The organism is Pseudomonas sp. AA-38, assembly GCF_029457475.1.
Classification (GTDB): domain Bacteria; phylum Pseudomonadota; class Gammaproteobacteria; order Pseudomonadales; family Pseudomonadaceae; genus Aquipseudomonas.
The window spans coordinates 573,125-630,795 of record NZ_CP120359.1 but is presented as its reverse complement, the minus strand read 5'-3'; the positions used below and the strand labels follow the sequence as shown (position 1 = coordinate 630,795).

The following is a 57,671-nucleotide window of genomic DNA, read 5'->3' as shown; positions in this document are numbered from 1 at the left end:
CCTCCTGCTCAGGGGTGAAGGTGCGGCCCAGATGGCGTTGCACGTACCACTCGGGAAATAGCTGCAGCTCGCGGCGCAACAAGGCCTCGTCGTAATGCGGTAGATCGTCGTCCAGCGGCAGGCGTTGCTGCATCAGCAAGGCTTCGATAGCGTCGCCGAACAGCTCATCGGCATTGCGTTCGTCGATCACCTCCAGGTAGGTCTGGCGCCCCAGATCATCGAGAATCAGAAAGCCTCGCTCGAGATCGGCAGCCAGAACCTGTGGTACGTGCACCCCGGCACTCGCCAGCAACGCGGCGATACGCACGAAGGGCGCGCAGTTCTCCTGCGGCGGCGGCGCATCCATGAGGATCAGGCTGCGTTCACCAGCCTGCCAACGAAAATAACGGCGAAAACTGGCATCGCTGCTGGCCGCCGTCAGTTCGGCCTGCGGCACCTCGCCCCAACCGCGTGCGGCGAAGAGCGCGGGCAGTTGCTTGGCGAGCCAGGTTCGTAGCTGTTGCAGACGTAGATCGTGTTCGGACATCAAGGGGTCTCCGACGGCGCTAGCCGTTGCGCGGGTCATGCTTTATTATCCAGCATCTTTTTCAGCCCATCGAGAGGCGTGCGGCCCCTGGGCCGGTAGCGCGCAGGAAGCCCGGACTAACAAGATGGCAGTAAAATACCCCGCGTTCCGCAAGAAGTTCCCGCTGCTGGTGACCGGCAGCCTCCTGGCCTTACAGCCTGCCTTCAGCTTACAGACGTTCGCTGCCGAGCAGTACGATTGCTCAGCCTCGCCGAGCGGTGGCTGGGCCTGTGCGCCTAAAACCGCAGCCAGTTCCCTGCCGCCACGCCCTGTGCACAGCCAGAGCAGTGTGAGCACCGGCACTACGCAGACAACCGCAAGCGCCAAGCAGGAAGCCGCTCCCACCCTGGTGACCGAGAGCAAGGGCCGCGCCCTCGCCTCGCGCAGCGCCGACTACAGCCACCTCGACTGGGTGCCACGCGACAAGCTGACCGCCGCGCAACTGGCCGAAGCCGGCCCTTACTGCGCCGGAGCCTATGTTGAGCCGCTGCGCCCGGGCATGGACGACACCACGCCTCTGGACGAGTCGCCAATGTTCGTGTCCGCCAAGGCCTCGCGCTACGAGCAGGAGCAACAGGTCGCCACGCTGGCCGGTGACGTGGTGCTGCGCCAGTCCGGCATGCAGGTCGAGGCCGACGAGGCCAGCCTGCACCAGGCCGAGAACCGTGGCGAGCTGGTCGGCAATGTGCGCCTGCGCGACAAGGGCATGCTGGTGGTCGGTGACCGTGCCGAACTGCAACTGGACAACGGCGAAGCCAAGATCGACAACGCCGAGTACGTGCTGCACAAGGCTCACGTGCGCGGCAGTGCGCTCTACGCCAAGCGCGAAGAAACCGCCATCGTACGACTCAAGGACGGCACCTACACCCGTTGCGAGCCGGGCGACAACGCCTGGCACCTGAAGGGCAACAACGTCACCCTGAACCCGGCCACCGGCTTCGGCACCGCCACCAACGTGACGCTGCGGGTCAAGGACTTCCCCGTCTTCTATACCCCGTACATCTATTTCCCGATCGACGACCGCCGCCAGTCCGGCTTCCTGCCGCCGAGTTTCAGCACCTCGAGCGATACCGGCTTCTCGCTGCAGACGCCCTACTACTTCAACCTGGCGCCGAACTACGATGCCACGCTCTACCCCACCTACATGGCCAAGCGCGGCCTGCTCATGGAAGGCGAGTTCCGTTACCTGACCAAGAGCAGCGAAGGTCAGATCGGCGGTGCCTGGCTCAACGACAAGGAAGACGAGCGCAAGCTGCAGTCCGAATACGAAGACCAGCGCTGGATGTATAGCTGGCAGCACAAGCAGGGGCTCGACTCGCGCCTGCTTGCCGAAGTCGACTACACCGACATCAGCGATCCTTACTACTTCCAAGATCTGCGTAGCGACCTGGGCATTTCCTACGGTTCCTACGTCAACCAGCGCGGCACGCTGACCTACCGTGGCGACAACTACACCGCACGGTTGAACCTGCATGCCTACGAGCTGGCGAACATCACCGACATCACGCCCTACGACCGTCTGCCGCAGCTCACTCTGGACGGCAAGCTGCCCTTCGAGCCGGGCGGTCTGAACTTCGCCTACGCCACCGAGTACGTGAAGTTCGACCGTGATCTGCGCTCCGGCAACTTCATCAACGAGGACGGCGTCGTCGAACAACCCTGGTATGACTCCCGAGTCGTGGGCCTGGCCCGCGCCAATGGCGAGCGCCTGCATCTGGAGCCCTCGGTGAGCCTGCCGATGAATGCGAGCTGGGGGTTCATCAAGCCGCAGATCAAGTATCTGCAGACTCATTACGACCTGAGCCTAGACGGTCGCGGCAAGGCAAGCCTGCTGCCAGAACAGCAGTACAGCAGCAGCCAGAACCGCGGTCTGGGCCTGTTCAGCGTCGACAGCGGCCTGTACTTCGACCGCAATACCCAACTGTTCGGCAAGAACTACCGCCAGACCCTGGAGCCGCGCGCCTTCTACCTGTATGTACCGGAAGAAGATCAGACCGATATTCCGGTGTTCGACACTGGCGAGAGCAGCTTCAGCTACGCCTCGCTGTGGCGTGAAAATCGCTTCAGCGGCAAGGATCGCATCGGCGACGAGAACAAGCTGTCGCTAGGCGTGACCAGCCGCTGGATCGAGCCGAACGGCTTCGAGCGTCAACGCTTCAGCATCGGCCAGGCCTTCTATTTCGAGGATCGCAAGGTACAGATGCCCGGCATCGATTACCGCGACCGCCAGGACGCCACGGCAGATGTGTCTCCCTACGCCCTGGAATACCAGTATCGCTTCAACCGCGATTGGCGCCTGAACTCCACCTTCAACTGGGATCCGGATCAGCACAAGACCCGCTCCGGCAGCGCCATGTTCCACTACCAGCCCGAAGACAATCCGAACAAGGTGGTCAACCTGGGCTATCGCTACCGTAACGATACCGTCCGTTACGACCAGGCGAGCGGCAAGTGGCTGGTCGGCGGTGGTGACTACGGCACCCCCGGAACCCCCGGCTACATCAAGGACTACTACAAGATCAGCCAGCATGACTTCTCCGTCATCTGGCCGCTGGTGCCGCAGTGGAGCGTGATCTCACGCTGGCAGTACGACTACAACCGCAATCGCACCCTGGAGGCCTTCGCTGGCTTCGAGTACGACAGTTGCTGCTGGAAGCTGCGCCTGATCAACCGTTACTGGGTCGACTACGACGAAGTCAGCCTCAACCCGTCGCGCAACGATGAAGCCGACCGCGGCATCTTCCTGCAGATCGTCCTCAAGGGCCTCGGCGGCGTTGTCGGCAACAAGGTGGAAACTTTCCTCGACCAAGGCATTCAAGGTTACCGTGAACGTGAAGACCAAGCTTACTGATTGCCTGCGCTCCCTGCTGTTGGGCGCAGCGCTGCTGGCAGCGACGGCGCATGCCGAAGTCCGCCCGCTGGATCGTATCGTGGCCATCGTCGACAACGACGTGGTCATGCAGAGCCAACTCGATGCGCGCCTGCGCGAAGTGCAGCAAACCATCACCAAACGCGGTGCGGCCCTGCCGCCAGAGCATGTCCTGAAACAGCAGGTGCTCGAACGCCTGATCATCGAGAACATCCAGTTGCAGATCGGCGAACGCTCCGGCGTTCGCATCAGCGACGAGGAGCTGAACCAGGCCATGGGCACCATCGCCCAACGCAATGGCATGAGCCTGGAGCAGTTCCGTGAAGCGCTGGCACGCGACGGTCTGTCCTATGCCGACGCCCGCGATCAGGTGCGCCGCGAGATGATCATCAGCCGCGTGCGTCAGCGCCGTGTCGCCGAACGCATCCAGGTCACCGATCAGGAAGTGCAGAACTTCCTCGCCTCCGATCTCGGCAAGATGCAACTCTCGGAGGAATACCGTCTGGCCAATATCCTCATTCCGGTGGCTGAAGGCGCCTCCTCCAGCGAGATTCAAGCCGCCGAACGTCAGGCACAGGAGCTGTATCAGCAACTGCAGCAAGGCGCCGATTTCGCCCAGCTCGCGGTGGCCCGCTCGGCCAGCGAGAACGCCCTGGAAGGCGGTGAAATGGGTTGGCGCAAGGCCGGGCAACTGCCGCCCCCCTTCGACACCATGATCAGCGCACTGAAACCCGGCGAAGTCACCGAGCCGGTACGTACGCCAGGCGGTTTCATCATCCTCAAGCTGATCGAGAAACGGGGTGGCGACACCCAGGTGCGCGATGAGGTGCACGTTCGCCATATCCTGATCAAGCCCAGCGAGATTCGCAGCGAAGCGGAAACCCGCCGCCTGGTAGAACGTCTCTATCAACGCATCCTCGCTGGGGAAGACTTCGCTGAGCTGGCGAAGAATTTCTCCGAAGATCCGGGTTCTGCGCTCAATGGTGGCGACCTCAATTGGATCGACCCGAACGCGCTGGTACCCGAGTTCCGCGAAGTCATGAACAACACGCCGAGCGGCGAGGTTTCCAAGCCGTTCAAGAGCCCTTACGGTTGGCATGTATTGCAGGTGCTGGGACGCCGCGCTACCGACAACAGCGAAGAGTTCCGCAAGCAACAGGCCGCCAACGTGCTGCGCAATCGCAAGTACGACGAGGAACTGCAGACCTGGCTGCGCCAGATCCGCGACGAAGCCTACGTCGAGATCAAGCTGTAAGCACATCATGCAACGAGAGAGCCCGGCCCAGTGCCGGGCTTTTTCATCCCGAGCCAAAGGCGCTTACACTAGGGTCTGTTGCCGTCTCGCGCACGGCCGCGACGAAACGGCAACAGACCCTAGCCACCCTGCCTTCACCGAGAAAGCGCGATGCCCCAGCCACTTTTTGCCCTGACCCCAGGCGAGCCCGCCGGCATCGGCCCCGACCTGTGCCTGCTGCTGGCCCGCGAGGCGCAGCCTGCCGCCCTGGTCACGATTGCCAGCCGTCAACTGCTGCGCGAACGCGCCGAGCGACTGGGGCTCGCCATCGTGTTGCACGAAGTCGGCCCCGGTCATTGGCCGCAAGCGCCAGCTCCAGCTGGCAGCCTGTACGTCTGGGATACGCCACTGGGCGCAGCGTGTATGCCCGGCCAACTGAGCCCGGCCAACGCCCACTACGTGCTGCAAACCCTGACCCGTGCTGGCCAGGGCTGTCTGAATGGCACATTCGCCGCGATGATCACCGCGCCGGTGCACAAGGGCGTTATCAATGAAGCGGGCATTGCCTTCTCCGGGCATACCGAGTTCCTCGCCGAACTGACCGCCACCGAGCAGGTGGTGATGATGCTGGCCACCCATGGCTTGCGCGTGGCTCTGGTGACCACCCACCTGCCCCTCAAGGACGTGGCGTCGGCCATAACCGCCGAGCGCCTGGAACGAGTCACACGCATTCTGCATGGCGATCTGCAGAGCAAGTTTGGCATCGCTGCGCCACGCATCCTGGTTTGCGGACTCAACCCCCATGCTGGCGAAGGGGGGCACCTGGGCCGCGAAGAGATCGAAGTCATCACCCCGACACTGCAACGCTTGCGCGCCGAAGGCATGCAGCTAATCGGCCCGCTGCCAGCCGATACCCTGTTCACGCCGAAGTATCTCGAGCAGGCCGACGCCGTGCTGGCCATGTATCACGACCAAGGCCTGCCGGTGCTCAAGTTCAAGGGGTTCGGCGCGGCGCTGAACGTCACCCTGGGCCTGCCGATCATCCGCACCTCGGTCGATCACGGCACCGCTCTCGACCTGGCGGGCACGGGGCGGATCGACACTGGCAGCCTGCAGGTGGCCCTGGAAACGGCCTACCAGATGGTGCAAGCCACAAGCTGCACGCCACACACGGCACGTTAAGAGCGGGTGGCCGAAGGAGGGATGTAGCCTAGATGCAAGCACTTCAAACCCCAAACTGACACGCCCGTCCTGTATGGATGCCTAGGACGACCTCACCTGATAGAATCCTCGCCTTTACCTTTTCGCTTTATGCTCTTGCTTGGCGCTTGCAGCTTGAAGCCTGGAGCTGCTCCATGTCCGAATACCAACACCGCGCGCGCAAGCGTTTCGGTCAGAACTTTCTCCACGACGCTGGCGTGATCGACCGTATCCTGCGCGCCATTCGCGCCAAGGAAGGTGAGCGCCTGCTGGAGATCGGTCCAGGCCAGGGCGCCCTGACCGAAGGCCTGCTGGGCAGCGGTGCACAGCTCGATGTGATCGAACTGGATCTCGACCTCATCCCCATCCTGCAGGCCAAGTTCGGCGATAACCCGCGCTTTGCACTCAACCAGGGCGATGCGCTGAAATTCGACTTTGCTCGCCTCAACGCAGCACCGCGCAGCCTGCGCGTGGTCGGCAACCTGCCGTACAACATCTCCACCCCGCTGATTTTCCACCTGCTGGACAATGCGCCGCTGATCCGTGACATGCACTTCATGCTGCAGAAGGAAGTGGTCGAGCGCCTGGCTGCCGAGCCCGGCGGCGGCGACTGGGGCCGCCTGTCGATCATGGTGCAATACCACTGCCGGGTGGAGCACCTGTTCAACGTCGGCCCAGGCGCCTTCAACCCGCCACCCAAGGTGGACTCGGCCATCGTCCGCCTTGTGCCGCACGAGACACTGCCGCATCCCGCGCAGGACTCACGCCTGCTCGAGCGGGTGGTGCGCGAGGCCTTCAATCAGCGGCGCAAGACCCTGCGCAACACCCTCAAGCAATTGTTGCCGGCCGAAGCCATCGAGGCCGCCTGCGTCGATGGCAGCCTGCGCCCGGAACAACTCGATCTGGCTGCCTTTGTGCGCCTGGCCGATCAACTCGCCACGCACCAGGCCGCCAGCCAGGTCTAAACTGCCAACAGGCTCGAAGAGTTTCCTGCATGTCCGACCCTCGTTATCAGATCGACGTCAGCGTCACCACTGAATACCTGGCTGCGCAATCGCAGCCGGAGCAGAACCGTTACGCCTTCTCCTACACCATCACCATCGTCAATCAGGGTGAGCTGGCCGCCCAACTGCTGTCGCGGCACTGGATCATCACCGACGGCGATGGCCGTGTGCAGGAGGTTCGTGGCGCTGGCGTGGTCGGCCAGCAACCGCATATCGAGCCAGGCGCCAGCCACACCTACAGCAGTGGCACGGTGATGACCACCCAGGTCGGCACCATGCAGGGCAGTTACCAGATGCTCGCCGAAGACGGCAAACGCTTCGATGCGCCCATTGCCCCCTTCCGCCTGGCAGTACCCGGGGCGTTGCACTGATGGCGGTGTATGCCGTCGGCGACCTGCAGGGCTGCCTGAAGCCACTCCAGTGCCTGCTCGAGCAGGTATCTTTCGACCCGGCGCACGACCGGCTATGGCTGGTGGGTGACCTGGTCAACCGTGGCCCGCAGTCGCTGGAAACCCTGCGCTTTCTCTTCTCCATCCGTCATGCCGTGATCTGCGTGCTGGGCAATCACGACCTGCACCTGCTGGCCGTGGCGCACAATATCGAGCGCATGAAGAAGGGCGACACCCTACAGGAAATTCTCGACGCCCCGGATCGCGCCGACCTGCTCGACTGGCTGCGCCTGCAGAAGCTGGTGCATCACGATGCCGAGCGCAAGGTCACCCTGGTGCATGCCGGCATTCCGCCGCAGTGGACGCTGAGCAAGGCCTTGCGTCGCGCCGCCGAGGTCGAGGAGGTTCTGCGCGACGATGCTCGCCTGCCGCTGTTTCTCGATGGCATGTATGGCAACGAGCCGGCCAAGTGGAGCAAGGAGTTGCACGGTGTGACGCGCCTGCGCGTGATCACCAACTACTTCACCCGCATGCGTTTCTGCAGCGCGGACGGTACCCTCGACCTCAAGAGCAAGGAAGGCATCGGCAGTGCGCCGGTCGGCTTCGCCCCCTGGTTCAGCCACCCACAGCGCAAGATGCGCGGCGAAAAGATCATCTTCGGTCATTGGGCGGCCCTGGAGGGCAACTGCCAGGAACCTGGCCTGTACGCACTGGACACCGGCTGCGTATGGGGCGGCGCCATGACCCTGCTCGATGTCGACACTGGCGAGCTGCATCGCTGCACCTGCCCACAGGCTTAGCACCTCAACCCGAAGGCCCAACCATGAGCGAATTCAAGCGTATTTCCCCGCAACAGGCCCAGGCACTACGTGAACAAGGTGCCGTCGTTGTCGATATCCGCGACCCACAGAGTTTCGCCAACGGTCATATCGTCGGCTCCCGTCATCTGGACAACCACTCCCTGCATGACTTCATTACCCAGGCCGATCTCGACGCCCCGCTGATCGTGGCCTGTTACCACGGCAACTCCAGCCAGAGCGCTGCTGCCTATCTGGTGGGCCAGGGCTTTGCCGACGTCTACAGCCTCGACGGCGGTTTCGAGCTATGGCGCGCCACCTATCCGGATGAGACTGCACAGAGCGCCGAAGAATAATTTTTCGTGAGCCGCAGGCCGCGCTACCGCTGGCCTGCAGCCCTCTTCCGACAGACGGCAACACCCACTTATCGTTGCGCACTGCTTGACCCCCGCCAGAAAGAACTATTCTCTTACTCAGGCCATCCATAGCAAGATAGAGCCGGCCAACCGGCACAGGGCCATCGGTAACGATCGTTAGGATTTGGGGGATTGATCCCCGGCGCTCTCCGGCCGGAGCCTCCCAGCACCTACTCGCCCGACGACCCACGCCCAGCATCCAGCATCGAGCGAGGTGAAGTCATGAGCATTTTCAGTCACTTCCAACAACGTTTCGAGGCGACCCGCCAGGAGGAGTACTCGCTGCAGGAGTACCTCGAACTGTGCAAGCAGGACCGTAGCGCCTATGCCTCTGCAGCCGAACGTCTGCTGATAGCCATTGGCGAACCGGAACTGCTGGATACCTCCAGCGACCCACGCCTGTCGCGCATCTTCTCCAACAAGGTGATCCGCCGGTACCCGGCGTTCGCCGACTTCCATGGCATGGAAGAGTGCATCGACCAGATCGTCTCCTACTTCCGCCATGCGGCGCAGGGCCTGGAGGAGAAGAAACAGATCCTCTACCTGCTGGGCCCGGTGGGCGGCGGTAAATCCTCGCTGGCGGAAAAGCTCAAGCAACTGATGGAGAAGGTGCCCTTCTACGCCATCAAGGGTTCGCCGGTATTCGAGTCGCCGCTGGGGCTGTTCAATGCCGCCGAGGATGGCGCCATCCTCGAGGAGGACTACGGCATCCCGCGCCGCTACCTCAACTCCATCATGTCGCCCTGGGCCACCAAGCGCCTGCAAGAGTTCGGCGGCGACATCAGCCAATTCCGCGTGGTCAAGCTCTACCCCTCGATTCTCAACCAGATCGCCGTGGCCAAGACCGAGCCGGGCGACGAGAACAACCAGGACATCTCCGCCCTGGTGGGCAAGGTGGATATCCGCAAGCTGGAGGAATTCCCGCAGAACGACGCCGACGCCTACAGCTACTCGGGCGCGCTGTGCCGGGCCAACCAGGGCCTGATGGAGTTCGTCGAGATGTTCAAGGCGCCGATCAAGGTGCTGCACCCGCTGCTGACCGCTACCCAGGAGGGCAACTACAACAGCACCGAAGGCCTCGGCGCCATTCCCTACAGCGGCATCCTGCTGGCTCACTCCAACGAATCGGAATGGCACAGCTTCCGCAACAACAAGAACAACGAAGCCTTCATCGACCGCATCTACATCGTCAAGGTGCCCTACTGCCTACGCGTCACCGATGAAATCCGCATCTACGACAAGCTGCTGATCAACAGCTCGCTGGCCAAGGCCCATTGCGCCCCGGACACCCTGAAGATGCTCGCCCAGTTCAGCGTGCTGAGCCGCCTCAAGGAGCCGGAGAACTCCAATATCTACTCGAAGATGCGCGTCTACGACGGCGAAAACCTCAAGGATACCGACCCGAAAGCCAAGTCGATCCAGGAGTACCGCGACAGCGCTGGCGTCGACGAAGGCATGAATGGCCTGTCGACTCGTTTCGCCTTCAAGATCCTGTCCAAGGTGTTCAACTTCGACCCGCACGAAGTGGCCGCCAACCCGGTGCACCTGCTCTACGTGCTGGAGCAGCAGATCGAGCAGGAACAGTTCCCCGCCGAAGTGCGCGAGCGCTACCTGCGCTACATCAAGGAATACCTGGCGCCGCGCTACATCGAGTTCATCGGCAAGGAAATCCAGACCGCCTACCTGGAGTCCTACAGCGAGTATGGGCAGAACATCTTCGACCGCTACGTGCTGTACGCCGACTTCTGGATTCAGGATCAGGAGTACCGCGACCCGGAAACCGGCGAAATCCTCAACCGCGTGGCCCTCAACGAGGAGCTGGAGAAGATCGAGAAGCCGGCCGGCATCAGCAACCCGAAGGACTTCCGCAACGAGATCGTCAACTTCGTCCTGCGCGCCCGCGCCAACAACAACGGCAAGAACCCCACCTGGCTCAGCTACGAGAAGCTGCGCGTGGTGATCGAGAAGAAAATGTTCTCCAACACCGAGGATCTGCTCCCGGTCATCAGTTTCAACGCCAAGGGCAGCAAAGAGGAGCAACAGAAGCACAACGACTTCGTCAAACGCATGGTCGAGCGCGGCTACACCGAGAAGCAGGTACGCCTGCTGTCCGAGTGGTACCTGCGGGTACGTAAATCGCAGTGACAGCAGCCACGAGCTGCAAGCGGCAAGCTGCAAGAAAGAGCAGGGGCACACAACTCCGCCGCTCATTTGCAGCTTGTGGCTTGTGGCTTGAAGCTGCCCCGGAGGGGCTATGAGTTATGTGATCGACCGGCGCCTGAATGGCAAGAACAAGAGCACGGTGAACCGCCAGCGCTTCCTGCGGCGTTACCGTGAGCACATCAAGAAGGCAGTGGAGGAAGCCGTCAGCCGGCGCTCCATCACCGACATGGAGCACGGCGAACAGATCAGCATTCCCGGCCGCGATATCGACGAGCCGGTGCTGCACCATGGCCGTGGCGGCAAGCAGACCATCGTCCATCCCGGCAACAAGGAGTTCACCACTGGTGAACGCATCCCACGTCCGCAAGGCGGTGGTGGCGGACGCGGCAGTGGCAAGGCAAGCAATTCCGGCGAAGGCATGGACGAGTTCGTCTTCCAGATCACCCAGGAGGAATTTCTCGACTTCATGTTCGAGGATCTGGAGCTGCCCAATCTGGTCAAGCGTCACCTCACCGGCGCCGACACCTTCAAGACGGTACGCGCCGGCATCAGCAGCGAAGGCAACCCCTCGCGCATCAATATCATCCGTACCCTGCGTTCGGCCCATGCCCGGCGCATCGCGCTGTCTGGCTCCAGCCGCGCCAAACTGCGTGAAGCCAAGGCCGAGTTGGAACGCCTGCGACGGGAAGAGCCAGACAACTTCGGTGATATCCAGGCCATTCAGGAGGAAATCGAACGCCTCAGTGCACGCATCCACCGCGTGCCCTTCCTCGATACCTTCGACCTCAAGTACAACCTGCTGACCAAGCAGCCCAACCCCAGCTCCAAGGCGGTGATGTTCTGCCTGATGGACGTCTCCGGCTCCATGACCCAGGCCACCAAGGACGTGGCCAAGCGCTTCTTCATCCTGCTGTACCTGTTCCTCAAGCGCAATTACGACAAGATCGACGTGGTCTTCATCCGCCACCACACCAGTGCCAAGGAAGTGGACGAGGAAGAATTCTTCTACTCCCGCGAAACCGGCGGCACCATCGTCTCCAGCGCACTCAAGCTGATGCAGGAGATCATGGCCGAGCGCTACCCGATCAACGAATGGAACATCTACGCTGCCCAGGCCTCCGATGGCGACAACTGGAACGATGATTCACCGGTCTGCCGCGACATCCTGGTCAACCAGATCATGCCCTTCGTGCAGTACTTCACCTACGTCGAAATCACCCCACGCGAGCACCAGGCGCTGTGGTTCGAGTACGAGCAGGTGGCCGAAGCCTTCGCCGACAGCTTCGCCCAGCAGCAACTGGTGTCGGCGGCGGACATCTACCCGGTGTTCCGCGAGCTGTTCCAGCGTCGCCTGGTAAGTTGAGGAGTTGCCATGAGTCCTGCCGAGAAGAAACGCCAGCCGATCTCCACCGGTTCGGAATGGACCTTCGAGCTGATCCGCACCTACGACCGTGAGATCGCCCGCATCGCCGAGCGCTATGCGCTGGACACCTACCCCAACCAGATCGAGGTGATCACTGCCGAGCAGATGATGGACGCCTACGCCTCGGTGGGCATGCCGCTGGGCTACCACCACTGGTCATACGGCAAGCACTTCCTCGCCACCGAAAAGGGCTACAAGCGCGGCCAGATGGGCCTGGCCTACGAGATCGTGATCAACTCCGACCCGTGCATCGCCTACCTGATGGAGGAAAACACCATCTGCATGCAGGCGCTGGTGATCGCCCATGCCTGCTACGGCCACAATAGCTTCTTCAAGGGCAACTACCTGTTCCGCACCTGGACCGATGCCAGCTCGATCATCGATTACCTAGTATTCGCCAAGCAGTACATCATGCAGTGCGAGGAGCGTTACGGTATCGATGCCGTAGAAGAGCTGCTCGACTCCTGCCATGCCCTGATGAACTACGGTGTCGACCGCTACAAGCGGCCTTATCCAATCTCCGCCGAAGAGGAGCGCCGCCGCCAGAAGGATCGAGAGGAACACCTGCAGAAGCAGATCAACGACCTCTGGCGCACCATTCCCAAGGGGGCAGGCAAGGGCGGCGAGAAGGACAGCAAGCGCTTCCCGGCCGAACCGCAGGAGAACATCCTCTACTTCCTGGAAAAACACGCGCCCCTGCTGGAGCCCTGGCAGCGCGAGGTGATCCGCATCGTGCGCAAGATCGCCCAGTACTTCTACCCGCAGCGCCAGACCCAGGTGATGAACGAAGGCTGGGCCACCTTCTGGCACTACACCCTGATGAACGACCTGTACGACGAAGGCCTGGTCACCGACGGCTTTATGATGGAGTTCCTGCAGTCGCACACCAGCGTGGTCTATCAGCCGTCCTTCGACAGCCCCTACTACAGCGGCATCAACCCCTATGCCCTGGGTTTCGCCATGTACCGCGACATCCGCCGCATCTGCGAAGCTCCCACCGAGGAGGACAAGCGCTGGTTCCCGGACATCGCCGGCAGCGACTGGCTGACCACCCTCAAGTTCGCCATGACCAGCTTCAAGGACGAGAGTTTCATCCTGCAGTTCCTCTCGCCCAAGGTGATCCGCGACTTCAAGCTGTTCGGCATTCTCGACGACGACCAGAAGGATGAACTGCTGGTGCCGGCCATCCATGACGAATCCGGCTACCGCACCATTCGCGAACTGCTCGCTGCCCAGTACAACCTGGGCAACCGCGAGCCCAATATCCAGATCTGGAACGTCGACCGCCGTGGCGACCGCTCGCTGACCCTGCGCCACCAGCAGCACGACCGCAAACCCCTGGGCGAATCCACTGGCGAAGTGCTCAAGCACCTGCACCGCCTCTGGGGCTTCGACATTCATCTGGAAACCCTGCAGGGCGACCAACTGATCACCACACAGCATGTACCGCCACGTAACACCGCGGAAGGAGAAGGCGAATACCCGCGCCTGGATCTGGTCATTCCACCCATTTGATCGGTTGTCGCTCGATGCTGGCGCCCAGCAGCATGACAGGCATATTTCGCGAGGCTGCCTGCATGCGTCTGTTCCTGGTAATCCTGCTGTGTCTGGGGCTCGCCACCTGCGCCAGCCCCATCCCCCATGCGCGCATCATCACGCCAGCCGACGATGCCTTGCAGGGCCGACACAGCTTTCAACTGGTCGACCCACAGAGCAGCCTGGCAGACACGCCGCCCTTTCCCGAGCGCTACGCGCAACTGCCCCAGTTGCTGCGCCAGGGCTTGTCCGCCCGCGGTTACCACGAGAGCCAGCCGCCGCAAACGCGCGTCTATTACTGGCTCGCCGTGCAGGACAAACCGCTGACCTTCAAGGTCGATGCAGCCGGCAGCCTCGGCCCCTACCAGGCCATCCACCGGCTGCGCGACGAAACCGGCACGCTGCGCCTACGCATTACCGACCTGAACGACGTCACCCTCTGGGAAGGCCTGATCAGCACAGGCCTGAGCCCGGCTCGCGATAGCGCCGAGCTGCTGGAACGCGCCGTGCACGTGCTGACCGAACAGCTCCCCAAGGCCACACCGTAGCCCGGCTGCAATCCGGGATCTTGCCCCTGCTGCCCCCCGAAGTGCATCCACGCTACCGCGCCTGCACGAGCAGCCGTTATCCTCCACACTCGACGGAGGATACCCATGCAGATCTACAAAGTCGGCGGCGCAGTGCGCGACCGCCTGCTCGGCCGCCCCATCAGCGAAGTGGACTGGGTGGTGGTGGGCGCCAGTGCCGAACAGATGCTGGAGCTCGGTTACCGCCCGGTAGGCGCCGACTTTCCGGTGTTCCTACACCCGCAAACGGGCGAGGAATATGCCCTGGCCCGCACCGAGCGCAAGAGTGGCCGCGGCTATGGCGGCTTCACCTTCCATGCCAGCCCTGAAGTCACCCTGGAAGAAGACCTGATCCGCCGCGACCTCACCGTCAACGCCATGGCCGAGGACGAGCAGGGCAATCTTGTCGACCCCTACGGCGGCCAGCAGGATCTTGCCGCGCGTCTGCTGCGCCATGTATCGCCTGCCTTTGCCGAGGATCCGCTGCGCGTGTTGCGTGTCGCCCGCTTCGCCGCCCGCTATGCGCCCCTGGGGTTTGCCGTGGCGCCGGAAACCCAGGCGCTGATGCGCCAGTTGGCCGAGTCCGGTGAACTGGCCGATCTCACGCCGGAGCGCAGTTGGAAGGAAATCTCCCGCGCACTCATGGAGCCACGCCCGGACGTATTCGTGCAGGTACTACGCGACTGCGGCGCCCTGGCCGCTTTGCTGCCAGAAGTGGACGTCCTGTTCGGCGTCCCGCAGCCCGAGGCGCACCATCCCGAGATCGACACCGGCGTGCATGTGCTTGCCGTACTACGCCAATGCGCCGAACACCAGCAGCCGCTGAACGTACGCTGGGCCAGCCTGCTGCACGACGTGGGCAAGGGGCTGACGCCAGAAGTCGAGTGGCCGCGACATATCGCCCATGAACACAAGGGGCTGCGCCTGATCGAAGCGATCAACGCACGCTGCAAGGTGCCCCGCGACTGCGCCGAAATGGCCGCGCTGGTGGGTGAATTCCATACCCATGGACATCGCGCACTGGAACTGCGCCCCTCGACGCTATTGGAACTGCTGCAACGTTTCGACGTGTTCCGCCGTCCGCAACGTTTCGCCGAATTCGTCGCCGCCTGCGAGATGGATGCGCGCGGTCGCCAGGGGCTGGAGCAGCGCGACTATCCGCAGGCTGCTTACCTGCTGGGCGCCGCCGAGGCTGCACGGCAAGTGCCGGTCAAACCGCTGCTGGAGAAGGGATTCAAGGGTGCCGAGCTGGGCGAGGCCCTCAACCGCGAGCGCCTGAATGCAATCAAGGCCCATAAGGAACAGCAGACAACGTAGCCCGGATGAGATCCGGGGGTAGTACCCGACACAAGTCCTGGGTTTCATCCGGGCGACAACCACAGGGTGTCGGGGGCCGTGCGCGCTACCGGTAACCGTGGTGCGCGCGGCGCACCCTACAAAGGCCTGGCCGCAGCCAACTAGACCGAATGCGCCTGCAGCAACTCTGCCGGCGTCAGCTCGGCCCCGCGCCACTGGAAGGCCGCCGGCCATAGTTGCTGGTCGATCTGCGCCGAAGCCCAGAGTTCGGCGAACGAGCGCCCATCGAGCGGATGCTGCAACTGCGGCGCCAGCAGCGCCAGCGGCCAGAGCACGAAGGCGTTCTTGAGGATTTCCGCACGCGGCAACACCAGGCCGTTGAAGTTACCCACCTGCTCGCCATACAGCAGCACGTCGATATCCAGTGGCAGGCCCTTGCGATCCGGCGCATAGCGGCCGTTGTCGGCCTCGATGAACTTCAGCCGGCGATCCAGCTCCGCCAGCGGCAGATCGGTCATGGCGGTGACCACCAGATTGAAGAAGTTGCCACTCTTGATACCCACGGCGTGGCTCTCGAACACCGGCGAGCACTGCAGGTCATGGAGAAAGCTAGCCAGCGCATCGAGCCCGGCGCTCAAGTGGGTCTCGCGCTGGACGTTGCTGCCGAGCCCCAGGTAGATCCGCGTCAGAGACATCCGCGCTCGATCTCCACACCGACACCACCACGGGCAGCCGGCACCGCGCCGGGCTTGGTCAGTTTCAGGCGTATCCAGGGAATGTCGAATTCGGCCATCAGCGTCTGCACCAGGCGCTCGGCGAAGGTTTCCACCAGGATGAACTGCGCCTCGGCGGCAAAGGCCTGGATACGCGCCGATACGCTGGCATAGTCGAGCGCCTTGTCCAGCTCATCGCCAGCAGCAGCCGGGCGGTTGTCCCAGGCCATCTGCAGATCCAGGCGCAGGCACTGGCGAATCTCACGCTCCCAGTCGTAGGCGCCGATTACCGTATCGACTTCCAGCCCTTCGATAAATACTCTGTCCACCACCCTCTCCGCGCCACGACAAGGGCGCCGCACCTCGTTAGAATCGGGCCACCCCAAGCTCTGGAATGGCCACCATGTTCTGGCTTCTGGCAATCCTTGCCTACCTGCTCGGCTCACTGTCCTTCGCCATCCTGCTCAGCCGCCTGAGCGGCAGGCCGGATCCGCGTGGCAGCGGCTCGGGCAACCCTGGCGCCACCAACATGCTGCGCCTGGCCGGCAAGAAACTCGCCGTGATGACGCTGGTCGGCGACCTGTGCAAGGGTCTGCTGCCCATCCTCATCGCCAAGCTGCTCGGCCTGAGCCTGCAACAGCAGGCCTGGATCGGCCTGGCCGCAGTCGTCGGCCATCTTTACCCATTGTACTTCCGCTTCCGTGGCGGCAAGGGCGTGGCGACGGCCGCCGGCATGCTCCTCGGCCTCTACCCGCCCGCCGCTCTGCTGGCGCTGACGACCTGGACCGTGGTCTTCCGCCTGACCCGTACCAGCTCCCTGGCCTCGCTGATCGCCACCCCGCTGACCCTGCCACTGCTGGCCTGGCAACAACCGGCCGCCTTGCTGCCGATGTGCGTGCTGACCGGCTTGATCGTCTGGCGCCACCGGGGCAATCTGCGCGACCTGTTCGCCGGCCACGAGCGCCGCTTCTAAGCAGCGACAAGCCTCAAGCTACAGGCCTCAAGCAAGAAGCCGCGCTCACTTGCGGCTTACGGCTTGCAACTCGGCAAGTTTTCCATCGGCCAACGCGCCTGCACCTTGATCGCCAGGTCTTCGTGCTGCCCGGCCAGCAAGCGCTGGCAACCGGCGTAGGCGATCATCGCGCCATTGTCGGTGCAGAATTTGGGCCGCGCGTAGAACACCTGGCCTTTCAGCTCGCCCAACATACGCTGCAGATGCTCGCGCAGCGACCTGTTGGCGCTCACCCCGCCGGCGATCACCAGGTTGTTCAGCCCCGTCTGCTTGAGCGCCCGCTTGCACTTGATGGTCAAAGTCTCAACCACCGCCTGCTGGAAGGCCAGCGCAATGTCGCGACGGGCTTGTTCGAGGTCGCCCCCACTGTCCTTGCACTGCTGCCAGGTATTCAGAGCGAAGGTCTTGAGCCCGCTGAAACTGAAATCCAGGCCGGGGCGATCGGTCATCGGCCGTGGGAAGACGAAACGCCCTGGGGTACCCTGTTCGGCCAGCCTAGCGATCTCCGGGCCACCGGGATAATTCAGCCCCATCAGCTTGGCGGTCTTGTCGAAGGCCTCACCGGCCGCATCGTCCAACGACTCGCCAAGCAACTGGTACTGACCGATGCCATCGACCCGCACCAACTGGGTGTGGCCGCCGGAGACCAGCAAGGCGACGAACGGAAACTGTGGCGGCTGCTCTTCCAGCATCGGCGCCAGCAGGTGGCCTTCCATATGATGCACGCCGACTGCCGGCACGCCCCAGGCAAACGCCAGAGCCTGGGCGCAGGAAGCCCCGACCAGCAGGGCGCCGACCAGGCCGGGCCCGGCCGTGTAGGCCAGGGCATCGATATCGCTGGCCTGCTTGCCGGCTTCATCCAGCACCTGACGGATCAACGGCAACATGCGTTTGACGTGATCGCGCGAGGCCAATTCGGGCACCACTCCGCCATAGACGCGGTGCAGGTCGATCTGGCTGAACAGCGCGTCAGCCAGCAGGCCACGCTCACTGTCATAGAGCGCGACGCCGGTTTCATCGCAGGAGGTTTCCAATCCCAGTACGAGCATGGAGCGAGGCCTTGGTTTGCGGCGTGGAACGAAGGCGCGCATGATAAGCGCCGCCCGCCCACCCGACCAGCGCTTTTCGACCTAAGGGCTTTGCATTCCGCGCGGGGAGACGGTAACATCCGCAACCCTTAAAAACCGACGCACCCCCGAGCCATATTTGCCGGGTACGCGTTAACCCGGTAATTAAAGATAGGTACGACCTGGATGCCAGCCGTCAAAGTTAAAGAGAACGAACCCTTCGACGTAGCCCTGCGTCGTTTCAAGCGCTCCTGCGAGAAAGCCGGTGTACTGGCTGAAGTCCGTAGCCGCGAATTCTACGAAAAGCCGACCGCTGAGCGTAAGCGCAAGGCCGCTGCCGCCGTCAAGCGTCACGCCAAGAAAGTGCAGCGCGAGCAGCGTCGTAGCGTCCGCCTGTACTAATCAGTACGCGTGACGCCCGAATGCCCGGCCACTGCCGGGCATTGCACCAACAGGACTCCGCTTCACCTCTGGGTGAACATGCGGAGTTTTGTGTTTTCTGTCCGACTGTTCGGGCAGTATGCTGAGCACCTATGGCCGGCCTGATCCCGCAATCCTTCATCGATGACCTGCTGAACCGCACCGACATCGTCGATGTGGTGAGTTCGCGCATCCAACTGAAGAAGACCGGCAAGAACTACAGCGCCTGCTGCCCCTTCCACAAGGAAAAGACCCCCTCCTTCACCGTCAGCCCGGACAAGCAGTTCTACTACTGCTTCGGCTGCGGCGCCGGCGGCAACGCCCTCGGCTTCGTCATGGATCACGATCAACTGGATTTCCCCCAGGCGGTCGAGGAACTGGCCAAGCGCGCCGGCATGGACGTGCCCCGCGAGGACAGCGGGCGCGGGCACAAACCCAGACAGCCAGTGGACTCGCCCCTCTACCCGCTGCTGGAAGCCGCCGCCGAGCATTATCGCCAGGCACTGAAAAGCCACCCACAGCGCAAGTACGCCGTGGACTACCTCAAGGGCCGCGGCCTGACCGGGGAAATCGCCCGCGACTTCGGCCTGGGCTTCGCCCCGCCGGGCTGGGACAACCTGCTCAAGCAACTGGGTGGCGACGCCCTGCAGCAGAAGGCCATGATCGACGCCGGCCTGCTGATCGAGAATGCCGACACCGGCAAGCGCTATGACCGCTTCCGCGATCGCATCATGTTCCCCATCCGCGACAGCCGCGGCCGGGTGATCGCCTTCGGCGGCCGCGTGCTGGGAGACGACAAGCCCAAGTACCTGAACTCGCCGGAAACCCCGGTGTTCCACAAGGGCCAGGAACTCTACGGCCTGTACGAGGCGCGCAAGCACAACCGCGATCTCGACGAGATCATGGTGGTCGAAGGCTACATGGACGTCATCGCCCTGGCCCAGCAAGGCCTGCGCAATGCCGTGGCAACCCTGGGCACGGCCACCAGCGAGGAACACCTCAAGCGCCTGTTCCGCATCGTGCCCAGCGTGCTGTTCTGCTTCGACGGCGACGCCGCCGGGCGCAATGCCGCCTGGCGCGCCTTGGAGTCCACCCTGCCAAGCCTGCAGGACGGTCGCCGCGCGCGCTTTCTGTTCCTGCCCGAAGGCGAAGACCCCGACACCCTGGTACGCGCCGAAGGCACCGATGCCTTCCGCGCACGCATCAACCAGCATGCGCAACCACTGGCCGACTACTTCTTCCAGCAACTGTGCGAAGAGGCCGATCCGCGCTCCCTGGAAGGCAAGGCGCACCTGGTCACCCTGGCCGCACCGCTGATCGACAAGATCCCCGGCAACAACCTGCGCGCCCTGATGCGCCAGCGCCTGAGCGAGATCACCGGGCTGTCCGGCGAAGCCCTCAGCCAGATCGGCAACACACCGCGCAGCCCGACACCGAGCCAGCGCCACACCCCAGCGAGCCAGGATCAGGCCTACCCGGACTATGCCGACGTCCCCAGCGGCGATTATTACGATGCCCTACCTGACCTGGGCGGCTATGAACACCCGCCCCCCAGCCAGCCCAGCTACGAGAGCGCCCCCAGCAAGAGCAAGGGCAACTGGAAGAAGGATGGCGGCAAGTGGCAGAAGAAAGGCCAGGGCAAGGACTACCCGCCACGCACTGCGGTCAAGGTGGAGTCACCCCACCTGAGCGCCCTGCGCACCCTGCTACACCACCCACAACTGGCGCAGAAAGTGGAAGATGTCAGCCACTTCGCCGACGAAGAGGACACCTACGCTCAGCTACTGGTGGCACTGGTCGGCGCCCTGCAGAAAAGCCCCAACCTGCGCTCGCTGCAGCTAATCGCTCGCTGGCACGGCACTGAGCAAGGTCGTCTGTTGCGCGCCCTGGCGGAAAAGGAATGGCTGATTTCGGCCGACAACCTTGAACAACAGTTTTTCGACACTATAACTACTCTTGCAGCCCGCCAGCGGGAACGCAGCCTTGAACAATTGCTGCGCAAGGCGCGCCAGAGTGAACTAAGCGCAGAGGAAAAAGATCAACTGCGCACATTACTAAGCCGCAGCACCTCATCAGTCAGTCCCTCTTCAACTGGCGCGTAAGGCTGTTTGTCAGGTATAATCCTCGGCTTGTTTTCAGCCCGCCAAGACCTTCAGTGGATAGGGTGTTATGTCCGTAAAAGCGCAACAGCAATCTCGTTTGAAAGAATTGATCAGCCGTGGTCGCGAGCAGGGTTACCTGACGTATGCGGAGGTCAACGACCACCTGCCGGAAGATATTTCCGATCCGGAACAGGTGGAAGACATCATCCGCATGATCAATGACATGGGGATCAACGTATTCGAGAGCGCTCCGGATGCGGACGCCCTGTTGTTGGCCGAAGCCGACACCGACGAAGCCGCAGCCGAAGAAGCCGCAGCCGCCCTCGCCGCCGTTGAGACCGATATCGGCCGCACCACCGATCCGGTGCGCATGTACATGCGTGAAATGGGTACCGTGGAACTGCTGACCCGCGAAGGCGAAATCGAAATCGCCAAGCGCATCGAGGAAGGCATCCGCGAGGTGATGAGCGCCATCGCCCACTTCCCCGGCACCGTCGACAACATCCTCTCCGAGTACAACCGCGTCACCACCGAAGGCGGCCGCCTGGCCGAGGTGTTGAGCGGCTACATCGACCCGGATGACGGCAGCGTCCCGGACGAAGCCGCCGCCCCCGTTCCGGTACAGGACGGCGCCAACGCCAAGGATGACGAAGAAGACGAGGACGAAGAAAGCGAAAGCGGCGACGATGAAGAATCCGATGGCGATGGTGGCCCGGATCCGGAAGAGGCCGCACGCCGCTTCACCGCCGTCGCCGAGCAGCAGGACAAGGTTCAGAAAGCCCTGAAGAAGCATGGCCGTGGCAGCAAGCAGGCCACCGAAGAGCTGGCCGCGCTGGCCGAGCTGTTCATGCCGATCAAGCTGGTACCCAAGCAGTACGACGCCCTGGTCAACCAGGTGCGCGGCGCCCTCGACCGCCTGCGCGCCCAGGAACGCGCCATCATGCAACTGTGCGTGCGTGACGCACGCATGCCGCGTGCCGACTTCCTGCGCCTGTTCCCAGGCAACGAAGTGGACATGGACTGGGCTGCCGACCTGGCCAAGGGCAAGGCCAAGTACGCCGAGGCCCTGGGTAATCTGCAGAGCGATATCAAGAGCTGCCAGCAGAAGCTGGTGGAACTGGAAGCCGAGTGCAACCTGAGCCTGGCCGAGATCAAGGACATCAACCGTCGCATGTCGATCGGTGAAGCCAAGGCTCGTCGCGCCAAGAAGGAAATGGTCGAGGCCAACCTGCGCCTGGTCATCTCCATCGCCAAGAAGTACACCAACCGCGGCTTGCAGTTCCTCGACCTGATTCAGGAAGGCAACATCGGCCTGATGAAGGCGGTGGACAAGTTCGAGTACCGTCGTGGCTACAAGTTCTCGACCTACGCCACCTGGTGGATCCGCCAGGCGATCACCCGCTCGATTGCCGACCAGGCGCGCACCATCCGTATTCCGGTGCACATGATCGAGACCATCAACAAGCTCAACCGCATCTCCCGTCAGATGCTCCAGGAAATGGGTCGCGAGCCCACTCCGGAAGAGCTCGGTGAGCGCATGGAAATGCCCGAGGACAAGATCCGCAAGGTATTGAAGATCGCCAAAGAGCCGATCTCCATGGAAACCCCGATCGGCGACGACGAGGATTCGCACCTGGGCGACTTCATTGAGGACAGCACCATGCAGTCCCCGATCGACGTGGCCACGGTCGAAAGCCTCAAGGAAGCTACCCGCGAAGTCCTGGCCGGCCTCACCGCCCGTGAAGCCAAGGTACTGCGCATGCGCTTCGGCATCGACATGAACACCGACCACACCCTCGAGGAAGTGGGCAAACAGTTCGATGTCACCCGTGAGCGTATCCGCCAGATCGAAGCCAAGGCGCTGCGCAAACTGCGTCACCCGACACGAAGCGAGCACCTGCGCTCCTTCCTCGACGAGTGATGCAAACGACCCCGGCCTAGGCCGGGGTCGTCGTTTCTGCAGGGAGTTTTTCCCAGATAACTCAGGCAGTTGGCGCTAGCTACAACGCCTCGTTATAATCCGCCGTCGTTTCGGGCCTATAGCTCAGTTGGTTAGAGCAGTCGACTCATAATCGATTGGTCGCAGGTTCAAGTCCTGCTGGGCCCACCATCTCCGAAGCCGCGCACTGCGCGGCTTTTTCGTTTCTGCAGCAAGCTGCATCGTGAGACAGCTCGCGAACCCTCTCTGATACAACGAAACCCAGCGTCGATTCCCGAGTCTCAGATGAGCTGCGACCTGAAGCGCTAAGAACTTGACTCCGTTCACAGCCATGAACCATGGCAAGAGGCTAAATCTAGCGTTCGGAAGGAAGAGGGAAGAAGGATTCTATATGCCTGGTAAACCTGCCGCTCGCCTCAGCGACTCCACGACCTGCCCCGTCCCTGGACATGGCGTAACTCCGATACAAACCGGCTCCCCCAATGTACAGTTCAACAACTTGCCCGCAGCCCGCCTGGGCGATACGGCAGGCTGCGGCCAGGCCGTATCGGGGGCATTTTCAGCAAGCGTATTCATCAATGGCCAGAACGCCGCGACCTTAGGCAGCACTCTTAGCCACGGCGGCGTGATCATCAGTGGATCAGGCGATGTACTGATCGGCGATACGGTCGTGACGGCAGCCTTCAGCGCGCCAGCCCCTTTGGCCATCAATAGATGGATCAGCTTTCAGATTCCAGCCACCGAGCGCTATACGGGCTGGCAATGCACTGCTCATTTCGATGACGGAACGTCCCTGACCAGTAACTTCGACAGTGACAACAAGGTGCTGTTTTCCAACCCCTCGGGATCGATCTGCACAAGACTTGAACTCCCTGTTCCAGCAGAAACCGAGCAGCCCTCGGTAACCGAACAACTCCTGAGCATGATCACCGGAGGCCATGAGCAATGACCTCCAGCATTGAAATACGGGGCCAGTACCAGACTCAGAGCGAGCATTCGCTACCCCGCTCCCCGCTCGATGAGGCCATAGCCAGCATGGAGGCAATGGCCACGCGATTTTCTCTCGACGCCATCAGCGACGCCAAAACCCGAGCCAGCTATGCAGCCAATATCAAACGTATCTCTGCCCAGGTTCGCACGGAGGTAGCATCCGGGAAGATCACCAGCCAGGCGGGTGTCGAGTTTTGCTATGAAATGCGCAACAAGATCATGGCAGAGCATCGCAAGATCACCTCTGCCGTTGGCCTAGCCAAAGCAGAGCAGTACAAGAAAACGCCCCCCACCCTGCCGAAGCTGTTCGAAAAATACGCAAACGAGAAGTTCGGCAAAGCCTACGACACCCTGACAGCCGAACAGAGGAAATTGATCCATTACGAAATCATCGAAGCCTCCGGCAGAGATAACGCAAAATTTACCAAAGGCACGCAACGCCTACGCGTTCTCGGCAAAGTTGGCATCGTGGTCACTGCTGCATTCGCGACTTACGAAATTCTCAATGCAGACAATAAGGTGAAGGAGACAGCACGCCAGGGAATGATCATCGGTGGCGGTGCGGCTGGCGGCTTTCTCGCCGGCCTGGGAGTCTCGCTCATTTGCGGCCCCGGAGCCCCAGTCTGTGCCATAGCCCTGGTGCTGGCAGGTAGCGCCGCTGGCGGCATTGCAGGCAGCCTGGCGGCGGATGCCCTGGATGATGAACTCGAGGAGTTTTCCAAGTGGGACGTGTTCTGAGCCGCGATGAGCGCATTCGGCTATGGTCGGCGTTATCGGATGTGTTCGTCGACAACAGCGTTGACTACGCCAGTATTGCTCGCAAGGTACGCGACTTCGAGCGCGTCACGGTGGAGCGGGCCTTCTTTGAAGACGTGGCCCCCGCCTGCCATTCCAATCTGCAGACACCTGTTCCACCAATCTGGACTGCCTTCGACAGCACCTGGCTTGCCACCACCATCGACAATCTCCACCAGGCACGAAACGCCTCAGCACTAAGGCGCCTGCTCGATAGCGCCAAGATCGCTTACCTACGCTACAGACTCAAGCCCGAGTGGCAGGAGATCGTCAGACACCTGGATCGGGCAGACAGCGAGAGCAGCCAAGCTGACCAGGACGTCCCTCACTCCTGACCCTCACGGTCACGGTAGCCCAGCAGGTAGAGGATGCCGTCCAGGCCCAGGGTGGAAATCGCCTGTTTGGCCGATTGTTTGACCAGCGGCTTGGCGCGGAAGGCCACGCCAAGGCCGGCCAGGCCGAGCATGGGCAGGTCGTTGGCGCCATCGCCGACGGCAATGGTCTGCTCCAGTTGCAACCCTTCCTTTTCCGCCAGCTCACGCAGCAGATCGGCCTTGCGTTGCGCATCGACGATGGGCTCGACAGCGACGCCGGTGACCTTGCCATCGACGATCTGCAGCTCGTTGGCGAACACGTAATCGATGCCCAGCTTGGCCTGCAACTGCCGGGCGAAGTAGGTGAAGCCACCAGAGAGAATCGCGGTCTTGTAGCCCAGGCGCTTGAGTTCGGCGAAGAGGGTCTCGGCGCCCTCGGTCAGGCGCAGCGAGGCGCCGATCTCCGCCAGCACGTCTTCCGACAGCCCCTGCAGCAGACTCAGGCGCTCCTTGAAGCTGGCGCGGAAATCCAGCTCGCCGCGCATGGCACGCTCGGTGATCTCGGCGACCTGCTCGCCGACACCAGCGGCCTTGGCCAGTTCGTCGATAACCTCGGCCTCGATCAGCGTCGAGTCCATGTCGAATACCGCCAGGCGGCGATTGCGGCGGAAAACCGAATCACGCTGGAAGGCGATATCGACATTCAGCTCCTGCGCCACGCTAAGGAACTCGGCGCGCAATGCCGCCGGATCGCCCGGTTCGCCGCGTACCGAGAATTCGATGCAACCCTTGCTACGTTCGCTCGGCGTGTCCAGCGGCATGCGTCCGGAGAGGCGGTCGATATGGTCGATGTTCAGGCCGTAGCGAGCGGTGATGGCGCTGACGCGCTGCAACTGCTCGGCGGTGACCTTGCGCGTCAGCAAGGTGACGATATGCCGGGCCTTGCCCTGGCCGCCGACCCAATGGCGATAGTCAGCTTCTGACACCGGGGTGAAGCGCACCTGCTGATCCAGCTCGTAGGCGGTGAACAGCAGATCCTTGAGCACGGATTGGGAACGGCCGTTGTCGGGAATCTCGATGAGGATGCCGAACGACAGGGTGTCATGGATCACCGCCTGGCCGATGTCGAGGATATTCACCCCGCCCTGAGCCAGGACGCCGGTGATGGCTGCGGTGAGCCCGGGGCGATCTTCGCCGGTGATATTGATCAGGACGATTTCGCGCAAGGCGCACCCTCCGAGGCAGATGATTGATGACGGAACGCGGTAGATGAGCCACCGCCCAGCGAAAAGGCCGACATTCTACCCAGTTTCCTGCCACTTCGGGCAGCCACGCGCTTTGCCCATGCGGGGTCGCTCGCTATACTGCGCGGCAACTTCAGTCGACAAGAGCCGTGCTCTGTGAACCGGCCCGCGCCCGTCAAACCCGATAATTTCTTCATCATGATCTTCCACGCGCTGCGCCAGCGGCGGGTGCCCCTGGTGCTGCGCATCGCCAGCCACAGCCTGCTGCTGGTGGCCCTGGCCATGGTCATCTATGCCTGGGTGATGGGCATGCAGTTCAAGCAGGCCATGCAGCAACAGGCCGATGCCCTCGGCCAGGCGCTGATCACCCAGACGGCAGCCTCGGCCACCGAGCTGCTAGTGTCCAACGACATCCTTAGCCTCAACGTGCTGCTGGGCAATCTGGCGAAGAATCCACTGGTGGCGCATGCCGCCATCTACAGTGTGGACAACCGCATCCTCGCCGAGGCGGGCTCGCGGCCGACGCGCAGCATGCTCGGCGAAAGCTCGGGGCTGTACTCAACGCCCATCAACTTCCAGGAAGTGATGGCCGGGCAACTGAGCATCAGCCTGGACATGCGCCAGTTCCAGCAACCCATGACCATCAGCCTGCAGAGCATGGGCATTCTCAGCCTGATCCTGCTGGCCCTGACCCTGTCGCTGAGCATGCGCCTGGGCCGGCACATCTCCACCCCCCTGCTGCAGTTGCGCCTGTGGTTGCGTGACCCGGACGACCCCGCACCGGGTGCCGGGCGCAATGACGAACTCGGCGACCTGGCACGGCAGCTACAGGCCCGCCTGGTGCCGCCGAAGCCAGAGTTGGAGCCGGAAGAAGACGACTTCCCCGAGGAAGAAGCCTTCTCCGACAGCGTGCCGGAAGATGACCTCACCACTGAGGACGAGGCGCCACGTCAGCACAGTGCAGAACCTCTGGCTGCCTCCGCGCAGCCGCGCCAGGCAGCCAAGGTCAACCTGCCCTGGGACGAAGACGACACCGATCCTTTCGCCGACCTGGCCAACGAGCCACAGCCGACGGCAGCGCCTGCAACGGCCAACCCTTCGCAGGCCACTGCCGTGCTGGCCATCCAGCTAGGCGGCCAGGAACAACTGCGCCGCCTGCCGCGCACGCGCCTGCTCGACCTACTGCAGCACTACCGCGATTGCCTGGAGCAAGCCGCCTCGCTCTACCAGGGCGAGCTGCACACGCTCAAGGATGGCAGCAGCCTGATGCTGTTCCACGAGCGCGATTGCGCCGAGGACTACCTGACCCACGCCATCTGCTGCGGCGAGCTGATGCGCGCTCTCGGCCATGCCCTGCAGATCGAGGTGGCCGACAGCGGCATCACCCTGCAACTGCAACTGGGCCTGACCCTGGGCAACGGTCTGGAAGGCCTCGGCCAGGCCGAGCTGCTGCTCAGCGACAGCGCGCTGGACGCCCTGGCCCTGTCGCAACACAGCCGCAACCTGCTACTGGTGGAAAAGCGCATCGCCCAGGACGAACTGGCCAAACAGCGTGCGCGCATCCGCCCCATCGCCAGCCCCGAGGGCGCGAGCTGCGTCGAACGTCTGCTCGACCCCTACCCGGCGCTACTGGAGCGGCAACTGGCGCGCATGCACGACCACGAAGGCCGCGCCTGAGTCCCGCTTACGCGCCCACCGTGGTGCGTCGTGCCGGCTGCACCCCATAACGTTGCAGCCAGTCCTTCCAGCGCACCCGCTCCTCGTTCACCAGCCAGCCCTGCTGCTCGGCGAAACTCTCCGACAACCACAGGCCACGGGTGCTGGCCGCCGTCAGCTCGCCGCCGCGCAGGGTGAACAATCCGCCATTGGGCTGGCCATTGTGCAAGGCCACCAGGTAAAGATCAGGACGTCGGCGCTCCAGGCGTGCCACCAGAAGCCCCTCTTCGAGACATTCGTCGACATGGAACAGGCTGGGTTCGCGCACATCGCGCGGCAGCTCCAGATTGAGGTCGTAGACCAGTTGCAACGAGGCGGTCGGCAGGTGCACGTAGGCCCGTGGGCGCTCGAGCAGGGTCAGGTTGCCGCACTGCACCGGCCGCGCGGCGCCGGAAAGCGGGCTGAGACGAAAATGGCTGGTTTCGCGATAGCGCAAGGCGCCCTGGTAGGGTGTGGGTAGCCAGGTATCGCCGAAACGCCCGCTGAGCCAACCGCCCTCGCTCTCGATCAGGCACTCTTCGGCCACCTCCTGGATCGCCGTGAGCAGCGGCAGGTTGAGCTCGTGGGCCGGCACATAACCGGAAATCAGCTTGAGCACGGTATCGCCGCGATCCGGCCGGCGCTGACGCACCAGTACCCAGTAATCGCGCCCCTGCAAGCGCAAGGTCAGGCGCACCGACACGCCCAGGTTGGCCAGTTCGACCGCGAAGCGCTGGTTGTCGGCAACCATTAGCGGACGCCGCCGCTCCAGCATCTGGCGAAAATTCAGCGGCTGGCCAAGGCTCTGGTAGCGCAGCCCGTCAGGACTGGCCTCGACGAACAATGGCAGGGTCTTGAAGCGACTCGGGTCCTTGCGAATCAGCGTACGCGGCATCTCGGCTCCTCATTGACTCGTGCCAGGCAGCAAGCACCCGGCGAGGTTCAGGGCGAAACAGACGGCTAGGCTGCCTCAGGCCAGGCAACGGACACAACCCGATCCTGTAAAGGAACGTGACGAACTCAGCCCCGTTGGCGGATCACCGCCGCTGCCGTGGCCACATTGGCAGCCAGGTGCAGCGGATTGATGGTGCCAACGATGGCACTGCTGACACCAGGATGCGCAAAAATCAGCTCGAAGCTGGCGCGCACCGGATCGACACCATCGGCCAGGCAGGCATGCCCGCTGGCCAGGGCCTTCTTGATCAGGATGCCCTTGCCGTGACTGGCAGCGTAGTCGATAACCGGCTTTTCGCCCTGCCCGGCGAGGTTGTAGGTGACCATGGCGCAATCCCCTTGCTGCAGTGCCAGCAGGCCACCTTCGACGGTCTTGCCGGACAGGCCATAGGCGAGAATCTTGCCCTCGCGCTTGAGCGCCTCAAGCGCCTCGTAGACGCCGCTGTCGCGCAGCACGGCCAGATCATTGCCATCGGAGTGCACCAGCAGCAGGTCGATACGGTCAGTTTCCAGGCGTTTGAGGCTGCGCTCTACCGACAGGCGGGTGTGCGCTGGCGAGAAATCGAAGTGCGACAGGCCCTGGTCGAACTCCTCGCCGGTCTTGCTGACGATCACCCACTGGTCGCGCTGGCCACGCAGCAAGGGGCCGAGGCGCTGCTCGCTGACGCCATAGGCCGGGGCGGTGTCGATCAGGTTGATACCCAGCTCACGCGCCTGGCGCAGCAAGGCCGCAGCCTGAGCGTCGTCGGGGATGGTGAAGCCGCTGGGGTATTTGACCCCCTGGTCGCGGCCCAGCTTGACCGTGCCCAGGCCCAGAGGCGACACCAGCAGACCGGTACTGCCGAGCGGACGATGCAGATCGTGCAGGCTCATGGCAGCAGGGTCTCCCATACCGGCTGGGCAACGGGCGGACGTGGCAGTTCGGGCAACGGCGCATGAGCGCCAGGTTGCACGCCATCGCGGGCCAAAGCTTGCAGCACGCGGTCGGCGAAGTCCGGCGACAGCGCCAGCTTGGTCGGCCAGCCCACCAGCAGATGGCCCTGATCGGCCAGGAAAGCGCTGTCCGGGCGCACCAGGCCCGATTGCGCCGGCTCGGCACGATCCACCCGCAGGGTGGCCCAGCGGGTCTGGCTCTGATCGACCCAAGGCAGCAGCGCGGCGACTTCCTTCTGCGCCGCCTTGATCTGCGCGGCCTCGTCACGCGCCACGCCATCGGCCTCGGCCAGGTCACCGCCGAGATACCAGACCCACTGGCCATCGGCCGCTGGATGGGTGGTCACGGTCACCCGTGGCTTCGGCCCGCCGCCCAGGCAATGGGCATACAGCGGTTTCAAGGCCGGCCCCTTGGCCAGCACCATGTGCAGCGGGCGCAATTGCTGGCGCGGCTGTTCGATACCCAACGCCGCCAACAGCTCGGCATTACCGGCGCCGGCACTGAGCACCACGCGCTGAGCACGGATCTCGCGGCCGTCGACGACCAGGCCGACCAGCTCACCCGCCTCGCGCAGCGGCTCGATACGCTCACCGGCCAGCAGGCCGTCGCCGGCCAGTTCGGCCAGGCGCGCGATCAGGCTGGGCACGTCCAGCACCAGCTCGTTGAGGCGATAAACCTTGCCCTTGAACTTCGGATCGCGCAGCGCTGGCGGCAGTTGCTCACCCTTGACCGCATCGACCCGTGTACGCATGGCCTTGCTGGCGAAGAAGCTGGTCAGATTGCCCGCCAGAGTGCCCGGCGACCACAGGTAATGCGCGTCGGAGAGCAGGCGCACGCCGCGTAGATCCAGCTCGCCGTCACCGGCCAGCGCCTCGCGCCAGCGCCGTGGCATGTCGCCGATGGCCTCGGCCGAGCCGGTCAGCGCGCCATGCAGCGCGTACTTGGCGCCACCATGGATGATGCCCTGCGACTTCAGGCTCTGCCCGCCGCCGAGGCTCGCCGACTCCACCAGCAAAGTGGCGAACCCCTGCTGACGCAGGCGCGCATTGAGCCAGAGGCCGGCGATACCGCCGCCGACGATCAGGACATCGGTGCTGAGAGCTTGGGACATGAACGGGCCTCGCAGAAAAACAGGGGCGCAGTATAACCCTCGGGGCAGCTACAAGCGGCAAGCTTCAAGCCACAAGCCTGTCCGTCTTAATGCCCCGTGGAGTGCGAGAACAGTTGGATGACCACCACACCGCTGACGATCAGGCCCATGCCGAGCATGGCCGGTAGATCCAGCTTCTGCTGGTAGAGCACCAGCGCGGCGATGCTCACCAGGACGATGCCGAGGCCCGCCCAGATGGCGTAGGCGATGCCCACCGGGATGGTGCGCACTACCAGAATCAGCATCCAGAAGGCGATGGCGTAGCCACCGATCACCAGCAGCAATGGCAAGGGCTTGTTGAAGCCGTCGATGGCTTTCATCGAGGTGGTGGCGATGACTTCGGCGGCGATGGCAATAGCGAGGTAGAGGTATCCGGGCATGGCGGCGACTCCTGAACGATGCCGCCGATTCTAGTCGTCGCAGCGATGGGATAAAGTGATTACCTATCTGAATTGGAGATAGGCTGTGAATTGGACCCTCGATCAACTGCACCTGTTCGTGCGCACCGCCGAGCGCCGCTCCTTCTCCGCCGTGGCCCGTGAAACCGGACGTGCGCAATCGGCGGTGAGCAGCGCCATCGCCCTGCTCGAGGCGGATCTCGGGGTCAGCCTGTTCGAGCGCAGCAGCGGTCGCCAGCCAGCACTCACCGAAGCCGGCCGCGCCTTGCTGGAGGAGGCGCGCAGCGTGCTACAGCAGTGCCAGCGCCTAGATGGCCGCGCCCTCGGTCTGGCCCGTGGCGAAGAAGCCCGTCTGCGCCTGGCGCAGGACGAAGCCATGCCCTACCAGCCGGTGCTGGCCAGCCTGCAGGCGCTGGCGGAAGCCTTTCCCCAGCTCGAAGTGCAACTGTCCAGTGGGGCGCAGGGCGACGTGGCGCGCAAGCTAGTGCAGTGTCAGGCCGATCTGGGCCTGCTGTTCCATCACGAGCAGATGCCCAGCGAACTGGAAAGCCAGCGCCTGGGCACCATCGAGATGGTCACGGTATGCAGCCCGCAGCATCCACTGGCCGGGCTCGCCAGCGTAGAGAGACGCGACCTGGCCGAACATCGCCAGTTGCTGATGACCCCGCAGGACAGCCACTACCCCGGCGGCGAGCAGATCAGCCCACTGATGTGGCGCGTCGACAGCTTCTACGTGATGGCCGAGCTGGTGATCCGTGGCCTGGGCTGGGCCTGGTTGCCCCGCCACGTCGCCCAGTACCCCACCTATCTGGGCCACCTGCAGGAACTGCGCAGCGACTGGGCGCCATTGCCGCTGGTGGTGGAGCTGGTCTGGCGTCGTGATGGCGCGCTCGGCCCGGCCGCGAGCTGGCTGGCCGACTGCCTGGCACAGGAGCTGCTGCGCCCGCAGGCCTGATCGCTCTTCCAGCGCCTGCCCTGCGGCGATAAGCTGCGCGCCCATGAACAGACACCTTTACACCCTGCTGCTGCACCTGGCCCTGCCCCTGATCGCCCTGCGTCTGGCCTTGCGGGCGCGCAAGGCGCCGGCTTACGCGCGGCGCATCCGGGAGCGTTTCTCCTTCGGTCTGCCGCCGCTGCAACCTGGCGGCATCTGGGTGCACGCCGTATCGGTTGGCGAGAGCATCGCCGCCGCCCCCATGATCCGCGCTCTACAAGCACACCACCCAGAGCTGCCGATCACCGTCACCTGCATGACCCCCACCGGCTCCGAGCGCATCCAGGCGCTGTTCGGCGACAGCGTGCAGCATTGCTACCTGCCCTATGACCTGCCCTGGGCGGCGGCACGCTTTCTCGAACGTGCTCGTCCGCGCCTGGCGGTGGTGATGGAAACCGAGCTGTGGCCGAACCATATCCACCAGTGCGCCAGGCGCGGCATTCCCGTGGCACTGGCCAATGCCCGCCTGTCCGAGCGCTCGGCGCGCGGCTATGCACGTTTTGCCAGGCTCACCGCGCCGATGCTCGCCGAGCTGTCACTGCTCGCCGTGCAGACCCAGACAGAGGCGCAGCGATTCCTGGCCCTGGGCGCACGCCCTGAATGCGTCGAAGTGACCGGCTCGATCAAGTTCGATCTGAAAATCGATGCCGATCTGCCGAGGCGCGCTGCCGACCTGCGCCGGCAATGGCAGGCCGAGCAGCGCCCGGTCTGGATAGCTGCCAGCACCCATGCTGGCGAAGACGAGATCGTCCTGGACGCCCATCGCCAGCTACTGGCGTCCAGGCCGGATGCCCTGCTGATCCTCGTGCCTCGGCACCCGGAACGCTTTGGCGCGGTGCATGAGCTGTGCCTGAGCCAGGGCATGGCCACACGCCGCCGCTCCACCGGCGAGGCGGTGCACGCTGGCGACCAGGTGCTGCTGGGCGACACCATGGGCGAACTGCTGTTTCTCTATGCGCTGGCCGATATCGCCTTCGTCGGCGGCAGCCTGGTGGCCAATGGCGGACATAACCTGCTGGAGCCAGCCGCGCTGGGCAAACCCGTGCTAAGCGGCCCGCACCTGTTCAACTTTCTGGAAATCGCTGCGCAACTGCGCGAGGCCGGCGCCTTGAGCGAAGTGGAAAACGCCGATCAACTGGCTGGCCGGGTTGCGACGCTGCTGGGCGAGCCTGACGAGGCTCAGCGTATGAGCCAGGCTGGCCTGGCCGTGCTCCAGGCCAACCAGGGCGCCCTGGAGCGGCTGCTGGCAGGGCTGCAGCGGCTGCTGTAGCCCGGATGCAATCTGGAGGATGTTGCGATGCTCTCCCGGATTGCATCCGGGCTACGCTTGCTCGATCACAGGGCATGCTGCGGTTGCAGTGCCTAAAAACAAAAAGCCCGACCTTGCGTCGGGCTTTTGTATATCGGGGGTGTCAATACCCCTGATTGTTCTTCAAGCGCTCCTCGGCAGCCGAGGCCAGATCCGGCGGCAGGAAGTCCTTGTCCGGGTTGTAGTCCGGCTTGAGAAAACGGCCCAGGGCTTCGAGGTCGGCCGGGCTGAGGGTGCCGGCAGCCTGCTTGAGGCGCAGGTTGTTGAGGATGTAGTCGTAACGCGCGTCGTTGTAGTTGCGCACGGCGCTGTAGAGCTGACGCTGGGCATCGAGCACGTCGACGATATTGCGGGTGCCGACCTGATAGCCGATCTCGGTGGCTTCCAGCGCGCTCTGGTTGGAGATGATCGACTGGCGCCGCGCCTGCACGGTTTCCACGTCGGTATTCACCGCGCGGAACAGGTTACGGGTGTTCTGCACCACCTGGCGACGCAGGCTCTCGCGCAGTTGCTCGGTCTGCCCCAGGCGCTGGTAGGCCTCGCGTACCTGCGAGCTGGTCAGGCCGCCGCTGTACAACGGGATGTTTAGCTGCAGGCCGATGCTGCGCTGCGACACGTCACCGCTGTAACGCGGCGACAGCGGCGACCCCGAATTGGTGAAGCCCAGGCTGTCGTTGTCGCCTTTCTGGTAGCTGGCCACGGCATCCAGGGTCGGCGCATGACCGGCCTTGCGCTGGCGCAGGTTCTCCTCGGCGGCGGTGACTGCATAGAGACTGGCCTGCAGATTGAGGTTCTGCGCGGCGGCAGTATCGACCCAGGCCTTGGCATCGTTGGGCGTCGGCACCAGCACCGGCAGGGAATGCACGATGCCTTCCACGGCCACGTAGTCGCGGTTGGTCAGTGCCACCAGGGCCTCGAAGGCATCGTCCACGGCGCGCTCGGCGAGCAGGCGGTTGGCCCGGGCGGTATCGAAACCGGCCTGGGCCTCGAGCACGTCGGTCTTGTCGGAGAGGCCGACATCGAAACGCTCGTTGGCCTGGTCGAGCTGGCGCTTGAAGGCGGCCTCCTCGGCGCGGGTCGAGGCCAGGTTGTCCTGGGCACGCAGCACGGTGAAGTAGGTCTCGGCACTCTGCAGGATGAGGTTCTGCTCGGTGGCGGACAATTCCAGCGCGGCCTGCTCGCTGGTGGCCTCAGCGGCCTGCAACTGGAACCAGCGGTCGGCGCGGAACAGCGGCTGACTCAGATTGGCCTGATAGACCAGACCGCTGCGCGAAAGGGTGGCGCTGGGCGAATCGATCTCGGTGCGAGTGTCGCCATAATTGGCGCCTGCCGAGAGGTTGGGCAGCAATCCGGCACGGGCCTGCGGTACCACTTCGCGACGTGCCTGGTAGTCGGCTCGGGCAGCGGCGATATCGGCATTGTTCTGGGCGGCTTCCTGATACACGGTCATCAGGTCGGTCTTGCTGGAAAGCGGTGCCTCGGCGGCCTGCACCAGGCCCACCGACGCGGCGGCCACGGCAACAGCCAGGGAGAGTCTGCGCAACATGGAGGTCGATCCTTGAATAGGCGGTAATCGGCAAGGCTACGGCTGGCCACAGGCCAGGGTCAAGCACCCGAGCCCAAGCTTCAGTCTAGTTTGCAAGAAGCATTGTTGCCCCATCGCAACAATACCGAAGGCCCTGCCCGAGCGTCGCTTTCCGACGCATGGGTCGACTTATTTCCGCGTGCAGGTTGGTTTAGCGGCAGGGCTTGATTAGACTGCCAGGGTTCTTGTCGGGGTGCCCCATCTGAGGGGCTGAGATTGGCAACTGCCGGATCCCGTTGAACCTGATCAGGTTAAGGCCTGCGTAGGGAACAAGATGTCCTCGCCACGCATCATGCGTGGCGAGTCCTCTGCACCGCCCCGGTGTATCTCGCGCCCTTCGTCCGCTCAGGTTCCAACTCCGACATCTATCCCGGAGAGAGCCTTGATGAGCACAGAACAACAACGGCACCTGAGCGAAAGCGCCCAGGTCGACCTGCAGTCCGTACAGCCCTTCCCCCGTTCGCAGAAGATTTACGTGCAGGGTTCGCGCCCGGATATCCGCGTGCCGATGCGCGAGATCAGCCTGGACGTGACGCCGACCGCTTTCTCTGAAACGAAGAACGGCGGCGAGATCAACGCTCCGGTCACCGTCTACGACACCTCTGGCCCCTACACCGACCCGAACGTGACCATCGACGTACGCAAAGGCCTGGCCGACGTGCGCAGCGCCTGGATCGAAGATCGTGGCGATACCGAGAAACTGCCGGGCCTGTCCTCCGAGTTCGGTCAGCGCCGCCTCGCCGACGAAGAGCTGACCAAGATGCGCTTCGCCCATGTGCGCAATCCGCGCCGGGCCAAGGCCGGGCACAACGTCAGCCAGATGCACTACGCCAAGAAAGGCATCATCACTCCGGAAATGGAATACGTCGCCATCCGCGAGAACATGAAGCTGGCCGAGGCCCGCGAAGCCGGCCTGCTCGGCGAGCAGCACCCGGGGCACAGCTTCGGTGCCGCCATCCCCAAGGAAATCACCCCTGAATTCGTGCGCAGCGAGGTCGCCCGTGGCCGCGCCATCATCCCGGCCAACATCAACCACGTGGAGCTGGAGCCGATGATCATTGGCCGCAACTTCCTGGTGAAGATCAACGGCAATATCGGCAACAGCGCCCTGGGCTCTTCCATCGAGGAAGAAGTGGCCAAGCTGACCTGGGGCATCCGCTGGGGCTCGGACACGGTGATGGATCTGTCCACCGGCAAGCACATCCATGAAACCCGCGAATGGATCATCCGCAACTCGCCGGTACCCATCGGTACCGTGCCGATCTACCAGGCCCTGGAAAAGGTCGGCGGCATCGCCGAGGATCTGACCTGGGAGCTGTTCCGCGACACCCTGATCGAACAGGCCGAACAGGGCGTGGACTACTTCACCATCCACGCCGGCGTACTGCTGCGCTACGTGCCGCTGACCGCCAAGCGCGTCACCGGCATCGTCAGCCGTGGTGGTTCGATCATGGCCAAGTGGTGCCTGGCGCATCACAAGGAAAACTTCCTCTACACCCATTTCGACGACATCTGCGAAATCATGAAGGCCTACGATGTGTCCTTCTCCCTGGGTGATGGCCTGCGCCCCGGTTCCATCGCCGATGCCAACGACGCCGCACAGTTCGGCGAGCTGGAGACCCTCGGCGAGCTGACCAAGGTGGCCTGGAAGCACGACGTACAGTGCATGATCGAAGGCCCCGGCCACGTACCCATGCATCTGATCAAGGAGAACATGGACAAGCAACTGGAGTGCTGCGACGAGGCGCCGTTCTATACCCTCGGCCCGCTGACCACCGACATCGCCCCCGGCTACGACCACATCACCAGCGGCATCGGCGCGGCGATGATCGGCTGGTTCGGCTGCGCCATGCTCTGCTACGTCACCCCCAAGGAGCACCTGGGCCTGCCGAACAAGGATGACGTGAAGACCGGCATCATCACCTACAAGATCGCCGCCCATGCCGCCGACCTCGCCAAAGGCCACCCCGGCGCGCAGATCCGCGACAACGCCCTCTCCAAGGCGCGTTTCGAGTTCCGCTGGGAGGATCAGTTCAACCTCGGCCTCGACCCGGACACCGCACGCGCCTACCACGACGAGACCCTGCCCAAGGATTCGGCCAAGGTGGCGCACTTCTGCTCCATGTGCGGGCCGAAGTTCTGCTCGATGAAGATCACCCAGGAAGTGCGCGACTACGCCAAGGAACAACGCATCGACGCCATAGACCTGGAGGCCGAACAGGGCATGCAGGCCAAGGCCGAGGAGTTCAAGGCGCAGGGCAGCCAGCTCTATCAGCCTGTGTGAAAGGCCGTCATGCAAGCTTGATCTGGCGGCACTATGCTCGCTAGTGTGACGGGTAACGGGCCGCTGTTTGGCCCGTTACGACCATCTGGAGTTTCTATGGGTAAAGACGACATCGACATCCTCGCCCGCGAGGAGTGCTTTCGCGGCTTCTACCGGCTCGACCGGCTCACGCTGCGTCACCGGCAATTCTCCGGTGACATGGGCCCGTCCATCACCCGTGAGCTGTTCGTGCGCCACGATGCCGTCTGCGTATTGCCTTACGACCCGCAGCGCGACGAAGTGGTGCTGATCGAGCAGTTCCGCGTCGGCGCCATGGACAAGGCGGCCAATCCCTGGCTGCTGGAGCTGGTCGCCGGGCTGATCGACAAGGACGAAGAGCCCGAGGAAGTCGCCCGCCGCGAAGCGGTCGAAGAAGCCGATCTGATCCTCGGCCCGCTGTGGCCGATCACCCAGTATTTCCCCTCCCCTGGCGGCTCCGACGAGTTCGTCCACCTGTTCCTCGGCCGCTGCGACAGCGCCGGAGCCGGCGGCGTGCATGGCCTGCCCGAGGAAGGCGAGGATATCCGTGTGCACGTGATGGCCCTGGCCGATGCCCTGGCCGCCGTGCGTGACGGGCGCATCAACAACGCCGCAAGCATCATCGCCCTGCAATGGCTGGCGCTGAACCGCGACGAAGTGCGGGGCATGTGGTCGTGAACCTGCTGCGCGAGCGCTACCGGGTCGATCTGGTCGAGCTGCAGACCGCTTGCGAGGCCAACTACGCGCGCCTGATGCGCCTGTTGCCGAGCATGCGTAGCGAGCATCAGACGCGGCGCGTGGCGCTGAGCCAGGGCGATCATCTGCTGGGCATCCTGCACCTGGAAGTGCTGGAGAGCTGCCCCTATACCACCAGCCTGCGCGTGCGCCAGGAACACAGCCTGCCCTGGCTGCCGGTGCCGCAACTGGAGGTGCGGGTCTACCATGATGCGCGCATGGCGGAAGTGGTCAGTGCCGAGAATGCCCGACGCCTGCACATCCGCTATCCCTATCCGAACGCAGCCATGCACCAGCCGGACGAGAAGAGCCAGCTCAACCTGTTCCTCGGTGAGTGGCTGAACCATTGCCTGGCCTGTGGGCACGAAGCGCAACCGGTACTCTGACCTCCCGATCAAGCTTTTACCCAGCCCGCCGATAGACTCAGCGCGCTGTGTTCATGGCCCACCATACCTGGCGGCCACCCTGCGGGCCGTCGCAGGCGACGTCAAAAACGCTCCTGGCGTTTTTCTGTGACCTGCTTCCGCTTCCCGGGGTTTCCCCTTTCGCCGCAGCAGCTACCATAATTCATTCATTCGCGCCCTTGGAGACCGTCTTGTCGAGTCACGCCCCCCTCGCCGCCGATTCCTCGGTTCTGCTGGTGCAGTTGTCCGACAGCCATCTGTTCGCCGAAGCGGATGGCAAGCTGCTGGGCATGGACACCTGCGACAGCCTGTGCCGCGTGATCGAAAAGATGCAGCAGGAGCAACCCGGCATCGACCTGATCCTGGCCACCGGCGACCTGTCGCAGGATGGCAGCCTGGCTTCCTACGAACGCTTTCGCAGCCTCACCGATGGGCTCGGTGCGCCGGTACGCTGGCTGGCCGGCAATCATGACGAGGCCTCCCCCATGCAAGTGACCTGCGCTGGCACACACTTGCTGGAGCCAGTGTTCGACATCGGTGCCTGGCGCGTGACCTTGCTCGACTCGTCGATCCCCGGTGCCGTGCCCGGTTTTCTTGCCGACAGCCAGCTAGAACTGCTGGAGCGCGCCCTGAGCGAGGCCCCCGAGCGCCATCACCTGATCTGCCTGCACCATCACCCGGTGTCCATCGGCTGCAAATGGATGGAACCCATCGGCCTACGCAACCCCGATGCCCTGTTCGCCATCCTCGAACGCCATGCTCAGGCCCGCGCCCTGCTCTGGGGCCATATCCACCAGGAGTTCGACCAGCAACGCGGCGACCTGCGCCTGCTCGCCTCGCCCTCGACCTGCGTGCAGTTCGCTCCCGGCAGCGAAGACTTCCAGGTCGGCAGCGAAGCCCCCGGCTACCGCTGGCTGCGCCTGCATACCGACGGCAGGCTGGAAACCGGCGTCTCGCGCGTCACCGGCATCAGCTTCGAGATCGACTACAGCGTCAAGGGCTACTGAAGCAGCGGCAAGCCTCAAGCTGCAAGCAAAACGCGCAGCCCCAGCAGACACCTTGCTGCATTTTCTTGTAGCTTGCCGCTTGCAGCTTATAGCCGCTTTTTGTAGTAGCCTCCCGCTCCATGATTGCCACCATCCTTTATATCCACGGTCTCAACAGTTCACCCGCCTCGCACAAGGCCAGGCAGTTGAGCCGCGCCATGACTCACCTGCAAATCGGCGAGCAGTTGCGCGTGCCGGCGTTGCATCATCACCCGCGCCAGGCCATGGCCCAGCTCGAGGCGCTGGTCGCCGAACTGGGCGCGCCACTGCTGGTGGGCAGCTCGCTGGGCGGCTATTACGCCACTTACCTGGCCGAGCGCCACAATCTCAAAGCCTTGCTGATCAACCCGGCAGTGCGTCCGCACCTGCGCTTCGACGGCTACCTCGGCCCGCAGCAGAACCACTACAGCGACGAGACCTGGGAACTCACCGAGGATCACATCCAGGCACTGGCCGAGCTGGAAGTACCGCCGCCACAGGACGCCAGCCGCTATCAGGTGTGGCTGCAGACCGGCGACGAAACCCTCGACTACCGTGACGCCGAGCGCTACTACCGCGCCTGCGCTCTGCGCGTACAGGCTGGTGGCGACCATGGTTTCCAGGGTTTCAGCGAACGCTTGCCGGCACTCTTCGCTTTTGCCGACATTGGCGCCACACTCTGGCGCGATACCGACTTTTCCGCCTTCAATTGACGATCAAGAGAGCCCATGGCCCAGCAGAACGCCTATAACGCCGACGCTATCGAAGTCCTCTCCGGCCTCGACCCGGTGCGCAAGCGCCCGGGCATGTACACCGACACCACACGCCCCAACCACCTGGCCCAGGAAGTCATCGACAACAGCGTCGACGAAGCCCTGGCCGGGCACGCCAAGTCGATCCAGGTGATCCTCCATGAGGACAATTCGCTGGAAGTGATCGACGACGGACGCGGCATGCCGGTGGACATCCACCCGGAAGAGGGCGTGCCGGGCGTCGAGCTGATCCTCACCAAGCTGCATGCCGGCGGCAAGTTCAGCAACAAGAACTACCAGTTCTCCGGCGGCCTGCACGGCGTCGGCATCAGCGTGGTCAACGCCCTGTCGACCCGCGTGGTGGTCACCGTCAAGCGTGACGGCAACGAATATCAGATGAGCTTCGCCGATGGCTTCAAGGCCAGCGATCTGGAAGTGATCGGCACGGTGGGCAAGCGCAACACCGGCACCAGCGTGCATTTCTGGCCGGACGCCAAGTACTTCGACTCCTTCAAGTTCTCGGTCAGCCGCCTCAAGCACGTGCTCAAGGCCAAGGCCGTGCTGTGCCCGGGCCTGAGCGTCACCTTCGAGGACAAGGCCGCCGGCGAGAAAGTCGAGTGGCTGTATGAAGACGGCCTGCGCTCCTACCTGGTGGATGCCGTCAGCGAATTCGAGCGCCTGCCTGCCGAGCCCTTCTGCGGCAGCCTGGCCGGCAACAAGGAGGCGGTGGACTGGGCCCTTCTGTGGCTGCCCGAAGGCGGCGACGCGGTGCAGGAAAGCTACGTCAACCTGATCCCCACCGCGCAGGGCGGCACCCACGTCAATGGTCTGCGTCAGGGGCTGCTGGATGCCATGCGCGAGTTCTGCGAATTCCGCAACCTGCTGCCGCGCGGGGTCAAGCTGGCCCCGGAAGATGTCTGGGAACGCATTGCTTTCGTCCTCTCGATGAAGATGCAGGACGCGCAGTTCTCCGGCCAGACCAAGGAGCGCCTGTCCTCGCGCGAGGCGGCTGCCTTCGTCTCCGGCGTGGTCAAGGACGCCTTCAGCCTGTGGCTCAATGCCCACCCGGAAACCGGCCTGGCCCTGGCCGAACTGGCCATCAGCAACGCCGGTCGCCGCCTCAAGGCCGGCAAGAAGGTAGAGCGCAAGAAGATCACCCAGGGCCCGGCACTGCCCGGCAAGCTGGCCGACTGCGCCGGCCAGGAGCCGATGCACGCCGAACTCTTTCTGGTCGAAGGCGACTCGGCCGGCGGCAGCGCCAAACAGGCGCGCGACAAGGAATACCAGGCCATCATGCCGCTGCGCGGCAAGATTCTGAACACCTGGGAAGTGGACGGCAGTGAAGTGCTGGCCTCGCAGGAGGTGCACGACATCGCCGTGGCCATCGGCATCGACCCCGGTTCCAGCGACCTTTCCGGGCTGCGCTACGGCAAGATCTGCATTCTCGCCGACGCCGACTCCGACGGCCTGCACATCGCCACCCTGCTCTGCGCCCTGTTCGTCCGTCACTTCCGCCCGCTGGTGGATGCCGGGCACGTCTACGTGGCCATGCCGCCGCTGTACCGCATCGACCTGGGCAAGGAAATCTTCTATGCCCTGGACGAGGCCGAGCGCGATGGCATCCTCGACCGCCTGGTGGCCGAGAAGCGTCGCGGCAAGCCTCAGGTCACGCGCTTCAAGGGCCTCGGCGAGATGAACCCGCCGCAGTTGCGTGAAACCACCATGGATCCCAACACCCGCCGCCTGGTACAGCTCACGCTGGATGATTTCGAGGGCACGCGCGAGGTGATGGACATGCTGCTGGCGAAGAAGCGCGCCAGCGACCGCAAGAACTGGCTGGAGTCCAAGGGCAACCTGGCCGAGGTACTGGCCTGATGCGCAGGCTGCTACTGACAGCCAGCCTGCTGGCGGGCCTGGTGCAGGCCGAGCAAGCACCGCTGGAAGAGCTGCACCTGAGCGCCGAATACCCGGTCGAGGGCATGGCCAATGGCAATCTCTCCGGTCTGGCCAAATGCGGCGAAAGCCTATGGGGCCTCTCGGATCGCGACGACGACCGTGTCTTCCTTCTCAACCTTATCGGCGATCGCCTGCAGGCCGAAGCGGAAACCTTCGTCGCCCCTGAACCGCCGGAGAGTCAACAGCCGTGGGGCCTGCGCATGCGCAACTGGGCGGCCAGCCTGGTGCGCGGTGGGCGTTTCGACTTCGAGGGGCTGAGCTGCGACGCTCGGGGCAACCGCTACCTGGCCAGCGAAACCCAGTCCGCCGTGCTGCAACTCGCCAGTAATGGCGACGCTCAGTGGCTGCGCCTGCCCAACGGCCTGGTGCGCCAGGCACGCGCCAGCGGCATGCTGCTGCACTTCAACCAGGGCTTCGAGGGCATCGCCATCGACCCGGACGGCAGCCGCCTGTGGATGGCCGCCGAACAGCGTCGCCGTGGCCTTACCGTGCTGCACCGGCAGAACAGTGCCTGGCGCTGCACCGGTGGCTGCGTACTGTTCAGCGAAGGGGGCAAGGAGCCCTCCCCCGCTGCTCTGGGCGGGCAGCCCGCCGCGCGTGATTTCGCCGGCCTGGCGTACTTCGACGACAAGCTCTTCACACTCGAGCGCCAGGCGCATCGCATCTGCCGCCGCGCCCTGAGCGATGGTGTGCTGGAGCGGTGCTGGTCGTTCGCCGCCGAAGCCTTGGCCGAGCCACGTCGTTACCCCGTGGCATACGGTGTGGCCGAAGCCTTGTGGATCGACAAGGACGGCGCCTGGATAGGTGTCGACAACGGCGGCCTGACCCGTGCCGATGGCGAAACACGCCCCATCGTCTGGCGCTTCAAGGCACCCAACGGCGGCTGGAGCCAGCGCCCGTGAGCGAGCAGACTCCTGGCAAGCGCGCCGGGCGAGTAATGTGGGTGCTCGCCTGGGGCGCCGGCCTGCTGTTGGCAACGCATTTCTTCGGCGACTGGGAAGAGCGCCAGCGCAACCCCAACCAGGTGCCGCATTCGGTACATGGCCAGGGCTACGTGGAAGTCAGCCTGGCCGGCAACCGCCAGGGCCATTACCTGCTGGACGGGCAGATCAATGACCAGCCGGTGACCTTCCTGCTCGATACCGGCGCCACCGCCGTGGCCATTCCCGAGACGCTGGCGCGCAGGCTCGGCCTCAAGCGCGGTGCGCCGATCACCCTGAGCACCGCCAATGGCCGCACCACAGGGCACCGCACGCGCCTGGACAACCTGCGCCTGGGTGACATCCTCCTGCACGACGTGGCCGCGCTGATCGCCCCCGGCATGGACGGCGACGAAGTACTGCTGGGCATGAGCGCCCTGAAACAACTCGAATTCACTCAGAAGGGCGGCACCCTGGTGCTGCGCCAATCAACCCTGCAATGAGGCCCGCATGAGCGAATCCCTCGATTTGAGCCTGGAAGGCGTGGAGCGTCGGTCGCTGGCCGATTTCACCGAACAGGCCTACCTGAACTACTCCATGTACGTGATCATGGATCGCGCCCTGCCGCATATCGGCGACGGTCTCAAGCCGGTGCAGCGGCGCATCGTCTATGCCATGAGCGAGCTGGGTCTGGACGCCGACGCCAAGCACAAGAAGTCGGCGCGCACCGTCGGTGACGTACTCGGTAAGTACCACCCGCACGGCGACAGCGCCTGCTACGAAGCCATGGTGCTGATGGCGCAGCCGTTCAGCTATCGCTACACCCTGGTGGACGGCCAGGGCAACTGGGGTGCGCCGGACGATCCCAAATCCTTCGCCGCCATGCGTTACACCGAGGCGCGCCTGTCGCGTTACTCGGAGCTGCTGCTCGATGAACTGGGCCAGGGCACCGTCGACTGGGTGCCGAACTTCGACGGCACCATGAACGAGCCGGCCACCCTGCCCGCGCGCCTGCCCAACCTGCTGCTCAATGGCACCACCGGCATCGCCGTGGGCATGGCCACCGACGTGCCGCCGCACAACCTGCGCGAAGTCGCCGCCGCCTGCGTGCGCCTGCTGGACGAGCCGGGCGCCACGGTGGAACAGCTCACCGAACACGTACCCGGCCCGGACTTCCCCACCGAGGCGGAGATCATCACGCCCAAGGCCGACCTGCTGAAGATCTACCAGACCGGCCGCGGCTCGGTGCGCATGCGCGCCGTGTACCGCGTCGAGGATGGCGATATCGTCGTTACCGCCCTGCCCCATCAGGTGTCCGGGGCCAAGGTGCTGGAGCAGATCGCCGCGCAGATGCAGGCCAAGAAGCTGCCGATGGTGGCCGACCTGCGCGACGAGTCCGACCACGAGAACCCCTGCCGCATCGTCATCATCCCGCGCTCCAACCGGGTCGATGCCGAAGAGCTGATGACCCACCTGTTCGCCACCACCGATCTGGAGTCCAGCTATCGGGTCAACACCAACGTCATCGGCCTCGACGGCAAGCCGCAGGTCAAGGATCTGCGCACGCTGCTGACCGAGTGGCTGCAGTACCGCGTCGGCACCGTGCGCCGCCGCCTGCAGTTCCGCCTGGACAAGGTGGAGAAGCGCCTGCACCTGTTGGAAGGCTTGCTGATCGCCTTCCTCAACCTCGACGAAGTCATCCGCATCATCCGCAGCGAGGATCATCCCAAGCCGGTGCTGATGGAGCGCTTCGGCCTCACCGATGTACAAGCCGACTACATCCTCGACACTCGCCTGCGCCAACTGGCCCGCCTGGAAGAGATGAAGATCCGCGGCGAGCAGGACGAACTGGCCAAGGAACGCGAAAAGCTCCTGGCCCTGCTCGGCAGCGAAGCCAAGCTGAAGAAGCTGGTGCGCAAGGAAATCCTCGAAGATGCCGAGAAGTACGGCGATGCACGCCGCTCGCCGCTGGTCGAACGCGCCGAAGCCAAGGCACTTTCGGAAACCGAGCTGATGCCCACCGAGCCGGTCACCGTGGTGCTCTCGGAGAAGGGCTGGGTGCGTTGCGCCAAGGGTCATGACATCGACGCCACGGGCCTGTCCTACAAGGCCGGCGACGGCTTCAAGGCGGCAGCGCCCGGGCGCTCGAACCAGTACGCCGTGTTCATCGACTCCAGCGGGCGCAGCTACTCGCTGGCGGCCCATTCGCTGCCCTCGGCCCGTGGCCAGGGCGAGCCGCTCACCGGCCGCCTGACGCCACCGCCTGGGGTCAGCTTCGAGTGCGTGCTGCTGCCCGAGGACAATGCCCTGTACGTGATCGCCTCGGACGCCGGTTACGGCTTCGTGGTCAAGGGTGAGGATCTGCAGGCCAAGAACAAGGCCGGCAAGGCGCTGCTCACACTGCCCAACGGCGCCCGAGTGATAGCGCCCAAACCCGTGAGCAAGCTGGAAGAAGACTGGCTGGCAGTGGTGACGTCCGAAGGCCGGCTGTTGCTGTTCCCCGTACGCGACCTGCCACAGCTAGGCAAGGGTAAGGGCAACAAGATCATCAGCATTCCCTCCGACCGCGCCGCCGCACATGAAGAGTACGTGGTCGATCTCGTGGTGTTGCCACCCGATGCCCGACTGGTACTGCATGCTGGCAAACGCCCCTATACCCTCAAACCAGAAGACCTGGAGCACTACAAGTTCGAGCGTGGCCGGCGTGGCAACAAGCTGCCGCGCGGCTTCCAGCGCGTCGATCAACTACTGGTGGAATGACCTGGCAGAGCAGTCGCCAGCGCTTTGGCGCTGAGCGGCTGACGGGCGGGGGCTGGAGTCGAGACGCGGTTTGACGGATGATACGCGGCTCGGGCTCCTTCTCTGGCCGCCCATCGCACGACATGCTCTTGATACGCAGCCCGAACATGGCTGCGGGGATCTGATGATGACCGTAGTACGCCCAGTGGCTCTACTTCTGACCACATTGCTGAGTTTGGGTGGTTGCAGCCTGCTGCAGCCCAAGCCGGTTCCGCTCTATCAACTCGACGCCGGCGAAGCCGTGGCACCGACCCAGCAGAACGGCGCCGCAGTTCTGGTCGGCCCGGTCAGCGTCGCCGATTACCTGCGCAACGGCAACCTGCTGCAACGCCAGCCCGACGGCAGCCTGGTAGCCGCGCCGAATGCGCGCTGGGCCAGTGGCCTGGCCAATGACATCGACCAACAACTGCTGCGCCAGCTCGCCTGGCGTCTGAACAGCCAGCGTCTGGTGCTGGCCCCGGCACCCGGTTTCAGCGCCGACGCTCAGGTGATGCTGAACATCACCCGTCTCGACTCCGGCCCCAACCAGCCGGCCGTGCTCGAGGCCCAGTGGCGACTGCTCGATCGTCGCGGGCAACTGCGCGACAGCCGCCTGATCCACCTGGAAGAGAAGCACGACGGCAGCCTGGGCGAGCAGGTCAAGGCGCAGAGCGTGGTGCTGCAGCGCCTGGCCGCGGAGCTGGCAACCGCCATCCAGCCGGTCGTGGCCCTGGCCGAGCCCCCCGCACCACCGGCGCGCAAGAAGGCGCCATCGACCAAGAGCGATGTGCAAGCCCCCCCTGCGGTGCCGCGCATCCCGGTAGCGGAGCCGATCAGGATCGATACGGAAGTGTTCCGCTTCTAAACGGCTTCTAACAGGCCGTTGAAAAACGTAGGCGAGGCAGCCAAGACAAGGCGCAACGACCAACGGGAGTAACAGCCAAAGGCTGGCCCGAAGGGTGAGCGCCAGCGAATCAAACAGCCGAAAAAGCGCAGTTTACGTGCTGTAAATGAGTATTTTGACTGGGCTCGCACGCGAGGCTGTTTTTAACGCAGTATTGCCAACGCACGACTGCATGGATGCATGAGGTAGAGCGACGCAGGAAGCCAAAGCCGAGGTAGTTTTTCAACAGCCTGCTAACGAAAACGCCGCGCTCCGAAAGGGCACGCGGCGTTTTGTTTTCCGTGACAGCCTTTACTTCAGTTCGCTGGATCCCTTGCCCAGCAGGCGACGAGCGACGATCAGCAACTGGATCTGCTGGGTGCCCTCGAAGATGTCGAGGATCTTCGAGTCACGCGACCATTTCTCCAGCAGTTCGTCCTCGCCATAACCCATGGCCCCCGCCAGTTCCACGCACTTGAGCGTCACCTCACTGGCCACGCGACCGGCCTTGGCCTTGGCCATGGACGCCTCCTTGGAGTTGGGCAACTTGTTGTCGGCCATCCAGGCGGCCTTGAGGGTGAGCAGGCGCGCAGCCTCCCACTCGGCCTCGAGGCGATAGAGGGTGGCTTCGGCGTGACTGACGCTCAATAGCGGCTTGTTGTAATCCAGGCGCATACCCGCCTTGCGCAGCAGCGTACGGGTACGATCCAGCGCCGCCTTGGCCACGCCCACGGCCATACCGGCGACCAGCGGTCGGGTGTTGTCGAAGGTTTCCATGACCCCGGCAAAGCCTTTCTGCACATCCACTTCGGCATTGCCGAGCAGGTTGGCAGCCGGCACCCGGCAGTCGCTGAAACTGATCGAGGCGGTATCGGAGGCCTTGATGCCGAGCTTCTTCTCCAGACGGGTGACGGTCATGCCCGGCGTGCCCTTCTCCACCACGAAGGACTTGATCGCCGCCCGCCCCAGGCTGCGGTCGAGGCTGGCCCAGACCACCACGGCATCAGCACGCTCGCCGGAGGTAACGTAGATCTTCTCGCCATTGATCACGTAATGATCACCATCCTTGACCGCCGTGGTGCGAATCGCCGCCGAGTCCGAACCGCAGCTCGGCTCGGTGATGGCCATGGCCGCCCAGGTCTTGCCGAAGCGGGCCAGTTGTTCATCGTTGGCCACGGCGGCGATGGCAGCATTGCCCAAGCCCTGGCGTGGCATGGCCAGGAGCAGACCGACATCGCCCCAGCACAGCTCCATCACGCCGAGCAGCGCCGCCATGTTGCCGCCGTTGCGCACGCCCTCATGCTGTTCACGGGATGCCCCGCGCTTGCTGGCCGAGCCGGCGCCGACGGCATCGGGCGAGCCCTCGTTCATGCCGTCGAGCAGCGCGGCGAGCATGTCTAGCTCCTTGGGATAGGCGTGCTCGGCCTTGTCGTACTTGCGCGAGATGGGTCGCAGGTAACGCGCGGCGACCTGATGAGCCTGGTTCTGCAGGCCCCGGAATTTCTTCGGTGTTTCCAGATTCATGAAGGTATTCCTTTCAAAGGTGCAGACCGCCGGCGAGCACGGCGACACTGCGCAAATCTCGGTACCAGCGCTCGACCGGATGTTCTTGAGTGAAACCATGACCGCCGAGCAGTTGCACCGCATCGCAGCCAATCTTCATCGCTTTCTCCGCGCATAACAGGCGCGCCAGATAGGCCTCGCGATGAAACGGCTTGCCGCTCTCGGCCAGTGCACAGGCGCGCCAGAGCAGCATGCGCATGGACTCCAGCTCGATGGCGATGTCGGCAATCATGAAGGCCACGCCCTGGCGATGACTGATCGGCTCACCGAAGGCCTGACGCTCGTTGCAGTAAGGCACCACGTAATCCAGCGCCGCCTGCCCGGTGCCCACGGCCAACGCGCAGAAGGCCAGCGCCGAGTAATCGAGGAAAGCCTGAAAATCGAAATCCGCGCCTGCCAGGCGCTGGCTGGCCGGAACCTTCACGCCTTTCAACTGGATGCGCGCCAGGCCACAGGCCTTGAGTCCCATGGCTGGTTCGGCACGGCGGCTCACACCCTTGCTCGAGGCCTCGACCACGAAAAGTGCCGGCCCGTCGCTCGCCTTGGCCGCAACGATCAGACGGCTGGCCTGCAAACCACCGAGCACCAGAGCCTTGTCGCCATCGAGGATGTAATGCTTGCCACGTTTGCGGGCACGGGTAGCCGGCGACTTGGGGTCAGCCAGCATGGCCGGCTCGGTCACCGCCAAGGCATAGGCCGGGGCTCCGGTTTCGCCAACGAATGCCGGCAACAACTCGGCCTGTTGTGCCGGCGAACCCCAGCGACGGATGCAGTTGGCCGCCGAGAGCGGCAACAGCAGCGCGGCGGCCAGGGAGAAATCACCTTGCGCCAGGCTCTCGGTGATCAGCGCATTGCTCAGCACGGTACGCTCACCGGCCATTCCCCCCTGCGCCTCGCCGACGCCATAGAAGGCCAGGCCCAGTTCGCTGGCCTGGTTGAGCAATGCCGCCGGCACCAGGGCCTGGGCATCGGCTTCATGGGCAGCCGGGCGCAGCACCTCCAGGGCAAAGCCTTGGAGCATGTCCACCAGCATCTGCTGCTCTTCGGAAAGCGACAGGTCGAACAGGTCGTCGGTACGCGGCCGATCGCTGCGCGGCTTGCTGGCCGAACGCTCGGCCATCATGCGGAAGCTGGCACGGCTGCCGGTATAGATGAATTTCTCGAAGGGTTTGCGCAGGTTGAGGCGATCCGGCCAGTCAGCCTGGGCCACCTTGCTCAATACGCTCAGGGCAGGACCCTGTACATCGACACTCATGGCATCTCGCTCCTCGCGGGGTGATGCCATCGATGATGCGCTGCCGATCAAGGAGCGCCTATGACTCTCCAGACGTGAGTTCGCGTCAGCCCGGTCAAGGCCTGCACTCGGCGAGCATGGCTGGCACCACGCTCGCCGAGCACGTCATTTGCTGCGAATTTTCTCGACGATGGCGGTGGTGGAGCTGTTCTCCACCAGGCCGAGCACCCGCACTTCGCCGCCATAGGCCTGGACGATATCGGCACCGACCACCTGATCGATGCCATAGTCGCCGCCCTTGACCAGCACATCCGGCTGCACCTGCTTGAGCAGGCGCTCAGGGGTGTCTTCGCCGAAACTCACTACCCAGTCCACCGCGCCCAGGCCGGCGAGCACCGCCATACGCCGGTCGACGGCGTTGATCGGGCGACCTGGGCCTTTCAGGCGGCTGACCGAGGCATCGTCGTTGATCGCCACGATCAGGCGATCACCCTGGGCACGGGCCTGTTCCAGATAGGTGACATGGCCGGCATGGAGAATGTCGAAGCAGCCATTGGTGAAGACGATCTTCTCGCCATGGGCACGCGCATCCTCAATGGCGATGAGGAGCTGATCCAGGCTCAACACGCCGCGCTCGGAGCCCTCCTCACGCTGTACCGCGCGGCGCAGCTCCGGCGCGCTGATGGCCGCCGTGCCCAGCTTGCCTACCACGATACCGGCCGCCAGGTTGGCCAGGGCCACGGCGTTCGGCATTTCCTCGCCAGCCGCAATGGAAGCCGCCAGGGTGGAGATCACCGTATCACCGGCGCCGGTGACATCGAACACTTCACGGGCACGCGCCGGCAAATGCAACGGCGCGTGCTGCGGGCGCAGCAGGGTCATGCCGTGCTCGCCACGGGTCACCAGCAGCGCGCCCAGCTCGAGATCGGTCATCAGCTTGGCACCCTTGCTGACCAGCTCGGCTTCGTCGGCGCAACCACCGACGATGAGCTCGAATTCGTGCAGGTTGGGGGTGATCAGGCTGGCACCACGGTAAATGGAGAAATCCTTGCCCTTGGGGTCGGCCAGCACTGCGATGCCCTTGCTGCGCGCCGCCTGGATCAGCACCTGGTGATTCTGCAGTGCGCCCTTGCCGTAGTCCGACAGCACCAGCACCTTGACCCCGTCGAGCAAGGTCTCGACCTCACGCGCCAGAGCGGCGGTATCGGTGGCGAAGGGCTCCTCGAAGTCCATGCGCAGCAGTTGCTGGTGACGGCTCATCACCCGCAGCTTGACGATGGTGGGCTGGTCGTCGAGGCGCTGGAAGTGGCTTTCCACACCCGCACCACGCAGGCTGTCGCTGAGGCTTGCGGCCGCCTCGTCTTCACCGGTGACCCCCACCAACAGGGCACGGGCACCGAGCGCGGCGATGTTCAGGGCGACGTTGGCGGCACCACCGGGACGATCCTCGATCTGGTCGACACGAACCACGGGCACCGGCGCCTCCGGGGAAATCCGCGAAGTGCCGCCATGCCAGTAGCGATCGAGCATCACGTCGCCCACCACCAGAACGGCGGCTTGGTCATAGCGGGGCATGGTCAGTTTCATGGCAGCTCCAGAAAGGGAGAAAAACGGGAAAAATCATAGCATGGGGCATGTGACGCACGGCTCAGAGTGGCCGCACCCAGAACAGCTCATGGCGACGCACCGCCTTGCGGAAGAACTCGTCCTCGCCGGTGGCAGGCCAGCGACGCCCGGCCAAGGCAAACTGGATCAACCGACGCAGGCGCTTCTTCAGTGGCAAGGGGCCTTGCAGATCATGCTGCAGCCCCAGCGCCATGGCCTTGTCCAGTTGCCGCTCGGCATCCAACGTCGGGCTCCACAGGCGATCAGCCGGCAAAGGCGTGAGCGCCGGCGGCAGAGCGATGCCACAGCCCGCCGGGCCCATGGGCCAGCGGTCGTTGTCATGCAGGTGATTGGCGTAGAGCAACAGGGTCTGCGGCTGCCAGCCGCTGCGTTCACAAGCCTCGAGCAGGGCACGGGTGCTGGCGACATGGTCGTGGTGCGGGTCGAGCTGCGGGTGTGGTGTCACCAGCACCTCGGGGCGGTAATGCTCGATCACAGCGGCCAGGTCGGCGATCAGGTTGTCCCAGGTCGGCAGTCCGTCGGCATCGGCCGGCAGGCTCAGGGGATTGTGGCGACGCACGTTACGCACATCGCACTCGCCCGACTCTCGGGAGCCAAATGCGGTTTGCGGCTGCTCAGCCATGGCTGGCAGTTGCAGACAGTAATAGCCCAGTTGCACACAGCATTGCTGCGATACGCCACCCCAGAGCGGCGCGGCCAGGCTGTCCCAGGCGCGCAGCCGGCCTTTCAGACGGGCGGCAGCAGCCTTGTCCAGGCCCAGACGCTGGTAATGCTCGGCCTCGATCTCACCCTGAGTGAGGGTGACGATGGCCGTCTCGGACGAGCGGCTGTACTGACCAAAGGCCGCCAGCTCGGCATCGTCGGCATGCGGCGCGATGATCAGCATGCGCTGCGCGGCGAAATCAGGATTGTGCATGGCATGCAGGCGCAAGTCGCCATGGATGCGGCAGAAACGCGGCACGATGCGCAAACCATTGGCCTGCTGCCCGGACAGATTGAGGTAACGCCGCCCGTCTACACCGCGCTCGAAATCCTGCCGATCCTCACCGATACGCACATGCGGGTCGAGCCAGCGCCCCAGCCAGTTGGCCTTGAGCCGCAGTTCGAGAATCAGGGTCTCGTAGCCATCCAACTCGGCCTCGACCTGCAGCACCCCCTGCTCGATACGCGCCGGCAGGCTGAGGCAGTCATCGGAGAAGTCGTAGCGGTAATCGTCGCGCGGCGAATAGAACAGGTGGTCGGCGAACCAGGCCTCATGCGCCACCCAGCCCAGTACCAGGAGCAACGGCGGCAGCCACCAGGCAACGAGCACACCCAGCGCCACCAGCACCAGCAGGGCCAACAGCAGAGCGATGCGCTTGTTGCGCCGGTGGCGCTTGAGCAGTTGTTGCTTGCGTCCGTTCATGTGCTCACACCTGATAGACCGGCACCCGGTTGCACCAGCGATCCTTGTATTCGCGGTCAGCCCGGCCGAAGGAATAGCGCAGCGGCTTGCCCAGCGTCCGCGCATGCGCCCATTCGCTTTGCGTGTTGACGAAGCTGAGCACGCTGCCGGGGCTGAATTCGCGCTGCTGTGGGTCGACCCCGCCGTTGATGTACTCCAGGCTGATCCATTGCGGCGCCTCGACCCGATAGAGCACCTGGATCGCCACCGGCTCATCGTTCAGATAGATCAGCGAGCCGGTCATGAACTCGCGTAGACGGCCGAACACCTCGGCCAGATATGCCTTGCCAGTGGCCTCGAAGCCCCAGCGACGCTGGAACAGATCGGCGTAGATGCGCGCCTGCTCCTCGGGCGCCAGTTCCAGCATCGGCCGGATCACCCCGCCTGCCTCTTCCAGCAAGCGCTGTTCGCGGCGCTGGTTGTAGCGAAACTTCTTGCTGTACTGCTCCGGCTCGCGGGCCAATGCCAGCCCCTCGGGCTGCTCGCGGGTACCCATGAGCTGGGCAGCATTGAGTTCGGAGAGATAGCGGGCGCGATGGCGCAGCGGCACACGTACCTCGGCGGAAAGCGGCAGGATGATCTCGGCATTGCCCAGGTCGAACAGGCCACGCTTGCCCTGCTGCTTGAGCACATCCTTGGACAGGGCCAGGTGCCGCCCCCAGGTCGGGATCGCAGCTTGCAGCTCGCCATCAACTTGCCAACCCAGGTAGCGCACCGGGATAGCGGCCAGGTCAGCCAGGCGCGCAACCACCTCGGGATGAGTGGCGACGCTGCCACCGAAACGCGCCCAGGCCTCGGCATAGTCGCTGGTGGATATCGGCACCCAGCCACGCTCACGCCAGCATTGCAGACGACTCAGCATCAGGCGTCCTGCTCGACCACGATGGACTCGTCGCCTTCCTCGAACTGCTTGGCATGCAGCCGCGCATAGTAGCCGTTCTGCGCCAGCAGTTCGGCATGGTTGCCCCGCTCGACGATCTGCCCCTGATCCATTACCAGGATCAGATCGGCTTTCTCGATGGTGGTCAGGCGGTGCGCGATCACCAGCGTGGTACGCCCCTGCATCACCTGATCCAGCGCCGCCTGGATATGCCGCTCGGACTCGGTATCCAGTGCCGAAGTAGCTTCGTCGAGAATCAGTACGGGCGCATCCTTGAGCAGCGCGCGGGCAATGGCCAGACGCTGGCGTTGACCGCCGGAGAGCAACACGCCGTTCTCACCCACCAGGGTGTCGTAGCCCTGCGGCATCCTCTCGATGAACTCGGCGGCATAGGCGTCGGCGGCAGCCTGCTGCACGGCTTCGAGCGGCGCATCAGCCAGGTCGCCGTAGGCGATATTGTTGCGCACGCTGTCATTGAACAGCGTGACGTGTTGAGTCACCAGGGCGATATGGCGGCGCAAGTTACGCAGGGTGTAGTCCTCGACATCCACGCCATCGAGCAGGATCTGCCCCTGCTCATGGTGGTAGAAACGCGGGATCAGGTTGGCCAGTGTCGACTTGCCGCTGCCGGAACGACCGACCAGCGCCACCATCTGCCCTGGCTCGGCGACGAAAGAGATGTTCTCCAGCACGGGCTTCTCGGTTCCCGGATAACTGAAGCTGAGGTCACGCACCTCGATCCGGCCACTCACGCGTTCACGCGCCTGAGTGCCGTGATCCACTTCGGGATCCTCATCGAGTTGCTCAAAGATGCTTTCAGCGCCAGCAATACCCTTCTGAATGTTCGAGCTCACTTCAGATAGCTGACGAATCGGCTTGGGTAATAAACCGGCTAGAGTGATGTAGGCCACCAGATCACCCGCCGAGGCATCACCCCGCAGCCACAGCACGAGGAACATCAGTACCGCCATGGCGCTGTAAATCACCAGTTGCAGCGAAGGCGTGTACACCGCGCCGGTGCGCACCATCTTCAACTGCTTGTTCTTGTTCTCCTCGCTGGCATCGAGGAAACGCTGCTTCTCGTAATCCTCACCACCAAAGCTGCGCACCACCCGGTAACCCTGGATGCTTTCAGAGGTGACGTGAGTGACATCCCCCATGCTGGTCTGGATCTTCTTGCTCTGCTTGCGGAATTTCCGGCTGGTGCTGGTCACCATCAGACCAATGACCGGCAGAATCGCCAGCATCACCAGGGTCAGCTTCCAGTTCATCCACAGCAGCGTGGCGAAGAGGAATACCACCGTCATGCCCTCGCGCACCACCACCTTGATGGCATCGGTCGCGGCGCCGGTGACCATGGTCACGTTATAGGTGATACGCGAGATCAGGTGGCCGGAGTTGTGGTTGTCGAAGTAGCGATTGGGCAGGGTCAGCAGGTTGTTGAACAGCGCGATACGCAGATCCTGCACCAACCCCATGGAGACCTTGGCCAGATAGTAGTTGCCAAGGAACGAACCGATGCCCTGCCATAGGGCGATCAGCACGATCAGCAGTGGCACGGCCTGCAGCAGCTTGAGGTGCGCCAGCCAGGGGGCGTGCTCCAGCAACCATGGCACGCCCGCGAACAGGCTGGCCTCGGGGTTGGACAGGCCGTCGACGAAGTACTTGAGGATGTAGCCCAGCATCGGCTGGGTCGAGGCGAAGATCAGGAAGCCAAGGATACTGACGGTGAACAGACCCCAATAGGGAACCACGTAGCGCAGCAATCGCAGATACACCTTCAGACTGGATTGCTGGTTGGAATTGGCCATTCGGCTTGCCTCATGCGCTGGCAGGGTTAGCAAGAGGCGGATTGTACCAGCCCTGTCGAGTTAAGCACCCAAGACGCACCTGGAAGTTTTGGTAGCCGCTGAGCAGTCAGGATCATCGTGACGCAAAAATGAAATCATTTGGCCACTTGAAGTGCGCAGTTTTGCCACCAAGAGTGCCGGAAGACACAAGGCTCAGATCAATGGCTCGGCACGACAAGCACGGTCAGGCGCCATTGAGCAGCCGTGTACTCAAGGATACTTGCAATATCAAGACGCACCTGCCTCGCCCACCACTGTCACGGCGCAGCCTGCAAAAGATCATCACGCTGGCTGTACCAGCAGAGCGACGCATGAGCCGCGACTCGAGACTGCCACCTTAAATCTATGGTCGAACCAGCCGATTTTGCGTACTCTGGCGGGCCAATTTCATCAAGCCCTCAACAACACCTCGGCATTTTGCGCGCGACAGTCATGAACTCTGAAACCTGAAGACCGCGCCCAGCACCAAGGTGCACTACTCCCCGACATGACCACCCCCATCGTAAAGCCGATATCGCAAGCCAACTTCGATAAGCTCGTGGCCAATGCCAGAAGCATTGAAGAGGATAGCTATGGAACCAAGGTCTATCTCCTTGAGAATGGCGACTACCTGAAACTGTTCAGGCGCAAGCGCCTCCTGTCTTCTGCGTTATTGACGCCCTACTCGGTGCGTTTCTGGCGCAATGCTGAACAGCTCCATCGGCGTGGCATACCAACAGTCGTCCCCCTGGAGCTCTTCAAGCTCCCCAAAGCAGGATGGACTGCCATTCGCTATCAGGCCCTAGCTGGCACGACACTCAGCTCGTTGTATGAAAGAGAGCAACGAATCAGCGCGTCTCTTCTGGAGCAACTTGCAGAGTTTTTTAGAACGCTACATCGAATGGGCATCTACTTCCGTTCGATGCACCTGGGCAATATCGTACTGACACCGGACAATCAATTAGGCCTAATCGATATCGCTGACCTGAGTTTTCAGTCACGTCCACTTTCACGTCATAAGGCCCGACGGAACTTGGCCCACTTCGAGCGCTATCTAAAGCACAAAGGCCTTATGGCTGAATTCCCCTTCAAGACACTATATGAAAAGGTCGTGGCTCTTTAACAAGCAGCCACAGCCTCCTTCTTCGTTACCTTGTGTTTGATAGAAACCTTACGTAATACGGCAAGATGGATTGCAATAGGTATCCATATCAGGAACCAGTGCTCCTTGGGTCGCGACATGAATGACGAGCCCTCGGTCATTCCAGCGACAAATCCGTACATCAGAAGGGTGGAGCTTATCAGCACCAGTCCAGAGCGCCTCATCTTCCACGACCGCAAGAAACCATATAGATAAATCGCTAGCCACATCGACCCACCAACTAACCCTGTTTGATAAATAACCCCCAAGGTCAGGTTGTGTGGATCAGCCAGCAGCCGATTCAGTCCTGGAACAAAGATATCTATATTCGTATCATAGCCATGACCGAACCAGAGTGTCGGCATGATCTGGCGCCAGGCTTCAACCCAGATCAGCGGCCGATAAGACAGTCCCCGGGAAAGCAATTCGGCCCCAAAGAACCATAAACCGACCCCACAGATTATCGCTGCGGGCATGAGGAGCCAGACGATCCGCCGATCCGCCACCATGATAATCAACCAGACGAAGCAGGCGCCCAAAGCCATGAAGGGTGTTCGCGAGCCGGTAAAAAATAACAAAAGCACCAGAATCATGAGCATGATCAACTTGCCAGCCCATGCCCTTGATGAGCTCATGAGGGCTGCCAGCCATAAGGCCGCAAAAAAACCATAGACATGCGAGGTCAGCAGAGGGTTGTATAATGCTCCGAAACCTTCCAACCGTGATGGCGGCCCATTACCCTTGAAATATAGGATCATGGTTATGACCGCAGACAATGCAGCTGCCACGCCAGCAAGACCAACGACTTGAATGAGTCGTCGCATATCGTGCTCGGCCAATGCCGCCACTGCCAATATCAACATGACTATATAAAGCGGATGCTTGATCTTCGAGAAATCGATCTCTCCTGCTGCCCATGCAAGAGACAGGATAACGTAGGCAGAGAAGCTCAAGACCAACAAGAACAGAGGCTCTTGCCGCAAAAATACGAATCGCGATGGGGATGCGACCAGAACGATCAATGCAGGAAAGGCCAGAGAGGCATAATAGAGCTTGTGATACAAAGAGCGGTCGCCCACCCAGAACATACCCGTTAGAAACAGCAAGAACGCCACCGGCAACCAGT

At 63.3% G+C, this 57,671-nt stretch carries 50 protein-coding genes, 1 tRNA gene and 1 riboswitch (2 of these 52 running past the window's edge); of the genes, 34 read left to right on the top strand and 17 right to left on the bottom strand.

The annotated features are described in order from the left end of the window. Positions 1-526 carry the 5' portion of a phosphotransferase gene (locus PVE35_RS02780; RefSeq protein WP_277373730.1) on the bottom strand. The gene continues 500 nt to the left of window position 1, outside the view, so only the first 526 of its 1,026 coding nucleotides appear in the window; its start codon is at positions 524-526; its stop codon lies off the left edge, out of view. Between the two features lie 124 nt (positions 527-650). Here PVE35_RS02780 and PVE35_RS02775 point away from each other — a divergent pair, with 124 nt between their 5' ends. The 12 genes from PVE35_RS02775 to PVE35_RS02720 all read left to right on the top strand — a co-directional run bounded on the left by PVE35_RS02775 (position 651) and on the right by PVE35_RS02720 (position 15,479). Further along, positions 651-3,416 (top strand): LPS-assembly protein LptD, encoded by a 2,766-nt coding sequence (locus PVE35_RS02775; RefSeq protein ID WP_277373729.1) that lies wholly within the window; start codon positions 651-653, stop codon positions 3,414-3,416. Then, entirely contained in the window at positions 3,397-4,689 is a 1,293-nt protein-coding gene (gene surA, locus PVE35_RS02770) for a peptidylprolyl isomerase SurA (RefSeq protein ID WP_268181075.1), read from the top strand. Before PVE35_RS02775 ends, surA begins: the two co-directional genes overlap by 20 nt. Before the next feature lie 150 nt (positions 4,690-4,839). Further along, a complete protein-coding gene (pdxA, locus tag PVE35_RS02765) occupies positions 4,840-5,850 on the top strand; it encodes a 4-hydroxythreonine-4-phosphate dehydrogenase PdxA (RefSeq protein WP_277373727.1) in 1,011 nt (336 codons plus the stop codon). 173 nt (positions 5,851-6,023) lie between these two features. Further along, the gene (rsmA, locus tag PVE35_RS02760; RefSeq protein ID WP_268181071.1) at positions 6,024-6,833 is read left to right on the top strand and encodes a 16S rRNA (adenine(1518)-N(6)/adenine(1519)-N(6))-dimethyltransferase RsmA; all 810 of its coding nucleotides are present in this window, start codon (positions 6,024-6,026) and stop codon (positions 6,831-6,833) included. 29 nt (positions 6,834-6,862) lie between these two features. After that, entirely contained in the window at positions 6,863-7,243 is a 381-nt protein-coding gene (gene apaG, locus PVE35_RS02755) for a Co2+/Mg2+ efflux protein ApaG (RefSeq protein WP_277373726.1), read from the top strand. Continuing rightward, on the top strand, positions 7,243-8,061 hold the full coding sequence (locus tag PVE35_RS02750) for a symmetrical bis(5'-nucleosyl)-tetraphosphatase (protein WP_277373725.1): 819 nt from the start codon (positions 7,243-7,245) through the stop codon (positions 8,059-8,061). The genes apaG and PVE35_RS02750 overlap by 1 nt, the downstream gene beginning before the upstream one ends. A 23-nt stretch (positions 8,062-8,084) precedes the next feature. Further along, entirely contained in the window at positions 8,085-8,414 is a 330-nt protein-coding gene (gene glpE / locus PVE35_RS02745; RefSeq protein WP_268181065.1) for a thiosulfate sulfurtransferase GlpE, read from the top strand. Positions 8,415-8,696: 282 nt separating this feature from the next. After that, the gene (locus PVE35_RS02740) at positions 8,697-10,619 is read left to right on the top strand and encodes a PrkA family serine protein kinase (protein WP_277373722.1); all 1,923 of its coding nucleotides are present in this window, start codon (positions 8,697-8,699) and stop codon (positions 10,617-10,619) included. Positions 10,620-10,728: 109 nt separating this feature from the next. Beyond that, the gene (locus tag PVE35_RS02735; protein WP_268181062.1) at positions 10,729-12,000 is read left to right on the top strand and encodes a YeaH/YhbH family protein; all 1,272 of its coding nucleotides are present in this window, start codon (positions 10,729-10,731) and stop codon (positions 11,998-12,000) included. 9 nt (positions 12,001-12,009) lie between these two features. After that, entirely contained in the window at positions 12,010-13,575 is a 1,566-nt protein-coding gene (locus PVE35_RS02730; protein ID WP_268181061.1) for a SpoVR family protein, read from the top strand. A gap of 62 nt (positions 13,576-13,637) precedes the next feature. Next, positions 13,638-14,144 (top strand): hypothetical protein, encoded by a 507-nt coding sequence (locus tag PVE35_RS02725; RefSeq protein WP_268181059.1) that lies wholly within the window; start codon positions 13,638-13,640, stop codon positions 14,142-14,144. Positions 14,145-14,249: 105 nt separating this feature from the next. Continuing rightward, on the top strand, positions 14,250-15,479 hold the full coding sequence (locus tag PVE35_RS02720) for a multifunctional CCA addition/repair protein (RefSeq protein WP_277373720.1): 1,230 nt from the start codon (positions 14,250-14,252) through the stop codon (positions 15,477-15,479). A 140-nt stretch (positions 15,480-15,619) separates the two neighbouring features. On the opposite strand, the gene folK is transcribed toward PVE35_RS02720, so the two are convergent. Together folK and folB are read right to left on the bottom strand one after the other, a co-directional pair. Next, the gene (gene folK, locus PVE35_RS02715) at positions 15,620-16,153 is read right to left on the bottom strand and encodes a 2-amino-4-hydroxy-6-hydroxymethyldihydropteridine diphosphokinase (RefSeq protein WP_268181056.1); all 534 of its coding nucleotides are present in this window, start codon (positions 16,151-16,153) and stop codon (positions 15,620-15,622) included. Further along, positions 16,144-16,500: a dihydroneopterin aldolase gene (gene folB / locus PVE35_RS02710; RefSeq protein ID WP_268181054.1), complete on the bottom strand. Its 357-nt coding sequence runs from the start codon at positions 16,498-16,500 to the stop codon at positions 16,144-16,146. Before folB ends, folK begins: the two co-directional genes overlap by 10 nt. A 74-nt stretch (positions 16,501-16,574) precedes the next feature. On the opposite strand from folB, the gene plsY reads away from it, so the two are divergent. Further along, a complete protein-coding gene (gene plsY, locus PVE35_RS02705; RefSeq protein WP_268181052.1) occupies positions 16,575-17,144 on the top strand; it encodes a glycerol-3-phosphate 1-O-acyltransferase PlsY in 570 nt (189 codons plus the stop codon). 56 nt (positions 17,145-17,200) lie between these two features. On the opposite strand, the gene tsaD is transcribed toward plsY, so the two are convergent. After that, entirely contained in the window at positions 17,201-18,232 is a 1,032-nt protein-coding gene (gene tsaD / locus PVE35_RS02700) for a tRNA (adenosine(37)-N6)-threonylcarbamoyltransferase complex transferase subunit TsaD (protein WP_277373719.1), read from the bottom strand. A gap of 204 nt (positions 18,233-18,436) precedes the next feature. On the opposite strand from tsaD, the gene rpsU reads away from it, so the two are divergent. From rpsU to PVE35_RS02665, 7 genes are all read left to right on the top strand, one after another. Next, complete coding sequence (gene rpsU / locus PVE35_RS02695; RefSeq protein WP_003290642.1) at positions 18,437-18,652, top strand: 30S ribosomal protein S21; 216 nt, start codon at positions 18,437-18,439, stop codon at positions 18,650-18,652. Positions 18,653-18,783: 131 nt separating this feature from the next. Further along, complete coding sequence (gene dnaG, locus PVE35_RS02690; protein ID WP_277373707.1) at positions 18,784-20,772, top strand: DNA primase; 1,989 nt, start codon at positions 18,784-18,786, stop codon at positions 20,770-20,772. A 67-nt stretch (positions 20,773-20,839) separates the two neighbouring features. After that, the gene (rpoD, locus tag PVE35_RS02685; RefSeq protein WP_268181048.1) at positions 20,840-22,693 is read left to right on the top strand and encodes an RNA polymerase sigma factor RpoD; all 1,854 of its coding nucleotides are present in this window, start codon (positions 20,840-20,842) and stop codon (positions 22,691-22,693) included. Positions 22,694-22,805: 112 nt separating this feature from the next. Then, positions 22,806-22,882: transfer RNA gene (locus PVE35_RS02680), tRNA-Ile, on the top strand. 220 nt (positions 22,883-23,102) lie between these two features. Further along, positions 23,103-23,660, top strand: a complete 558-nt coding sequence (locus PVE35_RS02675; protein ID WP_268181046.1) for a PAAR domain-containing protein — start codon at positions 23,103-23,105, stop codon at positions 23,658-23,660. Beyond that, a complete protein-coding gene (locus tag PVE35_RS02670) occupies positions 23,657-24,439 on the top strand; it encodes a hypothetical protein (protein ID WP_268181045.1) in 783 nt (260 codons plus the stop codon). The genes PVE35_RS02675 and PVE35_RS02670 overlap by 4 nt, the downstream gene beginning before the upstream one ends. After that, on the top strand, positions 24,424-24,831 hold the full coding sequence (locus PVE35_RS02665; protein ID WP_268181043.1) for a hypothetical protein: 408 nt from the start codon (positions 24,424-24,426) through the stop codon (positions 24,829-24,831). The genes PVE35_RS02670 and PVE35_RS02665 overlap by 16 nt, the downstream gene beginning before the upstream one ends. Here the strand turns inward: PVE35_RS02665 and serB are convergent. Continuing rightward, positions 24,822-26,036 (bottom strand): phosphoserine phosphatase SerB, encoded by a 1,215-nt coding sequence (serB, locus tag PVE35_RS02660; protein WP_268181042.1) that lies wholly within the window; start codon positions 26,034-26,036, stop codon positions 24,822-24,824. The two genes, PVE35_RS02665 and serB, sit on opposite strands and share 10 nt — an antisense overlap. Positions 26,037-26,210: 174 nt before the next feature. On the opposite strand from serB, the gene PVE35_RS02655 reads away from it, so the two are divergent. Further along, on the top strand, positions 26,211-27,731 hold the full coding sequence (locus PVE35_RS02655; RefSeq protein ID WP_268181040.1) for an AhpA/YtjB family protein: 1,521 nt from the start codon (positions 26,211-26,213) through the stop codon (positions 27,729-27,731). Positions 27,732-27,738: 7 nt separating this feature from the next. Here the strand turns inward: PVE35_RS02655 and PVE35_RS02650 are convergent, their stop codons facing one another. The 4 genes from PVE35_RS02650 to PVE35_RS02635 all read right to left on the bottom strand — a co-directional run bounded on the left by PVE35_RS02650 (position 27,739) and on the right by PVE35_RS02635 (position 31,167). Next, the gene (locus tag PVE35_RS02650) at positions 27,739-28,644 is read right to left on the bottom strand and encodes a metal ABC transporter ATPase (RefSeq protein WP_268181038.1); all 906 of its coding nucleotides are present in this window, start codon (positions 28,642-28,644) and stop codon (positions 27,739-27,741) included. 125 nt (positions 28,645-28,769) lie between these two features. After that, positions 28,770-29,576, bottom strand: a complete 807-nt coding sequence (locus tag PVE35_RS02645; protein WP_268181036.1) for an aldo/keto reductase — start codon at positions 29,574-29,576, stop codon at positions 28,770-28,772. Further along, positions 29,573-30,748 (bottom strand): FAD-dependent oxidoreductase, encoded by a 1,176-nt coding sequence (locus PVE35_RS02640; protein WP_268181034.1) that lies wholly within the window; start codon positions 30,746-30,748, stop codon positions 29,573-29,575. The genes PVE35_RS02645 and PVE35_RS02640 overlap by 4 nt, the downstream gene beginning before the upstream one ends. A gap of 86 nt (positions 30,749-30,834) precedes the next feature. Next, entirely contained in the window at positions 30,835-31,167 is a 333-nt protein-coding gene (locus PVE35_RS02635) for a multidrug efflux SMR transporter (RefSeq protein ID WP_268181032.1), read from the bottom strand. An 85-nt stretch (positions 31,168-31,252) separates the two neighbouring features. Here PVE35_RS02635 and PVE35_RS02630 point away from each other — a divergent pair, with 85 nt between their 5' ends. Both PVE35_RS02630 and waaA read left to right on the top strand, forming a co-directional pair. Continuing rightward, on the top strand, positions 31,253-32,140 hold the full coding sequence (locus PVE35_RS02630) for a LysR family transcriptional regulator (protein WP_277373703.1): 888 nt from the start codon (positions 31,253-31,255) through the stop codon (positions 32,138-32,140). A gap of 43 nt (positions 32,141-32,183) precedes the next feature. Continuing rightward, complete coding sequence (waaA, locus tag PVE35_RS02625; protein ID WP_277373701.1) at positions 32,184-33,449, top strand: lipid IV(A) 3-deoxy-D-manno-octulosonic acid transferase; 1,266 nt, start codon at positions 32,184-32,186, stop codon at positions 33,447-33,449. A 142-nt stretch (positions 33,450-33,591) separates the two neighbouring features. Here the strand turns inward: waaA and PVE35_RS02620 are convergent, their stop codons facing one another. After that, the gene (locus PVE35_RS02620; protein WP_268181027.1) at positions 33,592-35,034 is read right to left on the bottom strand and encodes a TolC family outer membrane protein; all 1,443 of its coding nucleotides are present in this window, start codon (positions 35,032-35,034) and stop codon (positions 33,592-33,594) included. Positions 35,035-35,252: 218 nt separating this feature from the next. Then, positions 35,253-35,359: riboswitch (TPP riboswitch) on the top strand. 99 nt (positions 35,360-35,458) lie between these two features. Here PVE35_RS02620 and thiC point away from each other — a divergent pair. The 10 genes from thiC (at position 35,459) to PVE35_RS02570 (ending at position 46,810) form a co-directional block, all read left to right on the top strand. Further along, a complete protein-coding gene (gene thiC, locus PVE35_RS02615) occupies positions 35,459-37,357 on the top strand; it encodes a phosphomethylpyrimidine synthase ThiC (protein WP_268181025.1) in 1,899 nt (632 codons plus the stop codon). Positions 37,358-37,453: 96 nt separating this feature from the next. Continuing rightward, entirely contained in the window at positions 37,454-38,053 is a 600-nt protein-coding gene (locus PVE35_RS02610; protein ID WP_268181023.1) for an NUDIX domain-containing protein, read from the top strand. Further along, on the top strand, positions 38,044-38,496 hold the full coding sequence (locus PVE35_RS02605) for a DUF1249 domain-containing protein (protein ID WP_268181022.1): 453 nt from the start codon (positions 38,044-38,046) through the stop codon (positions 38,494-38,496). Before PVE35_RS02610 ends, PVE35_RS02605 begins: the two co-directional genes overlap by 10 nt. A gap of 209 nt (positions 38,497-38,705) precedes the next feature. After that, entirely contained in the window at positions 38,706-39,521 is an 816-nt protein-coding gene (cpdA, locus tag PVE35_RS02600; RefSeq protein ID WP_268181020.1) for a 3',5'-cyclic-AMP phosphodiesterase, read from the top strand. A gap of 119 nt (positions 39,522-39,640) precedes the next feature. Further along, positions 39,641-40,252 (top strand): YqiA/YcfP family alpha/beta fold hydrolase, encoded by a 612-nt coding sequence (locus tag PVE35_RS02595; protein WP_277373686.1) that lies wholly within the window; start codon positions 39,641-39,643, stop codon positions 40,250-40,252. A gap of 15 nt (positions 40,253-40,267) precedes the next feature. Further along, complete coding sequence (gene parE, locus PVE35_RS02590; protein ID WP_277373685.1) at positions 40,268-42,166, top strand: DNA topoisomerase IV subunit B; 1,899 nt, start codon at positions 40,268-40,270, stop codon at positions 42,164-42,166. Further along, a complete protein-coding gene (locus tag PVE35_RS02585; RefSeq protein WP_277373684.1) occupies positions 42,166-43,149 on the top strand; it encodes an esterase-like activity of phytase family protein in 984 nt (327 codons plus the stop codon). The genes parE and PVE35_RS02585 overlap by 1 nt, the downstream gene beginning before the upstream one ends. Continuing rightward, positions 43,146-43,670 (top strand): TIGR02281 family clan AA aspartic protease, encoded by a 525-nt coding sequence (locus PVE35_RS02580; protein WP_268181013.1) that lies wholly within the window; start codon positions 43,146-43,148, stop codon positions 43,668-43,670. The genes PVE35_RS02585 and PVE35_RS02580 overlap by 4 nt, the downstream gene beginning before the upstream one ends. Before the next feature lie 7 nt (positions 43,671-43,677). After that, positions 43,678-45,927 (top strand): DNA topoisomerase IV subunit A, encoded by a 2,250-nt coding sequence (parC, locus tag PVE35_RS02575; RefSeq protein ID WP_277373683.1) that lies wholly within the window; start codon positions 43,678-43,680, stop codon positions 45,925-45,927. 163 nt (positions 45,928-46,090) lie between these two features. Beyond that, entirely contained in the window at positions 46,091-46,810 is a 720-nt protein-coding gene (locus PVE35_RS02570) for an ABC-type transport auxiliary lipoprotein family protein (RefSeq protein ID WP_277373682.1), read from the top strand. Between the two features lie 330 nt (positions 46,811-47,140). Here PVE35_RS02570 and PVE35_RS02565 read toward each other — a convergent pair whose 3' ends face one another. The 6 genes from PVE35_RS02565 to msbA form a co-directional block, all read right to left on the bottom strand. Beyond that, positions 47,141-48,352 (bottom strand): acyl-CoA dehydrogenase family protein, encoded by a 1,212-nt coding sequence (locus PVE35_RS02565; RefSeq protein WP_277373681.1) that lies wholly within the window; start codon positions 48,350-48,352, stop codon positions 47,141-47,143. 13 nt (positions 48,353-48,365) lie between these two features. Then, positions 48,366-49,646, bottom strand: coding sequence for an acyl-CoA dehydrogenase family protein (locus PVE35_RS02560; RefSeq protein ID WP_277373680.1), 1,281 nt, complete (start codon positions 49,644-49,646; stop codon positions 48,366-48,368). 144 nt (positions 49,647-49,790) lie between these two features. Next, entirely contained in the window at positions 49,791-51,212 is a 1,422-nt protein-coding gene (gene hldE, locus PVE35_RS02555; RefSeq protein ID WP_277373679.1) for a bifunctional D-glycero-beta-D-manno-heptose-7-phosphate kinase/D-glycero-beta-D-manno-heptose 1-phosphate adenylyltransferase HldE, read from the bottom strand. A gap of 61 nt (positions 51,213-51,273) precedes the next feature. Continuing rightward, positions 51,274-52,656 (bottom strand): PIG-L family deacetylase, encoded by a 1,383-nt coding sequence (locus tag PVE35_RS02550; RefSeq protein ID WP_277373678.1) that lies wholly within the window; start codon positions 52,654-52,656, stop codon positions 51,274-51,276. Positions 52,657-52,660: 4 nt separating this feature from the next. Beyond that, positions 52,661-53,557, bottom strand: coding sequence for a GNAT family N-acetyltransferase (locus tag PVE35_RS02545; protein WP_277373677.1), 897 nt, complete (start codon positions 53,555-53,557; stop codon positions 52,661-52,663). After that, positions 53,557-55,386: a lipid A export permease/ATP-binding protein MsbA gene (gene msbA / locus PVE35_RS02540; RefSeq protein WP_277373676.1), complete on the bottom strand. Its 1,830-nt coding sequence runs from the start codon at positions 55,384-55,386 to the stop codon at positions 53,557-53,559. The genes PVE35_RS02545 and msbA overlap by 1 nt, the downstream gene beginning before the upstream one ends. 526 nt (positions 55,387-55,912) lie before the next feature. On the opposite strand from msbA, the gene PVE35_RS02535 reads away from it, so the two are divergent. Next, positions 55,913-56,527: a lipopolysaccharide kinase InaA family protein gene (locus PVE35_RS02535; protein WP_277373675.1), complete on the top strand. Its 615-nt coding sequence runs from the start codon at positions 55,913-55,915 to the stop codon at positions 56,525-56,527. Here PVE35_RS02535 and PVE35_RS02530 read toward each other — a convergent pair. Then, on the bottom strand, positions 56,524-57,671 hold the 3' portion of the coding sequence (locus PVE35_RS02530) for an O-antigen ligase family protein (protein WP_277373674.1). It continues 37 nt past the right edge of the window; 1,148 of the gene's 1,185 nt are visible here — the last part of the coding sequence; its start codon lies off the right edge, out of view; the stop codon is at positions 56,524-56,526. The genes PVE35_RS02535 and PVE35_RS02530 overlap by 4 nt on opposite strands.

Bases quoted from the DNA above. Each gene is read 5' to 3' on its own strand.
- PVE35_RS02775 (WP_277373729.1), top strand. From the start codon at position 651: ATGGCAGTAAAATACCCCGCGTTCCGCAAGAAGTTCCCGCTGCTGGTG.
- pdxA (WP_277373727.1), top strand. From the start codon at position 4,840: ATGCCCCAGCCACTTTTTGCCCTGACCCCAGGCGAGCCCGCCGGCATC.
- rsmA (WP_268181071.1), top strand. From the start codon at position 6,024: ATGTCCGAATACCAACACCGCGCGCGCAAGCGTTTCGGTCAGAACTTT.
- apaG (WP_277373726.1), top strand. From the start codon at position 6,863: ATGTCCGACCCTCGTTATCAGATCGACGTCAGCGTCACCACTGAATAC.
- PVE35_RS02750 (WP_277373725.1), top strand. From the start codon at position 7,243: ATGGCGGTGTATGCCGTCGGCGACCTGCAGGGCTGCCTGAAGCCACTC.
- glpE (WP_268181065.1), top strand. From the start codon at position 8,085: ATGAGCGAATTCAAGCGTATTTCCCCGCAACAGGCCCAGGCACTACGT.
- PVE35_RS02740 (WP_277373722.1), top strand. From the start codon at position 8,697: ATGAGCATTTTCAGTCACTTCCAACAACGTTTCGAGGCGACCCGCCAG.
- PVE35_RS02735 (WP_268181062.1), top strand. From the start codon at position 10,729: ATGAGTTATGTGATCGACCGGCGCCTGAATGGCAAGAACAAGAGCACG.
- PVE35_RS02730 (WP_268181061.1), top strand. From the start codon at position 12,010: ATGAGTCCTGCCGAGAAGAAACGCCAGCCGATCTCCACCGGTTCGGAA.
- PVE35_RS02725 (WP_268181059.1), top strand. From the start codon at position 13,638: ATGCGTCTGTTCCTGGTAATCCTGCTGTGTCTGGGGCTCGCCACCTGC.
- PVE35_RS02720 (WP_277373720.1), top strand. From the start codon at position 14,250: ATGCAGATCTACAAAGTCGGCGGCGCAGTGCGCGACCGCCTGCTCGGC.
- folK (WP_268181056.1), bottom strand. From the start codon at position 16,153: ATGTCTCTGACGCGGATCTACCTGGGGCTCGGCAGCAACGTCCAGCGC.
- plsY (WP_268181052.1), top strand. From the start codon at position 16,575: ATGTTCTGGCTTCTGGCAATCCTTGCCTACCTGCTCGGCTCACTGTCC.
- tsaD (WP_277373719.1), bottom strand. From the start codon at position 18,232: ATGCTCGTACTGGGATTGGAAACCTCCTGCGATGAAACCGGCGTCGCG.
- rpsU (WP_003290642.1), top strand. From the start codon at position 18,437: ATGCCAGCCGTCAAAGTTAAAGAGAACGAACCCTTCGACGTAGCCCTG.
- dnaG (WP_277373707.1), top strand. From the start codon at position 18,784: ATGGCCGGCCTGATCCCGCAATCCTTCATCGATGACCTGCTGAACCGC.
- rpoD (WP_268181048.1), top strand. From the start codon at position 20,840: ATGTCCGTAAAAGCGCAACAGCAATCTCGTTTGAAAGAATTGATCAGC.
- PVE35_RS02675 (WP_268181046.1), top strand. From the start codon at position 23,103: ATGCCTGGTAAACCTGCCGCTCGCCTCAGCGACTCCACGACCTGCCCC.
- PVE35_RS02670 (WP_268181045.1), top strand. From the start codon at position 23,657: ATGACCTCCAGCATTGAAATACGGGGCCAGTACCAGACTCAGAGCGAG.
- PVE35_RS02650 (WP_268181038.1), bottom strand. From the start codon at position 28,644: ATGCCGCGTACGCTGATTCGCAAGGACCCGAGTCGCTTCAAGACCCTG.
- PVE35_RS02645 (WP_268181036.1), bottom strand. From the start codon at position 29,576: ATGAGCCTGCACGATCTGCATCGTCCGCTCGGCAGTACCGGTCTGCTG.
- PVE35_RS02640 (WP_268181034.1), bottom strand. From the start codon at position 30,748: ATGTCCCAAGCTCTCAGCACCGATGTCCTGATCGTCGGCGGCGGTATC.
- PVE35_RS02635 (WP_268181032.1), bottom strand. From the start codon at position 31,167: ATGCCCGGATACCTCTACCTCGCTATTGCCATCGCCGCCGAAGTCATC.
- waaA (WP_277373701.1), top strand. From the start codon at position 32,184: ATGAACAGACACCTTTACACCCTGCTGCTGCACCTGGCCCTGCCCCTG.
- PVE35_RS02620 (WP_268181027.1), bottom strand. From the start codon at position 35,034: ATGTTGCGCAGACTCTCCCTGGCTGTTGCCGTGGCCGCCGCGTCGGTG.
- thiC (WP_268181025.1), top strand. From the start codon at position 35,459: ATGAGCACAGAACAACAACGGCACCTGAGCGAAAGCGCCCAGGTCGAC.
- PVE35_RS02610 (WP_268181023.1), top strand. From the start codon at position 37,454: ATGGGTAAAGACGACATCGACATCCTCGCCCGCGAGGAGTGCTTTCGC.
- PVE35_RS02595 (WP_277373686.1), top strand. From the start codon at position 39,641: ATGATTGCCACCATCCTTTATATCCACGGTCTCAACAGTTCACCCGCC.
- parE (WP_277373685.1), top strand. From the start codon at position 40,268: ATGGCCCAGCAGAACGCCTATAACGCCGACGCTATCGAAGTCCTCTCC.
- PVE35_RS02585 (WP_277373684.1), top strand. From the start codon at position 42,166: ATGCGCAGGCTGCTACTGACAGCCAGCCTGCTGGCGGGCCTGGTGCAG.
- parC (WP_277373683.1), top strand. From the start codon at position 43,678: ATGAGCGAATCCCTCGATTTGAGCCTGGAAGGCGTGGAGCGTCGGTCG.
- PVE35_RS02570 (WP_277373682.1), top strand. From the start codon at position 46,091: ATGATGACCGTAGTACGCCCAGTGGCTCTACTTCTGACCACATTGCTG.
- PVE35_RS02565 (WP_277373681.1), bottom strand. From the start codon at position 48,352: ATGAATCTGGAAACACCGAAGAAATTCCGGGGCCTGCAGAACCAGGCT.
- PVE35_RS02560 (WP_277373680.1), bottom strand. From the start codon at position 49,646: ATGAGTGTCGATGTACAGGGTCCTGCCCTGAGCGTATTGAGCAAGGTG.
- hldE (WP_277373679.1), bottom strand. From the start codon at position 51,212: ATGAAACTGACCATGCCCCGCTATGACCAAGCCGCCGTTCTGGTGGTG.
- PVE35_RS02550 (WP_277373678.1), bottom strand. From the start codon at position 52,656: ATGAACGGACGCAAGCAACAACTGCTCAAGCGCCACCGGCGCAACAAG.
- PVE35_RS02545 (WP_277373677.1), bottom strand. From the start codon at position 53,557: ATGCTGAGTCGTCTGCAATGCTGGCGTGAGCGTGGCTGGGTGCCGATA.
- msbA (WP_277373676.1), bottom strand. From the start codon at position 55,386: ATGGCCAATTCCAACCAGCAATCCAGTCTGAAGGTGTATCTGCGATTG.
- PVE35_RS02535 (WP_277373675.1), top strand. From the start codon at position 55,913: ATGACCACCCCCATCGTAAAGCCGATATCGCAAGCCAACTTCGATAAG.